This window comes from Neobacillus niacini (assembly GCF_019749295.1).
In the GTDB taxonomy this organism is placed as follows: domain Bacteria; phylum Bacillota; class Bacilli; order Bacillales; family Cytobacillaceae; genus Neobacillus; species Neobacillus niacini_D.
The window spans coordinates 27661-75928 of the sequence record NZ_JACWFG010000025.1 but is presented as its reverse complement, the minus strand read 5'-3'; the positions used below and the strand labels follow the sequence as shown (position 1 = coordinate 75928).

The following is a 48268-nucleotide window of genomic DNA, read 5'->3' as shown; positions in this document are numbered from 1 at the left end:
ACGCCGCCAGCGTTCGTCCTGAGCCAGGATCAAACTCTCCAAGAAAGTTGATATAGCTCATTTGTTACGTTGGCTTAGCTTTTATAAAAAGCTAAAAAATTGTTTGTTGACGTTACTGTTTGTTTAGTTTTCAAAGAGCAATTTAATCATTGTCTTAAGCGACAGTGATATTATCATACCACATCTCTATCATTATGTCAATATAATAATTTAATTTTTTTGTTCTCACTTTTAACTAGTAAAGCAGGCGTTAAAAGCAACTCCCTTATAGTATCACCTTAACTTGAGTTATGCAACAAAAAGTTTTCTTTTTTTCAAAATAACTTTTCTTAGGATAATAAGACCCGCTCAGTTAAAGAACACATTGAGTTTTTAGCCTTGTTAGAAATCATTTTCAACGATAAAATCGCTCACCCTATCGTTTTCACACCTCTTTCAGTCAAAAGCTTTTATAATGACAGGTAAAATAGAAAGTAAATTCCTATAATGAAGAGAAAATCTATTATAATTAAATATACAATTCGAGATTCATCTATTTACCAGCTTCACAAGAAAGATAGTTTGATAATTCGAGAGGAAGTTTTTTATGTTAACTGAAATCTTTGCTACGCTTTTTGATGTGATTCTGCCACTTTCTATACCTGTCATAGCAGGAGTCTTGCTTAGTAGATTTGGGAAGCTGGAAATCAAGCCGCTTTTAAACTTTGCATTATACTACATAACTCCATTCTTGATTTTCGATACATTAATGGAAGCAAGGTTATCGCGTGAAGATGTCTATTTGACTCTGGCTTATTCCCTATTAAATCTACTATTACTTGCGTTTGCAGCAAACATACTAGGCAAGTTGCTCAAACTGCCTGCCAATGATATTGCAGGATTAACCTTAATATCTTCATTCACCAATTCAGTCAACTACGGAATCCCACTTACCTTGCTTGCTTTCGGGCAACTCGGGCTCGAAAAAGCATCCGTCTATATTGTCATGCAGATGGTCATGATGCATACGTTAGGAATCTTCTTTGCAGCACGTTCTCATTTTACAATAAAAAATGCGGTTAAATCGGTGTTTGCTCTGCCTGCTATCTATGCGGTACTGCTAGCCTTGATGTTGCGAACATTTGACCTACCTTTGCCAGGCGGTCTATCCACGGGAGTGTCCATGATTGCAGATGCCTACCCACCCATTGTTCTAGCGGTTTTAGGAGCACAAATGGCTAATGTGAAAACAGAAAGCATTACCAGGAATACACGGATTACCTTTTGGTCCGGCATGGGCATGAGATTATTGATCGCACCGCTCATTGCTTTACTATGTTTATATCTATTAAAAATTGATGGCATTATGTTCTCCACTCTACTCGTGTTATCGTGTATGCCCGTTGCGATTAACGCCGGCATTCTAGCAGAAAAGTTTGATGCATCACCAAAGGTGTTAACCAAAACAATTCTTTGGACTACCCTATTGTCCTTTTTCATATTACCGGTATTGATTGTTTTGGTTAAGTAGAAGCAGTAAAAATATCTTCCTTTCTGATGTACCTATACTAATGCTGTATTAGTCAATCTAATTATCTTTTTCGAAATCGCTCTGTTATTATTCATTGTTGGTTTTCGTGCAGGGTTGAGAATTCATAGGCGGAGAATCTCCGGCTATTGTTTATAAAGTAACTTAAGAAGTAACTATAAGCGGAGATATTCCGGTTAACTGCTTTAGATAAGACCATTTCTAAGGATTTAAATACAATAAACGGACTATTTCCGCCTATATATAAGGAAATATCGGTAATTCCCAATTTAAACGGAAAAACTCCGCTTATTTTCCAAACACACAGTGAAATCAACATTCAGTTTTAACAGAGCTTTCGAAATAAAAGTTACTTGCAGTTGCTTTCTTTTTTCAACAAGAACTGTCCGAATGATACCTCCATTCAGACAGTTCTTTTTTTCAAATTATTCTGTACGAATATCTCCCCTTACACTTACCTACTCCATCATCTTTGCTAGTTTTCTGCTAACCCATTTATTAACCAATGCATATAGTTTCTTCAATACATAAACGGCGATTAGGGAAACAAAGACAAAGTATTCAGGGACTTCCATAACTCGAAAAGGACTTATGGCATTACGCCAAGCCGTTTTCATTTCAAATCCTAACAAAAGGTCTACTCCGAAAGAACAACCTATCAATACGGCTAACATCGCTAGTGTAATACTGATTATTTTCATTTTCTTATCACCTTTTTTGTATCATTCCTCTTTCCTTATGGAAAATCCGCTGGTACTTTTTAGAAAAAGAGGAATACCTTTTCTTTAATAGTAGAAAATAATAAAAAATCAGGAAAGGTTTAGTGACGATGTCTCTATTTTCCCTATCCAAAAAAATAAAAAAATTAAAACAGTTAAAGAAACAAGCTCAACAAAACCAACAGCCATCCAAAGCCATACCGAGTTCTTTACTAGATCAAATCAATTCCATAAAAGAGAAAACGGGGAATAGCATTGATGTGGTCATTCGCAAATTACAGCTTGGAGATAGTAAAGGACCTGATACAGCGGTTGTCTTTGTAGAAGGGATCTCAGATAGTAAGGCAATTAATGACTTTTTGATTGAGTCCATTATGAATAATCATCCCTCTCCCAACAGCCGGCCTATTTATGACATCCTTTTTGAAAAGGTAGTAGCGCTGGGAGATGTAAAAGAAATAAAAGATTGGGACAACTTGTATCTGTCTTTAATGTCCGGCGAGAGCATTATCCTAGTTGATGGAGAAAAAAGAGCACTTAGTGCCAGTACCAGAGGCGGGGAGCAGCGTTCCATTGAAGAACCTGGCAGCCAAGTAACGGTTCGGGGTCCGCGAGATGGGTTTACTGAATCCATTCGTACCAATACTGCACTAATCCGCAGACGGATTCAAAACCCTGATTTATGGCTGGAAAATATGAAGATTGGCAGCGTTACGAAAACAGATGTATCCATTATGTATATAAAAGGCATTGCAAAGGATGAAATTGTGGAGGAAGTCCGGAATCGATTAAAAAGAATTGAAATTGATAGTATTCTTGAATCCGGTTATATTGAACAGCTTATTGAAGACCAGGCATTCACTACATTTCCAACTCTCTATCATACGGAAAGACCGGATATGGTTGCTGGTAATCTCCTTGAAGGCAGGGTTGCGATCATTGTAAATGGCACGCCATTTGTGTTAATCGCACCGGCAGTTTTTATCCAATTTTTCCAGTCGGTAGAAGATTATTACGGCCGGGCAGATATAGCCACCGCACTAAGATTCTTACGGATTTTAATATTCTTTATCTCCATTATTGCACCGGCTGCCTATATTGCGGTAACCACCTTTCATCAGGAGATGATCCCAACACAGCTGTTAGTTGCCATCGCTGCACAGAGGGAAGCAGTGCCTTTTCCTGCGTTGGTCGAAGCATTGATTATGGAAGTGGCTTTTGAGATCCTGCGTGAAGCAGGGATTAGGATGCCCAGAGCTGTTGGTTCAGCCATCTCAATCGTTGGCGCGCTGGTTATTGGTCAAGCGGCCGTACAGGCAGGGATTGTTTCCCCTGCTATGGTTATTATTGTTGCCATCACTGCCATCGCTAATTTTGCCACTCCTGCTTTTGCAGTGGCTATCTCGGCTAGATTAATTCGCTTTGGCTTTATGTTTGCTGCGGCAACCTTTGGTTTTTATGGAATCATTTTAGGGGTCATTATTTTAGCCGTACATTTATGCAGTCTTCGGTCCTTTGGGGTGCCATATTTAACCCCAATTGCCCCGCTTATCCCAGCAAACCTAGGTGATACAATCGTTCGTCTTCCAATGTGGGCGCAAAAAAAACGACCAAGGCTTTTCAGCAATAAGGAGACTCGGGTAGGAGATAATCAGAAACCACAACCTCCCGAAGGCAGAGGGATGGTCAACGATACTTTAGAAAAAGGTGACCAGGATGAACAATAAACGTATATTATTTATCCTAGTTTTTTTCGTTAGTACCCTCCTTTTATCAGGCTGTTGGAGCAAAAAGGAATTAACCGATTTGGCTATCGTGGCTGCGTTGGGAATAGACAAGAACGAACAAGGCAGATATGTGGGCACGATGCAAATTATCAATCCAGGGAACGTCACAAGCGGGATGCAGGGCGGCGGCGGGAGTCAAGGGCCTCCCATTTCTATCGTTACAGGATCAGGAGATAGTATTGTGGAGTTAAGCAGAAGCACATCCCGTAAATTATCAAGAAGACTTTATTATGCACATACCAATCTAATTGTCATTAGTGAAGAGATTGCTAAGGAGGAATCCATTAGCACTATTCTTGATCCACTGGAACGAGATGCGCAATTCCGAAGTACTGCAATTATCGTGATTGCGCAGGGATCGAAAGCTTCGGATATTGTTAAAGTGTTAACAGCAATAGATAAAATCCCATCAAATAAAGTAATCAAAACGTTAAAAATTACTGAAAAGATTTGGGGAGAAAATATCGCTGTTAGTATACAAGATGCGATAAAGATGATTGTCTCGCCCGGTAAGGAACTAGCGGTCTCAGGATTTCGTGTAAACGGAGATGTTGATAAGGGAATAACAATGGAAAATACCCAGCAAACAGAACCCGCTTCCTTACTTTTCGCAGGGAGTCTAGGCATATTTAAAAACGGGAAATTAATACAATGGGTTGATGGTGAGACAGCAAGAGGGTCGGTATTTCTTCTCGACAAATTAAATGCATCTGCTATTGGTGTAGAGTGGGAAGGAAAAGACGAGGCGATATCATATGAATTAATCAGACAAAAAACAAAAGTAAGTGCAAAAATGGAAAAAGGAAAGCCCCGCGTATCCATTGAGGTCCAGGCGGAAGGGAATATTGGTGAAACAAAAGTGCCGATAGATCTTAATAATCCCCATTTACTTTTAAAATTAGAAAAAGAAATAGAAAAGGAAATAAAAAAAGAAATTACTATGGCTATAAAGATTGCCCAAAAAAGTAAATCGGATATTTTTGGTTTTGGAGAGGCACTTCATCGAACAAACCCTAAGGAATGGGGAAAAATGGCCTCTAAATGGAATGATGTTTATTTTCCAGAAGTAAAAACAGATATAGTAGTAGACGCATTTATTCGTCGAACAGGATTACGCAACAACCCCCACCAAGTTAATCAGTAATAATTAAAAAGGATGAAAAGGAAGTGACAAAAGCGTGGAAAAGGCAAATATAAGCTTATACCAGCTTTTTGTCCTAATCTTGTTATTTGAACTCGGCAGTGCGATTTTGGTCCCTTTGGCAAGTGATGCCAAACAAGACGCCTGGCTGGCCATTCTGTTCGGAATGGCAGGAGGACTATTTTTATTCTGGGTACATTACCGTTTATTTCTTTATTATCCAGAGTTAGTCCCCCCGCAATATATGCAAAAGCTGCTTGGAAAAATAGCAGGTACACTCCTTGCCTTTTGTTATATTATTTTGTTTATGTATTCGGCAGCCAGGGTACTTCGTGATTTTGGAGAAATGCTCCTGACTTTTGCCTATCTTGAAACTCCTTTATTTATTGTAAATGCTTTGTTGATGCTGGTTATTATTTATGCTGTTAGCAAAGGGATTGAGGTTGTGGCAAGGACAGGAGAGTTATTTTTCCTGTTTATCTATTTCCTTGCCATAACCGGTTTTATTCTGATTCTATTCTCTGGGCTTATTGATGTGAATAATTTAAAACCTATACTAGAGCGAGGCATTTTACCTGTAGTGAGAGTATTTTATACTCAAACCCTATATTTCCCATTCGGTGAAATAATCGTATTTTCAATGATTTTCCCCTATATAGCAAACAAAAAAAAGGCGAAAAAAGTAGGTCTTTTTGCTATAGGGCTAAGCGGAATTAATCTGGCCATTACGATGGCGATTAATATTGGCGTATTGGGTGTTGACCTTACTGCCCGGTCGCAATTTCCGCTTTTAAGTACCATTCAAGGCATACAAGTGGCAGAATTTCTGGAACGTCTGGATGTTTTTTTTATGATATCTACCGTCATCTGTATTTTTTTTAAAGTAAGCATATATTTTTATGCTGCCGTTGCTAGTACCGCGGTCATATTTAAGATAAAGGAACCCTCAAGGTTAACATATCCCATGGGTATGGTTATTTTGTTCATGTCTGTGACGATCGCAAGCAGTTATGCAGAGCATTTAAAGGAAGGGTTGGAATTTGTTACACGCTATGTGCATCCGTTCTTCTTAATTTTGATTCCCACACTGCTGTTAGGGATTGCCTTTTTAAAAAACAGAAAAAAGAAGAGTCCTCAATAAATTTAAAGGACAAGGAGCCATGGCCCTTGTCCTTTTTGCGAGTTAACAATGATATACCTTTATCCGGTTCCTTCCATTATCCTTAGCCTGATATAAAGCCCTATCAGCTTCCATTATTAAGGAAGCGTGCTGATGGCTATTCGTAACCTTCATCGTGGAAATACCGATACTAAGGGTAATACGTTCACTTATAGAAGATCCCTTATGTGGAATATGTGCTTGCTTAACCGTTTCCTGTATAGAGCGAGCAACCTCAACAGCTTGGTCAACATTTCGACCAGGGAGTAACACGACAAACTCCTCTCCTCCATACCTAGCTGCTAAACCATCTGGTTCTAAAGGAAGTTCCTTTAGGATGCCGCCGATACTTTGAAGACAAGAATCTCCAGCCTGGTGGCCATACAAGTCATTGAACGCTTTAAAGAAATCAATATCAATTAGCATGAGGGATAGTAATTCCGAATGAGCTGTTAGCTGCCCCCATGTTTTCTCTAGAGTGTCATCAAAGCATCGGCGGTTAGCTATCCCCGTTAACCCGTCGACCATTGAAAGCTTTTGGAATAGTTGATTGGCCTCCTGAAGCTTTTGTTCCGCCTTTTTTTCTTCTGTCACATCACGATAGATCCATAAGTAGCCATCAAATCGACCATTCTCCTCCATCGGAACCGCATCCATTTCTATCATACGCCCGTCTTTCAGTTGGACTTTTTCAGCACGACATAGCTGATGACTCTCAGCAATCTCCTTCTTTTTTAACTGATAGGAGTCGAAGTTTTGAATGATATCCCTTGCATCACTCATCAATTGCTGTTGATACTCTTCCTCATTTTCATTTCCTCTAGGTTTGAACGTAAATAAATTTAAATACGAATCATTATATAAGGTTGTATTACCGTTCTCATCTTCCGCCTTCACACCATAAGGCAGGGAAGCAATCAAGGTCTTGAGTTTCATGGTTGTTTGTCTAAGTTCCTCTTCTGCCTTTTTCCTCAAGGTTATATCCCTGCTGACAGAAATCACCTGGATTTTACCATCTGGACCTTTTATAGGAGTGCCTCTCATCTCTAAATAAAGCCACTCTCCGTTGTTATGCATGCATCGGTATTCAATCTCTGCTGCTCTCCACTCAGCAATCATTTCATGAAAAAAGTGAAAAATCCTTTCCCAATCATCCGGATGTATATGGGTAATCGGATAACTTCCAATATAATCATCTAGATTTCTTCCCAAAATAGCAGCATGCGAAGGGGATGCATAGAGTACTAAACCATCTTCTGCTAAAACAGCCACCATATCTGACATATTTTCTGTTATAAAACGGTAGTTACTTTCATTCTCCATGAAAGCAGCAACATTGGGTCTGCGTGAGGAAAGACACGTTAATGTTCCTGAAAAAGAAATAATATGTTGGTTAACATCTAAATCTGCCCTCAAAAACAAGTGAGCATCTGCTGCCACTCCCTGTTTGGACACCACTCCAATTTCCAAGACTATACCGTCTCGACGCCCTTCAACTAATATATCAAAATGCTGTTGAAGGACGATTTCGTCTTCCCCTTTTACATATTTCGTAAAGTTGGTTCCTAAAGTTTCTTCTACTGTATATGAAGTTAAATTGATCCATTCAGCATTCAAGGATGTGAAATTCATGTTTATATCAAGTTGAAAAATGACTGCATTTTTAACATCAATAATTTCCTGATACTTATTTGGATTTTGTTTAGTAGAGATATTCTTGATGTCCATTATTCACAGTACCTTTCTTTATTCGTAATAAATCCGATTATAACAGTGGAATGGTATGGAAAGATAGGTCAAATAAATTGGTAAAACGTGCGCTGGTACTTAAGATGGTGCAAATGAAAAATAGCACCTCGCATCAGGGCAGGGTGCTATTTTTATTATTAAGTTCTCAGGTTGTCTTAAATTATTCCAGGTCAGGCTTTATGATATCAGCCTCAACCCGGCTCATGAACTCTTCTACTGCGCTGTACCCTTGCTGCTGTAAATACCAGTTATTCGCTGCTGCCTCAATTAACCCTGCCACATCCCGTCCAGGCTGGAGCTGGATTTCCATGGAGGGAATTTTAACCCCCATATAGTCGGTATAATGATATTCTTGCTCTAAATCGTTATAAAGTGCATCCTTTTCCCACTTCGTTAAATGAATATCAAGAGAAATTCGGGTTTCATCCTGGAAGGCTTTACGCCCGTATAAGCGGACCACATTTAACAATCCAATACTGCGAAGAGCCAGGAACTCCCTGAGTTTCCCATCATGTGTACCCAAAATAGTTTGCGTACTTAACTTCTTAAGAACAACCATATCATCTGATACCAGGCGGTGTCCGCGGCGGATCAAAGTATGTGCCGTCTCACTTTTTCCTACCCCCGAGCTTCCGCGAAGTAAGATCCCAATCCCAGACACATTCATACACACTCCATGAACAGCAATTTCTGGTGCAAGCGCCTTCACCAAAAACGCATCCAATTTCGAGATAAATTCTGATGTTGTCTCAGGTTTGTTAGTAACTAACAAGGGAATGCCCTGTTCTGTACAATGGTGCATCAAATAAGTAAGTCCCTCTTCACCCGCTGTTACAATAAAACAAGGCGGATGGTAGTGAACGATATTACCGATTCGAATTTTGCGTTCTTCTTTACTTAACTTATGTAAGTAGGTAATTTCCTTTTTTCCTAAAATTTGAATCCGCTCTGTTGGAAAAAAGTCAAAATGTCCTACAAATTCCAGCCCAGGCCGATGCACCTGTGATTGCGTAATGACCTTCTGCAGTTTGTCTTCTCCCGCCAGTACTTTCAATGAATATTTTTGAACCAAGTTTTCTATCGTTACTTTTTTCAATCTAACCTCACGTCCTATTAACCTTTTTATAGAATTATACTTAAGATTATTGGAAACGTCATCCATTTAGGTAGAAGTATACATCCACTATTGTTACCGGCGTTTTGCCTTGTCTCGATTTAGAGGCACAATTAAGTATTGTGACCGAATTACTGCGTCACCCTGATTTTCAGGCACAATACTCCCACTATTGTTACCGAGTCGCTGCCTCACTTCGATTTTCGGGCACAATACTCCCACTATTGTTACCGAATCTCTGCCTCACTTCGATTTTCGGGCACAATACTCTCACTAACGAAATCCAGCTCCCATTTTCCGGGCACAGTCCAAATGCCAAATTTCAAAAAAGTGATTTTATAAAAAGGCTCTATTAAAAATAAATTCGATTTCACTGTGTTTGGAAAATAAGCGGAGAATTTCCGCTTAAATTAGGAAATACCCATGTTTCATTAAAGATAGGCGGAGTTTTTCCGCTTATTGTTTCTAAATCATTGTAATTTGTCTTATTTAAGGCAGTTAAGCGGAATATCTCCGCTTATATCTGCTCTTAAGGTTCCTCTATAAACAATAGCCGGAAATTCTCCGCCTATGAATTCTCAACCCTACAAAAAAATCAACAATGAATAATAACAGAGCCTAAAAAAAACCGACCACTAGGTAGTGGTCGGGCATGAAATCTGTGTTTATCGCAATCTTTCTTTCTGAGAACGCATCACACTATCTATTTTTCTACTTTTCTCCGCTTAACAGCAAAGAACGTTACACCCGCGGCAACTAAACCAAGTCCAACTAAGATAAGGTTAAAGCTGTTTGTTGCTGTGTTTGGCAAATTGCCTGGTTTCTGTGAACCTTGCTTTTCAGGTGTTGAATCGGTTTCGGTGACTTTACCTGGAACTGGGGTTTCTTGCTCAGAAGGAGCTTTTCCTTCTTCAACAGGCACCTCACCCGGTTCTTCACTTTCTTCCGGAGGAGTCTCCTCCTTGACACCCGCTGTTTTAACAACGGTTGTTCCATAGATAATACGTTCAAAGTCATCACTAAACCCAACGACCTCAATAGTATATTCCTTATCGCTCTCAAGGTCATTTATAGTGTAGACAGAACCATCAACGTCACTCGCAACTTCTTCGCCATCAATCGTTACATAATAAAGGTAATCCTCGTAGCCGTCCTCCGTCACTGGCGCCCAGCTAATCTCTATGGAATTCTCTGTTACCTTATTGACTATAAGATCGAGATATTCATAACTGACCATAATACCCTTGTCTTCTAAACGCTGAATGACAGAAAGAGCATCCGATCCTTCTGACAAATCTAAAGGATTTTTCATCAGTAACACATATTGTAAATTCTCTAATTTTAGTAAGCTTGAAATATCTTCAATTTCGTTATAGGCAATGTTAAGAATTTCAAAACCTAAGCCTGTTAAGGACTGAATTTCTTTAATTTTATTCCCTTGCAGCGATAGCATAGAAAGATTTGTAAGCTGTGATAAACCACTGATATCCTTCACTTCATTATTATCTAAAAGTAACATTTCAAGGTTTGTTAATGAGATCAAATCTGAAATGTCAGCCAAATGATTATTGTTTAAGGATAGATACATTAAATTTGCTAAACCAGTTATCGGCCCCAGCGTACGAATATCATTAGAATCCAAGATTAATTCTTCTAGATTAGCAGCAAACTCTAAACCATCCAGCTTCTCAATCCCTCGATCACTGGCATCTAAGCTTGTTAAAATCTTCATATCACTCTCGTATATATCACGAGAGGAAATATGCAGGGAATCTTGCACTGCTTCTTTAAGTGCTTCATCCGGGAACGAAATAACTTTACCTGCTGGTACCGGCAGTGTAGTCACATAGTTATAGGCACTACCCCAAATAACACCTGCGCTATCGACTGCTTCTACTGAAATTTCATACTCAGTAATCGGTTTAAGATTAGTAAATTCATAATTATTCTCTTCGACTGGAATCTCTGCCACTAAATCACCGTCAAGGTAGAGTTTATATTTACTAATGAAATCAGTAATTCCAGGGAAACTGAATTGAATCCCAACAGAGGATTCCTCCACTTCCTGAATGAATATTTCGTTACTGTCTTCCATCCATTCCACGGATACATCGTTTGAGAGAAGATTTTTTAACACTTCAACATCTTCGGAGCCTTTTGAAAAATCAAGACCCTCGTTATCGTATAACGTCACATAAGTGAGTTTTGTTAGTTCATTAAGGACTGTAATATCTTCAATTTGGTTAGAAGATAAATAGAGAGATTCTAGATTGGTTAACTGAATTAACTCATCAAGACTTGTAATCAAATTTTCATCTAAATCAAGAAACACTAGATTGGTCAGATTACGAAGCGGCGATAGATCTTCAATTTGGTTGCCAAAAAGCGTTAGATCCTCTAAATTAACAGCTGATTCAAGACCTGTTAAATTACTAATGTCTGAATAACTAGCATCGAGGCTAGTCAAATTTTCCATATCTTCTTTATAAATGTCACGATGACCAATTTTCAATTGATTTTTGATCGCATTTTTTAAATCTTCGTCAGCAAATACCACAGCCTCTCCTCTTGGGGCAGCTGGTGTGGTAACTTCCATACTTACAGACTCATTTGTTCCATCCTTGTAGACATAGTCTACTTTTAACATATACGAAGTCTCAGGCAATAATCCTGAATACGTATAAGATGTAGTGTATACATCGGTAATTTCTTCAACCAACTTGTCATTTAAATAAACAAGGTATTTTTCTACTTCTTCGGAATCAATATGCTCATCCCACTGTATGGAGATAGATTGGTCATTGATTGCTTCAATCTTTATATCTTTTTTAAGGATAAGCTTTTCGGCAGGGAACACCATTTCAATGGGATTTGTTACATAATTCCCCTCGCTCTTAATGGTGAATTCCTCCATAATATCTTCTTCTGTGGTGTAGTTATAAGTAGTGAACTGGTACGTTCCTGGAGGAAGATTTAGTTCACGGGATTCTATATCGGAATCTATAAAATAGCCTTCCTCATCCAAATAACCATAAAAACTAACTTCGGAATTCTCTTCACTTATACCTTCAATGAAAAAGTCAAAGCCCCAAGGAATCTCACCTGAGTCAGATACCACCTTGATTGTGGCCGGGACAGCCTCTACTTTGAGGGGTGCTGCTAATTTCGTCTCTGCTTGTCCAACAAAAGTATGTTCAAGAGGATTGCTTCTTATTTGTTCACCTGTAGGCAGGGTTGCAGCGATTTCATACTTATACAATGTATTCTTTTCAACAGTTTGATCTTCATAAGAATACCTTCTGACATTTTCTTTAGCTGTTTCATTTGAAGGGACCGGTGTGATGTCCAGGACCTCTCCATTTTTTATTAATTGGTAGTTCGCTGCTTCCTCTTCCTGATCATTCTCTACTTCCCAAACAAGAACCGTTGAATTCTTGTTATCTGTAATATCTAGTAAATGTAACACTGTCGCAGCGTTAGCCTTTACACTAGCGAATGGGCTAAACAAGGAGAAGAATAATACTAGAACAATTGACAGGTTCGTCCATTTTCGATTATGCAAACCGTACCCTCCTAAAAATAATAGTTTACTAACTTAAATATTATATATCGCAATAGGGACATTTGATATACATTTTTTCAAAATTCTTACATATTTCGACATTCTAAATATACGCTTTCAAAGTGTTTTTCCATAACAAGCTTTTAGCAATACTGTGTAAATGGAACTATATTATAGAACACCCCACTAACCAAACAAGGCAATTCAAATCATATTTAATAAAAAAATAGAGTCTTTTTTCACAAAATATTTAAATTTCTATTAAAAAACATTAACAAGTTAGTTATAATGAAAAATGGAAAATAAAGAGAAATAAGGGGGAAGTTAGAAAGATGACACTTTATGGGGGAATTGTTTTAATTCATGTTTTATCGGCAGTAATAGGAATGGGGCCAAGTTTTGTTTTTCCAATCATTCAATCGTTTGGTACAACAAAGCAAAGTTTACAATTGATTAATCACATCCTTGAAAAAGCAGAAAAAGTCGTGATGATTGGAAGTATTCTTTTACTGCTTACTGGATTAACAATGGGTGCACTAAATCCAAACTTATTTTCACAAATTTGGTACATTACTTCTATTATATTGTTCTTCGTTGCTCTATATCTATCAGTTGGATTTGCGGGAAAAAGAACAAAACAAGCGGTGGCCATTTTGGATAAGCATAAAGGTGACGATATTCCAAGTGAAGTTAAAACACTTAACAAATCCGTGGGAATGGCAGGAGCAGGTTCTGCGTTAATCGCAGTTGTAATGATTTTCCTCATGTCTGTTAAGCCATTTTAAGCAATATCTATATACATAGACAAGAGGCGCAGATTCAACTCTGCGCCTCTTGCCGTGAAACGAATATTCCGAAAACCAAATACTCAAACCTTTGTTTTTAAGTGCATCACTATGCTTTCTTTGAGATAATTTTACTTTTTAAAGGAATTGGCTGTTCATTTTTTGCTGACATGATTTTCAGTTCGTTTGTTAACCCTTTATAGGTGGAATAACACATAAATAGCATTAAAACGGCTAGCGGAATCGACGTTGCCACGAGGGCTGATTGCAGACCCGACAAACCACCTGTCATAATTAGTACAGCGGAAACGGCTGCGATGATGACACCCCAAATGATTTTAGTAGTATGAGTTGGATTCGGGTGACCGTTTTCACTAATCATACCAAGTACAAAAATGGCTGAATCGGCGGATGTGATAAAGAAAATAAGCACAAGAACCATTGCTAAAATACTTAAGAATGTACTCATTGGGAAGTATTCGAAAAATTTAAACAGAGCAGAAGTTACATCTGATGATACTGCATCTGCGATGGCTGTTTTGCCTTGGTTTTCGATTAGATCAATCGCTGAACCTCCCATTACTGCAAACCATAAGAAGGAACCAAGAACAGGTATAAAGATAGCCCCCATCATAAACTCTTTAATGGTTCGTCCTTTCGATATCCTCGCGACAAAGCTTCCTACAAGCGGTGCCCAAGCAATCCACCAGCCAAAGTAGAATAGTGTCCAGCTTCCGATCCATGATCCGTCACTGTAAGGCTCCGTTCTGAATGACATACCGATAAAGTTTTGGGCATAGTCCCCAATTCCTTGTAAAAAGATTTTTAAGATTGATTGTGTGGGTCCAAGTACCAGCATAAAAGCTAATAATAGAAAAGCCAGCGTCATATTCAAATTGGATAAATGTTTCATGCCGCTCTGCAGCCCCGAAACCGTTGATCCAAGATAGAGGACCGTTACAACTGCAATGATGATAACTTGGGTAAGAAACCCTACGGGAACACCCCATAAATAATTCATCCCGCTATTCACTTGCAATGTCCCAAATCCTAGAGAGGTAGCAATTCCAATTACAATAGACAGGGTAACAATGATATCAATAAACTTTCCGAACCCGCCATTAATTCTGTCTCCTACTAACGGGTAAAAGGTGGAGCTTAAGGAAGAAGGCAGTTTTTTTCTAAATTGGAAAAATGCTAAGGAAACTCCTACAACGGCATAACATGCCCAAGCTGATACACCCCAGTGCAGATAGACAAATTGCATGGCCAGCTTTGCCGATTGTTCGGACGATGCTTGTCCAAAAGGGGGATCAATATAGTAAGATACAGGTTCTGCAACACCCCAAAACACAAGACTAATGCCAATAGAAGCACTGAAAAGCATGGCAATCCATGTACTCGTTTTAAATTCAGGACGATCAGTGTCATCACCTAGCCGAATATGTCCAAATCTAGACAAACCAATATGCATACAAAAAGCAAAGAAGAGAAAAACACTGCCGAGAATAAACCAGCCTAAATTATTATAGATGAAATTTAGAGATGAGCTTGAGAAATTCTCTAACTGTTTAGGTGCAAATATACCGACACTTATTAAAGCTAAGCTTATTGCCAATGAAAAATGGAATACGGTTTTCTTACCCTGCATACAAACACTCCTTTATTGATTTTTAAATGTAAGCGATTTCTAAATATGGTAAAAAAATCGTAAATGAGTTCATTGAATTAGTTGCTGATTTTAAGAATAATCTGAAATCATATGAAGGATATCCCCTCATATGATTTCATTTATTTTTACACCTTTGATGAAATAGTAGATTCAATAATTTCAATAATCTTGTCTGCTACTTCAGACGTCGAGGCCGTACCATTCATATCTGGTGTTAGCACTTCGCCTTCTACCAATAGCTTTTCAATCGCTTCAAGCACCATCTTTCCATATGCTTCATAGCCGAAAAAGTCGAGCATCTGACTTGCCGACCATATCGTTGCTAACGGATTCGCAATACCTCGTCCTGCAATGTCAGGTGCAGACCCATGGATAGGCTCAAACATGGATGGATAGTCTCTTTCCGGATTAATATTTGCCCCTGCAGCCAGCCCAATTCCTCCGGCAATGGCCGCACCTAAATCGGTCAGAATGTCACCAAAAAGGTTGGATGTGACGACCACTTCAAATCGCTTCGGATCTTTAATCATCAGCATTGCCGCTGCGTCGACAAGGTAGGATGCAGTTTTTACTTCAGGATACTCAGCACTCACTTCTTCAAAAACCTGATCCCAAAAGACCATTGAATAATTCAAGGCGTTTCCCTTCGATATACTTGTCAGCGACCTTCCTTCTTTTTTTGCCGTTTCAAATGCATATCGGATAATCCGCTCTGTTCCCTTTCTGGAAAAAACACTGTTTTGTAAAACCACTTCGTGATCTTGTCCTTTAAACAGCCAATCGCCAGCACCAGAATATTCACCTTCACTGTTTTCACGGATGAACAGCATATTAATATCTTCCCTGTTCACATCATTCAAGGCTGTTTTCGCCCCTTTTAATAAAGTCACGGGACGTATATTCACATACTGATCAAAGCTTTTTCTAATTTTTAGTAATAAATCCCACAATGAAATGTGGTCAGGGACGCCGGGAAAACCAACTGCCCCCAAATATATGGCATCAAACTCTTTTAGCTGCTCAACGCCGTCATCTTCCATCATTTTTCCATGTTTCGAATAAAATTCACACCCCCATGGAAAATAGGTAAAGTCGAATTGGAAAGTTGAATCGATGCTGGCTACTTTATTTAAAACCTTGATCCCCTCGTTAATCACTTCTGGTCCAACACCGTCACCAGCAATTACCGCAATTTTTAGATTTTTCACAATAAAAAACTCCCTTTTATCATATCAAAATTTGTATCATTGAACCTAAAGAATTGTCTAGCGCAAGCAGTCCATCTTCTTGCAGATTTGTGCAAAGGAAGCTTGCGCTTTTCTAATCAGCTATGATTCCAGACAACCATTTTCATTTCAGTCATTTCTTCCACCGCATACTTAATTCCCTCACGCCCTGTACCACTTTCTTTTACTCCGCCGTAAGGCATCTGATCAACACGGAATGTTGGTATGTCATTTATTATAACTCCGCCTACATGTAATTCCTGTGAGGCAAAAAGAGCATTTTTCACATTATTTGTGTATATACCAGCCTGAAGTCCAAAGCGAGAGTTATTTACTTCTTTTATCGCTTCCTCTACTGAACTTACTTTATTCACAACAACCACCGGTGCAAAGGCTTCCTGACAAGAGACCTTTAAATCGTGGTCCGCATCGGTTATAATCGTTGGCTCAAGTATACCATCCACCATCTTTCCTCCTGCCGCGATGTTGGCAGTACTGCCTTCTGTTTCGCCAATCCAGCCTGCTACACGTTCTGTTTCACTCTTTGAAATTAATGACGAAATATAGGTTTCCGGATCAAATGGATCGCCCATTTTCAATTGCTTGGTCGCTGCCGTGAATTTCGTTACAAATTCTTCATAAACCTCTTCATGAGCATAAACTCGCTGTAAGGAAATACACACCTGTCCTTGGTTAGAGAATGCTCCCAGGATACAGCGGTCGATAATTTGATCAATATCAATGCCTTTATCAATAATTAATGCTGAATTGGAACCAAGCTCCAATGTTGTCTTTTTTAATCCAGCTTTACTGCGGATACCAATTCCTACGCTCGGGCTTCCCGTAAAGGTAACCATATTCACTCGGTAATCTTCCACAATTGCTTCCCCTACTGTTCCACCAGGGCCTGTCACAACATTTAGTGCGCCAGCTGGAAGACCTGCTTCTTCAAAGAGTTCAGCGATAAAGAGCGCAGAAAGCGGTGTCTGTGAAGCAGGTTTTAAGACAATCGTGTTTCCTGCAGCAATCGCCGGACCTACTTTATGGGCGACAAGGTTCATCGGAAAATTAAAGGGTGTGATGGCACCGATTACTCCAATCGGTTCTCTTACTGTATATCCGAATCGGCCAACACCGCCTGGCGCTGCATCGAAAGGAATCGTTTCGCCATGAATTCGTTTTGCTTCTTCTGCTGCAAATTTATATGTTTCAATGGTTCTTCCCACTTCTGCCTTGGAGAACATAATCGGTTTTGCGGACTCACGTGTAATAATCTCAGCTGCTTCATCTGCTCTTTCTTTTAAAAGAGAAACAACATTTTCCAAAATCTCTGCCCGCTGATGGGCAGGCATTTTCGCCATTACTCCACGTGCTTCGTAGGCAGCATCAATCGCTATTTTTGTGTACTCTTTATCTGCCATCGCAATCTGAGCTATTTCCTCTCCTGAATACGGGGAGCGAAGTGGTGCATATGTCGGTGTCTCTACTTTTAGACCATTGATCATTAGGAACTGTTTCGTTAACGTTAATTCACTGATAATTTTACTCATTGAGGGCCTCCAATACCATTTCATGAAATTGTAATATTGCTTTTTCTGAGGATGAATATCTGCCTTTATTAAAAGCACGAGAACGGAAACCAATTTGCTCCAGTTCTACAAGCTCGATATCTTCTTGACGAACTTGCTCCGCAAATGCTACTAAGTCTTTTTCATCTTGAGTCAGGTTTTCATCGCGGAAATAGTAGGTATAGACAGCTAAGGATGTTTCGTGATCAATTGGGATCATTTGAATGGTCGCCATATTACCAGGACCTGGATAGATGGTCACCATTAAATTCGGCCATAACCAGTAAAACGAACCGCCCTGCATTTCGGCTTCATCTAGGCTAACACTTCCATATTTTTTATCTGGTTTTACCACAGTCCCTTGGATCGAATAATTGTCACAGGTAATGATTTGGTAATCATTCATATCCAGGGCTGCAACGAAACCTGGATGGGCAACATGGCAATGGTCGCATTCTAAATAGTTGTCGATATAAGCTTTCCAGTTTGCTTTGACCACACGAGTTCTTTGATGAGTTCTTTTCAACTCACTTAAGAATGGGAACTTGCTCAATTTTTCAAAAAAGTCACCAAATGACTCGCTTAACGGCTTTGCATTATCATCAAGATTTACGAAAATTAATGATTCCATAATACCGATGGAGACAGATCGTAAACATGCATCCTTCACACAAGCCGCATCTTCTCCTCGAAAGTTAGGCGCTTTATTCAACTGACCATCAAGCTTGAAGGTCCAGCCATGATACCCGCATTGCAAGATTTTCTTGTTTCCAGCCTCTGTTCTTTCAAGCTTTGTCGCACGGTGCGGACAAACATTGTAAAAAGCGCGTATCACTTCATCTTTTCCTCGGTTTACAATAATCGGCTCTCCTGCTACATCAACGGTAAAAAAGTCTCCTGGCTTTTCTACCTGGCTAACATGTCCTACTAGCTGCCATGATTTTGAAAAAACAAGATCCATTTCTTTTTCCAACACTTTTGGGTCAGTATATTTGTCATATGGTAACGATCTTTCAAATGTACGATTTGTTGCATTTTGCACTTGGTTATAAGCCATTATTTTTTCCCCCATAAAATAGATTCATTTTATTAAACTCTTACTACCTGGTCCTTCGTATCTTTATTGCTTTTTGCTTTTTTCTCCATCATGCTCGTACTATGCAGGGGCTGTACTTTGGAATCTGGATCCAGGTAGACCTTCGCATTACTTACAGCTGTCGGCGCTTCCCCAAAACCGCTGGCAATCAGCTTTACTTTTCCTTTATACGTACAAATATCCCCTGCAGCATAAATACCTTTTATATTTGTTTCCATTTTGGAATTGACTACAATTGAATTCCCTTCGATCTCCAAACACCAGTCTTTTATCGGTCCGAGTGAGGAGACAAATCCGTAATTGACAAGGATATCATCTACTTCAATTTCCATTGACTTGCCGCTGTTCGCTTCTGTCAAAGCGACCTTTTCTACCTTGTTTTCTCCTATTAGTTCGACTGGAACATACGGTGTTAAAACCTCTACTTTTGATTTTTTCAGCAATTCAACACTGTGTTCATGGGCACGGAACTTATCTCTCCTATGAATGAGGTATACTCTTTCAGCTATTGGTTCAAGCATTAACGCCCAATCCACCGCAGAATCACCACCCCCAAATACAGCAACCCTTCGTCCGGAAAATTGATTTAAATCCTGAACGAAATAGTGGATATTAGCGCTTTTAAATTTTTCTTCGCCCGGCAGTTTCAGCTTCCGCGGCTGGAATGCACCATTTCCAGCAGTAATGATGACTGCTTTCGTATAATGAGTTCCTTTGTTCGTTAAGATCGCAAAAGACTGATCTGCAAGCCGGGTGATGCTTTCAACGGATTCCTCTAAGCAAAGTGTTGGTTCAAACTGATTCATCTGCGTCATTAAATTATCAATGAGCTCTCCTGCTCTCACCTTTGGAAGCCCAGCAATATCATAAATATATTTTTCAGGGTACAACGCAGACAATTGTCCACCTAATTGAGGAAGACTTTCGATTACTTTTACGGAAGCTTGGCGCATTCCTGCATAGAAGGCAGTAAATAAACCAACTGGCCCTCCGCCGATAATGGTAATATCAAATGTTTCTCGCTGATCTCCCATAAAGTCCCTCCCAATAGTTTGTTGGCTAACTCGCATCCTTCACCAACGAAACAAATAATAAATGATTCATACACTTTCTAATGCAAGTATTGTGCCAATGTTGTTAAATCAAGAAACATACAGAACTTATTATAAAAATTTGCTGAATATTACGAATAAATGAGTTAAAATTGACTCATTGTTACGGAAATTGAAGCAAAAACAACTCACTTTCAAAAGAGAGGGCTAGCCAATGAAAATATCTAAACACACAGGCAATGTTGAAATGACTGTACAAACTCTATTAAAGATTCTAGATCACTCCTCTGACGAAATCTTCGTCCTTGATGGCGAAAAGCGAATTCTTTATGTCAATCAGGTTTGTGAAAAGCACTATGGGCTTAAACCAACAGATGTGATTGGAAAATTCAATGTCGAACTGTTCGAGAAAGGTTATTGGAAGCCTTCGATTGTACCAGAAGTTTACAGAAGGAAAGAGCCATGCTATATGAGGCAGGTCACAAATATCGGGGCTGAGTTAATGACCTCTGCGGTGCCAATCTTAAACGAAAACGGAGAAATTGATCTCGTTGTGATCACATCAACTCAGGTAGAAACGATTAAGATGATGAAGGCGAAGGAAGAGAAGGTTGAGTCAAAATTAACTCAAGAGATAAGCGATGGATCTCAAATTATTACAAATAGCGGTAAGATTAAGAGTATCTTAGAGTTTTGCAAAAAAGTAGCACCGACAGATTCAAATATTCTTATTTTAGGAGAGTCTGGAACAGGAAAGAGCGTGCTGGCTCAATATATCCATAAGATTAGCAGACGGAAAAATGGACCATTTCTAGCCATCAACTGTGCGGCTATTCCTGAGGAATTATTAGAGTCAGAGCTGTTCGGCTATGCAAAAGGGGCCTTTACCGGTGCAAGTCATTTGGGGAAACAAGGACTGATTGAAGCAGCAAATGGCGGTACTTTATTTTTAGATGAAATCGGGGAAATGCCTCTATCTGTACAGGCAAAACTTCTGCAGGTCATTCAGGAGAAGCAATTTATTCCGGTCGGAAGCAATAAAGTAAAAAAAGTGGATATTCGAATTATGGCAGCAACCAACAAAAACTTAGCTGATTTGGTGAAAGACAAAGCATTTCGCGAAGATTTATTTTACCGTTTGAATGTAATTGATATTCATTTACCGCCGTTATCGGAAAGAAAGGAAGATATTGTTCCGCTTATTTATAACTTTTTAAATAAATTTAATCAAAAATATAATGAAAATAAAGTGATTTCCGATGAATGCCTGAATATTCTTATTCACTATTCCTGGCCAGGCAATATCCGTCAGCTTGAAAATTTAATGGAACGTTTAGTAATCGTAAGCAATTCCATTATTCAACTCGCCGATATACCAGATATTATCAATGAAAGTGTCGGACAGGTTACGCAGCTCGCCCTTCCAAACTCGTTGGATAAAGCGCTTGATGAAACGAAGAGAACCTTTATTAGAAGGTCCTTTCAAACGTACAAATCTTCTAGAAAAGTAGCAAACGACCTCGGCATCAGCCAAACAAAAGCAGCAAACCTAATTAGAAAATATTGCTCTGATTTGATAAGTAATTAAGTTATCTATAAAATGTGCGGGTCCCCATTACTAAGCTAGCTGATTTTTGGCTTATTATTTCGAAAACGCTTTTAATGGTGCAGAAACGTTGGAATCTTTCCCAATGTTCCGTGCTCACCCATGTCAGGTGGTATGAAGGACATATGTCCCTCTTGGAACAAAAGATTTGTCCTTCATAAGCGGGATGAAGGACAAATCTCGCCTCTGGAACAAGAGATTTGTCCTTCATAAGCGGGATGAAGGACATATGTCACCTTTGGAATAAGAGATTTATTCTTCATAAGCGGGATGAAGGACATATGTCTCCTCTGAAACAAGTGATTTGTCCTTCATAAACGGTACGAAGGACAAATGTCGTCTAAGGAGTAAGAGGTATTCTGCCAACCTAGAACCGCCGGAACCGTCCCCACGGCCCCCCTTGGCCCCACCAATAGTCCCATTGTCGTTTGACTCTTTTTATTGTATATTAGGATTGCAATCGTTTGCATTAAATGTTTTATTCAATGTAAGCGATTTCTAGCCAGAGATTAATAAATTAGAAGTTTCTTCATTATGTTATACGGTGTTTCCCCATATTAGGAATTTGGAAACTCGCACTGCATGACTCTTCTTTTTTTACATTTTGCGCAAACGATTGCACAAGTAGGGTTATTCTAAGAGTAACAGACCTTTACAGCAACTGACTCGCATCAAAACACTCTTATACTGCCCGATTTTTGAATTTCATAAGGGGGTAATGTGTTAATGAGAAAAACCGCAAAAAGAACGTACTCCATGATCATGACTGTAATTATGCTTTTGAGCTTGTGGATGCCATATATCCCAAGCCAGGAAGCTTATGCAGCCGAGACGAAGGCGGAGACAACTGCTTCAACTGATCGCGAAATTCGTTTCACGTATATTCGTGACGATAAAACATTTGGCGATTGGAACATTTGGACTTGGAATACTGGCGTTAGTGATGGTCAAGTTACGTTTGACACTTATCAAGACAACTATGCCAAAGCTGCTATTCCCGTAAGCTCAGAAACTACTCAAATGGGCTTTGTACTACGCAGCACGTTTGACTGGAATACCGCCCAAAAGGAGTTTGGCGATCGTTTTATTCCGGTTAATAAAAACGACTCGATTACAAAAGCTTATATCACAAGTGGTGTAGAACAAATCCGCATCGTTCCAGACGGATCGGCCCCTGTTATCGACCAGGGAAATGCGACATTCTACTATCGTGATAAACAGCTTTTTGCAAATGACGCGATGAATACCATCGAAAAAGTAGAATTAATGTTCAATGGAAAAACAACACCAATGACGTTTGAGCCGGAGAATGAGAGATTTGTAGTGACCTACAACAACATTCCGAATGGCAAAAATGAGTATACCTACCTTGTGACCAAAAAAGATGGCACAAGCGAGGAAGTAAGTGACCCTTATAACACTGTTAACGGCGTTTCTGTGATAGATTTCCAGAAAGCTGAACTAACGGTTTCGGGCAAAGTTCAGCCTGCATCGATTGATTATAATCAAAATGGTGTGCTGAGCGTTGATGTACAGGGATTGACGAATGAACTGAAAGTCAACAAATTATTTGCGGACATCTCTTCCCTTGGAGGAGCAAAGCAGCTTGAAATTGACCCAGCGCTGAAAGAAGTCACCATTGCCGTGGATGACAATATCACAGCAGGAACAAAGAATATTCCTTTAACTGTGGTTGATTCGTTCGGAAACTACTATAATAGTTCAGCTTCAGTAGAGGTAAAGGCCCGGCAGGCAGTTGGGGAAAATGACTTTGACTGGGATGAAAGCATTATTTACTTTATGCTGACTGACCGATTCTTTGACGGTGATGCTGCAAACAACGATCCATATAATCAGAATTACGATGCCAAAAACGACCGTGGAACCTACCAGGGCGGGGACTTCAAAGGTATCACTGAAAAGTTGGATTACTTGGACAAGCTTGGTGTTAACACCATCTGGATCAGCCCAATTGTAGACAACATTAAGCACGATGTTCGGTTTGACAACCCTGAAGGACATTCTTACTACGCTTACCATGGCTATTGGGCAAACAACTTTGGGGAATTGAACCCTCACTTTGGTACAATGGATGACTTCCATCAACTAATTGACGCTGCCCATGAACGTGGTATTAAAATCATGGTCGACGTTGTAGTAAATCACACGGGTTATGGTTTAAAGGAAATTGATGGAACTGTGGCAAATCCGCCTGCAGGCTATCCAACTGATGCAGACCGCGCCCGGTTCAGCTCCCTTCTCCGCCAAGGTTCGAATGTTGGAACCGATGAGGTTGTTGGTGAGCTCGCAAGTCTTCCTGATTTAAAAACCGAAGATCCAGCAGTCCGCAAAGCAATTATTGACTGGCAAACAGACTGGATTGAAAAGTCGAAAACAGCAAACGGAAATACCATCGACTACTTCCGTGTGGATACAGTAAAACACGTGGAAGATACTACCTTGATGGCTTTTAAAAATGAACTTACCAAAATTATGCCGGAACACAAAATGATTGGTGAATTCTGGGGTGGAAGTGCTGATCAAAACGGCGGATATCTTGAGTCAGGCATGATGGATTCCCTGCTTGATTTTGGTTTTAAAGATATTGCCCACAATCTTGTTAACGGCAAAGTCAAAGCAGCAAACGATGCCATGATAGCCCGTAATGAAAAAATTGATAATACAGCCACTCTTGGACAATTCCTTGGAAGTCATGACGAAGATGGATTCCTCTACAAGGAAGGAAATGACAAAGGCAAGCTGAAGCTGGCAGCCTCCCTGCAGGCAGCAGCAAAGGGCCAGCCGGTCATCTATTATGGAGAAGAGCTCGGCCAGAGCGGTGCCAACAACTATCCACAGTACGATAACCGCTATGACCTTGCCTGGGATCAGGTAGAAAACAATGATGTACTAGAACACTATACGAAGGTCTTGAACTTTAGAGCTGATCACTCAGAGGTGTTTGCTAAAGGTGAACACGTGACAATCGGCGGCTCTGACAGCGACAAGTTCCTTGTTTTTGCCAGAAAGTATGAAAACGAAGCTGCCTATGTCGGCTTAAACACAGCAGACAGCGGCAAGGAAGTTACGTTTACATTAGATTCCCAAGACGCAGTTGTGACAAACCATTATTCTAATCAGACTTACACAGCTTCAGCAAATGGCACAATCACATTAACGATTCCTGCTAAAGCTGACGGAGGTACAGTACTGCTTACGGTTGAAAACGGCAGCATCACTGCCGTAGCTGCATCGGACGGTGAAGGCGGAAATGATGGCACGGTGGAACCTGTCCCTGCTAATCACCTCCGTATTCACTACAACCGTACAGATGGTAATTATCAAAATTACGGAGCTTGGCTGTGGAATGATGTTGCTTCTCCTTCTGCCAACTGGCCAGTTGGGGCAACGATGTTTGAAAAAACAGACAGCTACGGTGCCTATATTGATGTTCCGCTTAAAGAAGGTGCTAAAAACATTGGATTCCTTCTTATGGATATCACCAAAGGCGATGCCGGTAAAGACGGCGGAGACAAAGGATTTACCATCACATCTCCAGAAATAAACGAAATCTGGATCAAACAAGGATCGGACAAGGTCTATACCTATGAACCAGTAGATTTGCCGGAAAACACCGTACGCATTCATTATGTTCGTGACAATAACGACTACCAGAATTTCGGCGCATGGCTATGGGGTGATGTTGAATCACCATCTGCAAATTGGCCGACAGGAGCATCTCTTTTCTCCGGTACAGATCGCTACGGCGCGTATGTTGACGTGAAGCTTGCAGAAGGTGCGAAAAACCTAGGCTTCCTAGTGATGGATGTAACGAAAGGCGATGCTGGTAAAGACGCTGGAGACAAGTCCTTCAACCTGCTGGACAAATATAATCATCTTTGGATTAAACAAGGTGATAACAATGTTTACATTTCACCTTATTGGGAGCAGGCAACAGGAATCACTCGAGCAGAAGTCACTTCTGAAAATACTATTCTGCTTGGTTTTACAATGACAGAAGGCCTGACACCAGATAGTTTGAAAGATGCACTTGAAATCAAGGATGCTGACGGCGGTGCTGTGGCCATTGAATCTGTTGAAATTACTGGAGCCACTTCTGCAAAAGTAACAGCAGCTTTCGACATCGAAAAACTTCCATTATCCGTTACGTATGCAGGCAGGACCGTTTCTGCCGCTACAAGCTGGAGAATGCTTGACTCTATGTATGGTTACGATGGAAATGACCTTGGCGCAACCTATAAAGACGGCGATGTTACGCTAAAACTTTGGGCTCCAAAAGCAAGCATGGTCGTGGCAAACTTCTTCAGTAAGAAAAATGCAGCTGAGCAAATCGGCAGCATCAAGCTGACAAAAGGTGAAAAAGGAGTTTGGTCGGCTGACGTTGCACCAAGCGACCTGAATATAGCTGATTTAGAGGGTTATTTTTACCAATATGAAGTGACAAATGATGGAGTAACAAACAAGGTTCTAGACCCGTATGCCAAATCAATGGCAGCCTTTACTGTCAATACAGAAGGTGAAGCTGGTCCTGATGGAGATACTGTCGGCAAGGCAGCAATTGTTGACCTGAGCGGCACGGATCCGAAAGGATTTGATTTTGCCAACATTAAAGGGTATGAAAAACGCGAGGATGCTATCATCTATGAAGCACATATTCGTGACTTTACTTCTGACCCGTCCATTGAAGGCGATCTAAATGCAAGATGGGGATCTTATAAGTCCTTCATTGATAAAATCGATTATTTGAAAAAAATGGGCGTTACACATGTGCAGCTCCTTCCGGTAATGGCGTGGTATTATGGCGATGAAACCAAAATGGGACAGCGAGAGCTGAACTACTCAGCCGGAGGAAATGAATACAACTGGGGCTATGACCCGCATAGCTACTTCTCTCCAGACGGCGCTTATTCAGAAGATCCAAGTAATCCCGAAGAGCGCGTGAAAGAGCTGAAAGAACTGATTGATGCCATCCATGATGCCGGAATGGGTGTTGTCCTTGATGTAGTTTACACGCATATGGCAAAGTCAAGCATGTTAAATGACATTGTTCCAAACTACTATGCATTCCAAGACGATAAAGGCAACTTCCTGGGCGGTTTCGGAAACAATCTTGCAACAAGCCATAAAATGGCCGAAAAGCTGATGGTGGACTCCGTAAAATACTGGTTTGATGAGTATAAAATCGATGGCATGAGGTTTGATATGATGGGTGATGCGACATATCCTTCCATCCAGAATGCGTATGATGCCGCAGCTTCCATTAATCCAAATGCCTTATTCATCGGTGAAGGCTGGAGAACATTTGCTGGTCATATCGCCGAGCCTGAACTGCAAGGAATGGGCGCAGACCAGGATTGGATGGACAAGACTGATAATGTAGGAGTATTCTCTGATGAAATCCGCAATGAATTGAAGTCTGGATTTGGTTCAGAAGGTGAACCAAGATTTATTACAGGCGGAGCAAGAAGCATCGATACCATTTTTAACAACATTAAAGGCCAGCCGTCCAACACTTCTGAGGATGATCCTGGTGATATGGTTCAATACATTGAGGCGCACGACAACATGACACTTTATGATGTTATCGCTCAGTCTATCAAGAAGGATCCTTCTATTCCGGAAAACAACCTGGAAATCCATAAACGGATTCGGGTTGGAAACTCCCTGATTCTAACTTCACAGGGTACCGCCTTCCTGCATGCAGGACAGGAATACGGCCGGACGAAGCAATGGCTTAGCGAAGGTGTACCTGAACAGAAATACCATGAACTGGAAGATGCACAAGGAAACCCGTTTGGATACTTTATACACGATTCTTACGATTCTTCCGATGCCATCAATATGTTTGACTGGCAGAAGGCTGTGAATAAGAAACAATATCCAATCAACACTGTAACGCGTGAATTTACTCAAGGTTTGATTGAACTTAGAAAGTCAACAAATGCTTTCCGTTTGGGCGACCAGCAGCTGGTGAACCAAAACGTACATCTGCTTGACCTTCCTGAAATACAGGAAACTGACCTTGTTATAGCGTACAAAGCGGTCTCCACTGACGATACGGGAACCTACTTTGTTTTCGTCAATGCTGATACACAAGCACGGACGTTGACACTCGGAGACACGAATCTCTCTAAGGGCAAGGTAGTTGTCGACAGCGACGAAGCAGGTAAAACTCCAGTTTCTAAAAAGTCAGGCTTCACACTTGGTAATGGAGCACTGACCATTGATCCATTAACAACGATTGTGTTCAAAGTAGGCGGCAAGTCTACGGAAAATCCAGGTAATGGGCCGAAATTTGGTAACGGACAAAAATAGGAAAAGGCTAATTTAAACAAAGAGAGACCATATTTTTAACATGGTCTCTCTTTGCATTTGTAAAAAACGCCTCTATTTATGTTAAGATTCCCCTTACAGTATAAAAATGAAGTTTTTATTTCCTCTAATTCTCCTGAATTTCCATAAAAAATTTCCTAATCCACCCCCAAAGCCTTAAAACAATTACCTAAGTTTTTTATGTTAGTCAAATTTTGTCGAATAAATCTTTCCGACGGATGTACTACGCCTAGGATAACTTCCAGTATACGTTCCTATAGTTTTTAATCAATCTATTAAACTATTTTTCGCCATTACACCTAGAAGGAGGAGTCTAAAATGGATCGAATTTTTAGGTGGATTGTTAAATCATTGTTCGCACCTGTTACGGGGAATGCCGGAGCAGTTGCAAGTACACTTGGTTTTTTTCTAGCCTTTTTACCTTTAGAAAGTCTAAGAATTCCATTATTGCTAGCTATTTCACTTTTCTTTAGACTTAATATTATCGCCCTATTCCTTGGCACGCTGATTACGATTTTTATTCCTAACCTGCGGCATTTACCTATTCAGGATTTAAGGTTTTTAGAAGATTACTGGATTTTTTCTACCTTAAAAAATAAAATACAGTCTTCTCAAACCATTACATCAGGTGTCTTTGGCGGCCTGATTGGACTTGTTTGCTATTTTTTCTTCCATTGGTTCTACAATTTAGGCCTGAAAAAAAGGGAGCGAAATCAGGAGCATGTTTTTCTTGATCCTGCCAAAAGACGCTGGTCAATCATTAAACGAATGAGTGCAGGCTTTGCTATTTTAATCGTGTTGGTATCAACCATTTTTATTGAAAGCCTAAATACGAATCCAGCATTTCCTGAGCTGCAATTAAACGAGAAGACAGCAAAAAGTACAATTGAGCCGATTAATACAAGTTTCAATGCAGAAGAGCTTGCTTCTCAGATTCAAAAAATGAATCCTTCGCCTATTATTCAAAGAAATAAGGATGAAGTGAAAACACAAATGGCGAAAAACCAAGAAGTCTATGGTTTTTACGTCAATTGGGACGATAACAGCAAAGCGTCTTTCTTAAAAAATATCAATTCTATAACAACATTAGTACCGGAGTGGCTGCAGCTTACTCCTGACCTTACTATTAAAAACAGTACTGACCATTCTATTGTTGAAGAAGCAAAGTCGCATAATATTGAGATTCTCCCATTGGTTAATAATTTTATAAATGATAAATGGGACGGCGAAATCCTACATCAATTATTTACTACTCCAGGAGCTGAGGATCTGTTTATTAAAGATATGTTGGAGTATGTCAAAACCAATGACTTCGACGGTATCAACATAGACTTTGAAGAAATCCTTCCAGAGGATAAAGCGAATTTCACTGACTTTATGGAAAAGGTCTATGAGGCATTTCATCAACAAGGTCTCATAGTGACAATGGATGTCCCGCCAAATGACAATAGTTATGACTATGCTTCTCTGGCAGCGAATGTAGATCGTATGATTGTTATGCTATATGACCAGCACCACTCCATGAGTATACCTGGACCTGTTGCGGCTACGGATTGGGTAATAGAGAATTTAAACCAGCTTCAAATTCCTTCCGAAAAATTGATTGCAGGTTTGGGAAGCTATGGTTACGACTGGGAAGAAAACTCTACTAAGCCTGCAAATCCAATGACGTTTGGGGATGTCATGGATTTGGGGATTGGGACAAACCTTCAAATCCATTGGAATAATCAAACAGGCAACCCATATGTACGTTACAAAAAAAATGGGAAAAACCATACTGTGTGGTTTTTAGATGCTGTGACATTTTACAATCAAATGAAGGTAGGGCAAGAAAGGGGTTCAAGTGGAATAGCCGTTTGGCGCCTCGGCTCTGAAGATCCTTCTATCTGGAATTTCATTAATAAACCAAAGGAAATGGAAAATCCCGAAAGTGCCTTAAAAACCATAGACAGTCCTAAGACAGTGCACTATACAGGAGCTGGAGAGATCTTAAAAATGATTTCCCAATCAGAAAATGGGAAACGAATGATTCAGATGGATGAACATGGTGTGATAGAAAACGAAACCTACAGGAAATTACCAAAGCCTTTAGTTGTAGGTCGGTATGGTAAATCCGATTCAAAGGAAGTGGTGCTAACCTTTGATGACGGACCTGACCCAGCCTATACACCACAAATATTGGACATTTTGAACAAGAATCAGATAAAAGGAACCTTTTTTATCGTTGGGGAGAATGCGATGCTGCATCCAGAACTTGTTAAAAGGATGCATAATGAAGGCCATGAAATTGGCAATCATACCTTTACCCATCCAGACATTGGGTCCATCGCACCATTTCAAACAAGAATGGAGTTAAATGCCAATCAACGGTTATTTCAAGGTATTACAGGTCATTCGATGACCCTGTTTCGCCCGCCTTATGTGGCCGATGCAAAACCGAACTCAAGTGACAAACTGCTGCCTATGGTACAAGCTCAGAAGTTAGGTTATACCATGGTCGGAGAATTAATAGACTCTGAGGATTGGCAAGGTTTTTCTAGTGACGAAATTGTCAATAGGGTACTGAATCAACTTCCAGAGGGTAATATCATTTTGCTGCACGATTCAGGCGGCGACCGCTCTAACACTGTAAAAGCCCTGCCTATTATTATCAACGAACTGAAAAAGCGCGGCTATACATTTACTACCGTTGCAGATCTCATTGAAAAAAGTAATAGTCAGATCATGCCCGCAACTGACCCAGACAACCCTTATTTGGTCTATGATAAGGCCGTGTTTATGGTCATACAAGGCTGGCGCGAAGGATTAAGCTTCCTGTTCTATTCCGTTATCCTTCTTGGAATCTTGCGGCTGGTTATCCTAGTGTTCCTTTCGAGAAAACAGGTAAAAAGATATAAAAAGACTGAGATTGACCCCGACTTCACTCCTTTTGTCAGTGTCGTGATTGCTGCTTATAACGAGGAAAAAGTCATTTCCAAAACAATTGATTCCATTTTAACCAGCGATTATCCAGCTTTTGAAATACTGATTATCGACGATGGATCGAAGGATGATACGGCTCTTGTAGTCCAAGAATTATACGCTAACCAACCTCTTGTCAGATTAATTAAAAAATCGAATGGGGGAAAATCTTCGGCTGTTAATCTTGGTTTTAAAGAGGCAGACGGTGAAATCGTGGTGACTCTTGACGCTGATACACTCATTGCTGAAAATGCCATCACCTTGCTTGTTAACCATTTTAAAGATGAAAATGTTGCGGCTGTTTCCGGTAATGTAAAGGTCGGTAATAAGGGAAACCTCCTTACAAATTGGCAGCATATCGAATATGTAACAGGCTTTAACTTAGAGAGAAGGGCCTTTGCAGTACTTAATTGCATTACAGTTGTGCCAGGAGCGATTGGTGCATGGAGAAAGACGGAGGTAGAAAAAGCAGGATACTTTCAAGAGGATACACTGGCAGAGGATACCGATATCACACTTACCCTTTTACGTAATGGAAAAAAGATTGAATTTGAAGAAAAGGCCTATGCCTATACAGAAGCTCCAGAGGATATTAATAGTCTGGCAAAACAGCGTTACCGGTGGGTTTATGGGACGTTACAATGCTTATGGAAGCATCGAGCTGCTTTATTTAATAAAAAACACAAATCATTAGGCTATATTGGCCTTCCAAACATGTGGCTTTTCCAATATTTTTATCAAACCATATCTCCTATTGCTGATATATTGTTCATTATAGCTCTATTTAGCCCGGATCCTGAAAAGGCAGCGATTGGATTTATTCTTTTTTATTTGCTGGATTTCTTTACTTCTCTCTATGCGTTTCGATTGGAGAAAGAAAGTCCTAAACCACTAGGTTCATTGTTTCTACAACGAATTTTGTACAAACAGCTTATGACTTATATAGTGATCAAATCCATCCTCTCGGCGGTAAAGGGAGTAACTGTTGGTTGGAATAAACTAAAACGAAATGGTAATGTCACTCAGGAAACCTCTATTGCGAAGGTTAAAGAATCTGCATAATATATTTTCACACAGGTCTTTCCCATATGGGGAAGACCTTTTCTACGAGAAAAAGGATCACCATCTACTGGTGACCCTTTTTGAAAGAATTACATATTCTTTCCGTTGTTTTCTTTTAATTCCCTCCGGTTCTCAGCCTTTTCTTTAGCGGCTTGAGAAACTTGCTGGCCACGGTTGGTTTCCGTTGAGGATGTACTTGTTGCATTTGTTTCCGTCTTTACGGGTGGAGCCGTTGTCTTTGGTATTGATGCAGGTTTCGTTGTTTCAGGCTTTGTGGATACACTTGTTGCATTCGATCCCGACGTCGTAGATGTAGTCGTTGTGGTTGTCGGTTCTTTTACACTTGTCGAAGTTATGGTGGTTACAGCAGGCGCTGCTGTTATTATCTGATTCGTATCAGAAGGATTTGTTGTATTATCCTTGCTGCTCGAATTCTGTTGAATGGGCGCTGCATACATTTCACTATTATTTGAAGCTACTTTTAAAGCAGCCATTTCTTGCTCTTTCCCCTTCGATGGTGGCGTTTGATCTTTGACCGCTTTTTCTGCTTGGTTAATGATATCCGCTTTTTTTGGGTCTCCGGATATAGTTGAAGCACTTTCTTCTGCTACTCGTATAGGTGACTGATTGCCTAGCAAGGTGTTGGCGACAGAAAACGTAATAGAACCCGCTAATACCATTGCAACGGCTCCCTTGGTTATTGTATTCATAAACTTCCCCTCGTGTTTTTAATAATCATATTAATAGAATACGAAAGGATCGAAACTATTATAGGGGTATAAAGGATAACTTATCTTCTATTACTTTTTACTAGAGATATCAATCCATACTGCTACGATAAGGATTAAACCTTTGACGATATATTGCCAAAATGCCTGAATATTCATCATGCTCATGCCGTTATCAATACTTGCCATAATCAAAGCGCCAATTAGAGCACCGACAATTTTCCCGCGTCCGCCAACCAAGCTCGTTCCGCCGATAACGCAAGCTGCAATCGCATCGAGTTCATACATATTACCGGCACTGACAGTGGCAGCATTCAGCCTGCTCGTTAACAGGACGCCGGCAACACCAGCAAGACCGCCCATCGTAATAAATACCCAAAGCGTACTGCGTTTAATATTAATTCCAGACAATGCTGCAGCTTCTTGGTTTCCTCCAAGCGCATAAATCGAACGTCCAAACGACGTTTTGTTCGAAATAAAGATAAACACTGCGGCGAATAAGATTACGATTAAAAATGGAACCGGAATTCCCAAATATCGGTTTAACATATAAGTTGTTAAAAGAATAAAGAATGCATAGATTCCAACCTTGCCAAAATCAAGAGTTGCTGCCGGAATCATCAGCCCCAGCTGCTTGCGCTTCTTTCGATTCTGAAGTGTCCAGAAAACCAATAATCCAATGCTGATGACCGCTAATATATACCCTGGAATATAAGGGAAATAGCTATTTCCGATTTGTTTAAAACTGTCCTCCATCGGTGCAACGGTTTGTCCTTTACTTAAACCAATTAGAATCCCGCGGAAGATTAGCATTCCTCCAAGAGTTACGATGAAAGCAGGAACAGCGCGGTAGGCAACCCACCAGCCTTGCCATAATCCAAGGACTGCTCCAATGACAATCGCTGCAATCACAACTGAAAAAGTACCCCAGCCTTGCCATACTTGCAGAATGGCTGCAATCCCGCCTGTTAAACCAACTAATGAACCTACGGATAAATCAATATGACCCGCTACGATGACTAAAGTCATCCCAATAGCAAGAACGGCGATAACAGACATCTGTGTAATTAAATTGGAAATATTGCGCGATGATAAAAACTCTCCACTTGTAAAAACACTGAAAATCACCGCGATTAAAACTAGTGCAATAATAAGGGTGTACGCTTGGAGGTCAAACTTAAAACTTAACCCTCTGTTTCCCTGTGTTTTCCTTTCCACTTCTGCTAACGTTTTACCCATGTTTCTTCCCTCCTGTTGCACACATCATGATTTTTTCTTGTGTTGCTTCTTCTCTCAAGAATTCTCCAGTTATGGAGCCTTCTGACATGACAAGAACTCGATCTGACATACCCAAAACCTCTGGAAGTTCCGATGAGATAATGACAATCCCAACACCTTCGCTAACGAGTTCATTAATAATCTTATAAATCTCGTATTTAGCACCCACATCAATTCCTCTTGTCGGTTCGTCAAGTATTAACACTTTCGGATTGGTCATTAACCATTTGCTAAGAACCACCTTCTGCTGGTTTCCACCACTCAGCTGGCCAACCTTTGCCTCTAGGTTAGGTGCTTTAAGTTTCATTTTTGAAGTCAGTTCTCCAGCTTTCTTCACTTCTAATGCGTCATCAATAATTTTTAATTTCATGACCTTATTTAAAGCAGCTAAGGTAGTGTTCTTCGTTATGTCCATCCCCAGCACAAGACCATAACGCTTGCGGTCCTCGGACACGTAAGCCAGGCCTTCTTTTATGGCATCTTGTGGTTTGTTGATTCTCGTTTCTTTTCCATCAATTAAGACCGTTCCTGTCCTTTTCCCTTTAAGGCCGCCAAACAAACTGATGAACAATTCTGACCGGCCGGCCCCCATTAGTCCGGAAATACCGAGAATTTCACCCTTTTTCACTAAAAAGGAAGCATTCTTAATCAACGGTTTCCCTTTATCATCAAAAACGGAGTAATCTCTTACCTCCATAATGTTCTCCGAACTAATTTGGTGTGGTTCATATGGAAATAACTCAGTGAGCTCGCGTCCAACCATTTTCGAGACAATTTTTTGTTCGGTTAACTCTTCAATGGGATCCGTACTGATCGTTCGTCCATCACGTAAAATTGTGACGGAATCAGCAAGGGCCATGACCTCTCCTAATTTATGAGAAATATAAATACACGTAACGCCTTTCGCACGCAATTCATTCAACAAGCCCATAAGGATCTCAACATCACTTTCCGTTAAAGCGGCGGTTGGCTCATCCAAAATGAGAATATCTGTTTTTTTCGTTAAAGCTTTTGCAATTTCAATCAACTGCTGCTTCCCGACTGTTAAATCGCCGACTTTTGTTTGCGGGTCAATGTTTAAGCCGATATGCTTGAGTGATTTCTGTGCTTCTGCATAAATCTTGTTCCAATCAATCACTCTTCCCCGCATTAATTCATGACCTAAAAATAAGTTTTCAGCGACAGTCATTTCCTCTACTAGGGCAAGCTCTTGATAGATAATGCCAACACCTGCATCCTGAGATTCTTTTATATTTTTAAATTCAACCTTTTGGCCATTAATAATAATTTCTCCATCATATGTACCATGTGGGTAAACACCACTTAGTATTTTCATCAACGTGGATTTTCCAGCACCATTCTCGCCGCATAAAGCATGAATCTCTCCCTTACGCACTGAGAATGTTACGTTATCTAAAGCTCTTACACCTGGGAATTCTTTCACGATCCCCTTCATTTGTAGCGCATACGCATCCATTCTAGCTTGTCACCACCTATTAAGAACTCAATTTTTCTAAAGACAATCAATGTGGCATGGTTTAGGAGGCTAGTAGATAGCCATAATTATATTTTTGGCTGTGTTAAAATGGGCTGTTGATTTGTGCTCCAGGCGCTTCGCTTTCCGCAGGCGGTTCGGGAAGCCTCCTCGTCGCTAAAGCGCCTGCGGGGTCTCCCCTGTCCCGTCCTCCTGCAGGAGTCTCGCGCCTTCCGCACAAATCAACAGGTTCTAAGAGCAACATTTATCCTTAACACAGCCATATTTTTAGAGAATAAGAATAAGGGAACCCAGGAAACTGCCCTTGCTCGTTTAAAATCCCTGTTTTTAATAGTTCTATGGACGTGCTGGACGGTCGCCTTCGGCTACATTCTTATAAACATCGTCATAAGAGTGGAATCCATCCTTGATCACCGTATCCACAAGGTTTTCTTTACCTACCTTAATAGGATCCAATTTAATAAATGGCACATCGACCTTGCCATTGTTAACACTTGAATCACTCTCAGGAGTTTCCCCTTTTGCCAATTGAACAGCTACTTCTGCACTCTTTTCAGCAATGGTCTTGATTGGTTTGTAGACTGTCATGGTTTGAGTACCTTCAGCAATTCGCTGTACAGCAGCTAAGTCAGCATCTTGTCCAGAAATGACAACTTTACCTGCAAGTCCCTGTGCATCCAATGCTTGAATGGCACCGCCAGCAGTGCTGTCATTTGATGCTACGACAGCATCAATATCATTTTTATTTGCAGTTAAAGTATTTTCCATAATTTTAAGTGCTTCGTTTGCATCCCAGTTTTTAGCCCACTGGTCACCCGCGACTTCGATATCTCCACTATCCACAAGCGGCTGGATAATGTTCATTTGGCCTTCTCTGAACATCTTTGCATTGTTATCCGTTGGAGAACCGCCCATTAAAAAGTACTTTCCAGAAGGAACCTGCTCCACTAAATATTCCGCTTGCATTTCACCAACACGAACATTGTCAAACGATACATAGGCATCAATATCGGTGCCATTGATCAGACGGTCATAGGCTAAAACAGGAATTCCTTCTGCCTTTGCTTGATCGACAACCGTAGATAAAGCATCCGAGTTAATCGCAATAATTACTAGTGCATCAATATCCTGAGAAAGCATATTTTGGACTTGAGATAATTGCTTTGCTTCATCGCCATTTGCAGATTGTACGACCACTTCTGCACCTAATTCTTCTGCTTTTGCAACAAAGAAATCACGGTCATGCTGCCAGCGTTCTAATGTTAAATCCGAAACGGAAAGCCCAATCTTAAGCATATCATCCTTGCCTTTGTCCTTACTGTCAGAGCCGCTGCTCGTGCTGCCGCTACTTGCGTCTTGACCGCATGCAGCAAGCATCAGCACTAGAAGTAAACCAACCAAAACCGAAATAAAACGTTTGCCTTTTTCCATAAAGATTTGAAGCCCCCTTAATGTTTTTAATTTCTTAGAAAGTGCAGCCAATTCCCATTGACTGCGTTTTCATTTTTTTGACAACTAGCACATTAGAGCTAATTCACATACTAAAATTACCATGATATAAATGCCCTGGAAGCACTTTCATCTTCACTTTGTTGCTAATACCTAGACATTCTTGTAAAAAACACAGAAATGTTTGGCGATTTTGATTAAAACAAGTACCACTATGTCTCATCCACTTTTAAAAAGTACCGTGCTCCGATAACAAAAAATTGCCCAGAGCATGTGCCCTGAGCAATTTTGGAGTTGCCTCTTCAATTATTGATGGTACTTATTTCGATATTCACGCGGGTTCATTCCGACTTCCTTTTTAAAAAATCTGCTGAAATAATTGGGATCTTTATAGCCAATATTCAAAGCGATTTCTTTTAATGGCATGGTGCCATCGAGCAGGAGCTCTTTTGCTTTTTGCATTCTAGTATTCTTCAAATAATCGATAAAAGTCACTTGAAACCGCTCTCTAAATAGCCTGCTTAAATAATAGGAGCTAATCCCAATTTGCTCGGCTACCTCTTCAAGGGTGATCGGCCTATGATAATTTTTATCAATAAATTCTCTCGCTTTTAAAAGCAGCGATCTCATCCCGTTATTTCGCCACTCCCCTAAACGCTCGATAATAAATACAAGCTGAGCCTTGGCTGTTTCTTTGATTTGCATGGGTGTTTCGATTTGTCCTAAACTCACCTTTATATCCTCATCAAAACCAAGTTCTTTGACTGATCGAGTTAACACGAGAAAGAAATCCTCCATCGCCTTGATCATAATTCGTACCTGAGAATCCGCTGCCTGTTGGATGGAATGAAAATAAGATTCAAACATGTGCAATCCTTTTTGCATATCACCCTGCCTAACAGCATCCACTAACTCCTTCTCAAGCTCAAACGGGATTAACTCTTTGCGCTTTTGTGTCAACCGGTCACTATAGGCCATGTAGGCTGCAGTTGGGTGGTTATGTACAAGTTCCAGCGCATAAATCGCTTCCTTATAAGATTGGGAAAAGGAATGGACATCACATACAACCATCCCAACTCCGGCATACACGCGGCATGACTCGAGATGATTTTGAACATGATGAATGATCGAACGTGCAAAATCTTGTCTTATTTCATGATCTGTTTTTCCTTGCTCAGTGACTAACACCAACACCGGAACCTGAAATCCTGTTAATGGTCCCAATAAACAATGGAGACTTTGATCGTGCAGCGCTCTTTTCAGATTTCGATACCAACGGCTTTTTTCCTCACGGCTCGTTTGCAGGCTGTCTGATTCAAATGAAAAGACAGCTACAAACCCTTGCTTTTCTTCAAGGTCTAGCCATTCATCCCAGTCAGCCTGATTAAATTCGTGAACATGATCCATGATTAGCGAAACAATAAATTCCATTTCGATAAAGGAACTGACTCGTTCAAGGCGGTGATTGATTTGCTTTTTTTCGATCACAGTCTGTTTTTCAGCTTCGATTTCAGCTGCCATCCGGTCAAATGCTTCTAACACCTCGGAAACCCTGCTTGGTTTTAACAAATATTCCTTAATCCCAAATTTCATCGCTTCACGGGCGTAATCAAACGTATCAAAAGCCGACACCATAATATATCTGGTGTGCGCAAGTTCAGGAGATATCCTTTTAATCGCTTCGAGGCCGTCAATTTCCGGCATCTTGATATCCATAAAAATTAAGTCCGGCTTATATGTCAAAGCAAGTTCAACTGCCTGCATTCCATTTTGAGCCTCGGCAATGACCTCAAAATTGGCTCGATTTTTACTAAGCATCAGTTTGAGACCTTCTCTTTCAAGGTGTTCATCGTCCACAAGCATGACATTTAACATATAGTTCCCCCTTTACCCGTTAGCCATTTCTTATTTGAATACTCACGATTGTCCCTTTCCCAAGGCTTGAGGAAATGTTAATTTTACTATCTTTATGGAATAATCTAAGCCGATTCATCACATTTCTCATGCCGATTCCGGTTGAATGACCTGACTCTTTTTTCGGTAGTGATTCCTTTTCAGCATTGCTTATATTCAACAATCGGTCAATCGTTGCCTGATCCATCCCTGCGCCATTATCCTTTACATCAATACAAACGTGTTCATCGTCTTCGTATATATGCAATTCAATTTTGGCACCACCAGCCATATTTTCAATTCCATGCATAAAGGCATTCTCAATGAGCGGCTGAAGCGTTAAGCAAGGGATCGGCGTTGACAAACAGGCTGAGTCCACATTTTGCAGAAACTCCACGCGGTCACCAAATCGTGTTTTTTGGATAAAAAAGTACTCCTTTACAATGTCCACTTCATCCTTTATGGTCGTCTGGCGATCAAGATTGCCAATGTTATAGCGAAGCAGGGCAGATACCGACGATATTAAGTCGCTTGTACGTTCTGCACCTTCAATATACGACAGTTTTGAAATCGTATTCAAGGTATTAAAAAGGAAATGTGGATTAATCTGATTTTGTAAGCTTTTCAATTCCATCTCTTTCAGTAATTGGGCGAGTTTTGCCTTTTCCTCCATCTCATTTACCGATTCGAGAATATTCATTTTCATTTCATTAAACGTCTTCGTTAAAAACCACAGCTCGTCCTTCCTTGAAACCATAACATCCTTCCCAGAATAACGTCCGGCTGATATTTCTCTTGCCGCCCAGGTAAGCCTTTCAATCGTTCGTGTAATTCCATTAGAAAACCAAAGGGCAAAAAGTATACTGAGTATAATAATAGCGAGAATGATCGTTGTCCCCAACTTCTGCCTATCCTTAATCTTTTTATCAATCAGTTGGGATAGCGTTTGGTAATCTGAAAGTTCCTTATTAATGAGGTCAAGTGAACCTTCATGAATATAGCTGGCTGTTTTTTCTGCCTCATTCAAATGCTTCGAATAACGCTGGAAATCATTCTTTTCTATACCTTCCATGGTTTGATCTAAATGTTCAAGAAAACTTGATATCGTATTTAAAAAATTTACGCTGGGAATTCCTCCTAATTCTTTTTCCTTAAACTCTTTTTGCAGTTGAATCAGCTGTTGTTTATCTTTTTCATACATGGATAGGTTTTCAGGCCAAGGTTCATAAACATAAATTTTAAGCGATTGAAACGTTTGATTTGTCTCTTTTGTAATCTCATTTAAAAGTAAGGAAGGTTCAACATTGTCATTATAAAGCTGTAGCACTTTTTGGCTGCTTTGTTCACGAACAAGAAACAACACGACAATTACTAAAAGGATCGCAGCAAAATAAATGAGCAATTTTGTGCGGATTTTAATCATTACAACCCACCCCTTTGGCTTTTCCAGTAGGGCAAATCTGTTTTGCGAATAATCGATGAGTCTGTATGATAGAATTCTTTGACCGGTTTTCCCGTTACAATGTCCAGCATAATCTCAGTGCTCAGGTACCCCATTTTAAACGGAAGTTGTGCAACAATTGCATCGATAGCCCCTTTTTCGAGCAACTGAATATTTTCTTCAATTGCATCAAAAGTAATAACATACATATCATCCTGCCTTTTTAATGATTCTGCTGCAGCAACGATGCCCATCCCATTATAGGAACTTGTTCCATAAAAAGCTGTAATGTTAGGATACTCGGTGAGCATTTTGTATGCCTTTTGCTCTGTGTCAACCCTTGTTACGTTTGATTCTTCAATCGCTACGATCTTGATTCCTTCAAACTGACCTACAATATCTTTAAATCCTTTCACCCGCTGCTGGTGATCGACATTATCAAAACTAGCCGTGATAATTCCAACAGTAGCCTTTCCTCCCGTATCTTTCACTAAAGCCTCTCCTGCTAATTGTCCAGCTAAATAATTATCTGTCCCAATATATGCGTTGCGCAAACTTTCCTTTGCATCCATATCAATCGTGATTACCGGAATCCCAGCACTCACAGCCTTATTAATCATTGGCGTAAATTGGTCGTTAAGAGCCTGAACAATAATCCCATCTACTTTTGCTGCAATTGCTTTATCTAACAGCTTAAGCTGTTCATCCGGATTCGAACGCTTTGGTCCTTCATATTCAACAAAAACGTTATACTTCGTCTTAGTTTTCTTGGCACCTTCGCCGACTAAACGCCAATAATCATGATTCATCTCCTCACCAATCAAGGTAAAATGGTACGCCGGCAGCGAAGTCTCAGAAGAAATCACTTCATCCATTTTCCGATCAGTCTCCTGCTCTTGTTTATAAAAATAAACCGAGAAACCTAATACCGTTATTAACGACAATATTAATATATGATAAATAAACAATCTTCGATTCATGCTGCCCTCCTAAAAAAGGAACCGAGTATACTGGGTAAAAGTATCATAATATTAAATACTTTAACATAATAATAAAATTATAAGTTGTCAAAAAAGTGAAACTCCTCTTCTTTACACCGTTGTGCACGGCGAGTTCGTGTTATTGCAGATACCAAATACCTTATTCACCAATTAAAAATAGTGCCTGTCACACCTCAAATAATGTCGATGAATGCTGACAGTATTCGGGTGGTGACAGGCACTATTTTAACCTCTGTTATCTTTTTACTAACTCCAGCTTCACTGGCCATTCTTCAAGCTGATAAGCCATATCCCAAAACATATATTCAAGCTGACAGCTGAGTAAGAAATGTTGTTTCATTTTTTCCTTTTCTCGCTCTGGTGCATCCTTTGCCCATTCATCTAAAAGCGCACAAAGCTTAGTTGTAATGGAATCAGTAATGTTTCCATAAAAACTAATCCATTCATAAAATGGATGTGAAGGCTCTGGATTAACCTCCTCTAATAATTTTTTCCCGATTTCCCAATACGTCCACGGGCATGGTAAAAGAACTGCTAAAATTTCTCCCAATGTTCCTTCGTGCGCAACGGTAAGCATATGCCTTGTATAATGCGAAGCAGAGGGAGATAAGGCGAACCCTTGTAACTCCTCGTACGGAACACCAGCCACCTGACAAAAGTTATTATGTGGATGGACTTCACTGTTTAAAATAAATGAAATTTGCTGATTAAACATATCCATATCCTCACGGTTCTCGCACTTCGAAACCGCGATTCCATAGATTCGAATAAACGCATTCAAGTATTCAAAGTCCTGTTTCACATAATGAATTAACTGCTCCTTTTTTAAATCTCCATTAGCAATTCCTTGTACAAAAGGATGTTCAAAAATGGCATTAAAGATGGGATTTGCTTCTTTTCTAAGACTTGCAGAAAAACTCATATTATTAGCCCCCTTATTGGTTATAACGGGAAGACACTAGTTGGGGCAACAAAATGGCAATGAAAAAACCGCCCCAAAAATGGAGCGGTAGAATAATTGAACTATCCATACACAGACTCCACTTTCCTACGCTAGTATGAACTAGATCAGGTTCAAAGGGTCCAGGATCATTCCTGTCTCAGCCATCAATGGCTCCCCTAGTGGTCTTCCTATTAATATACCATTCACTTTACATAGTCCTTCTGATAAAGTCAATCAAAGTCTATCAGAAAAATCTAATTACTTTTTTTCGAGTTATCATGCTTTACTACAATCTGTTGTGACTGGGTAACACTATTACCAGCATGATCCCAAGCTTGATAGGTTACCGTATAAACTCTGTCACCGCTCCCACTTCTTTCTGCTCTTAGTAGAAAATCAGTATCAAAGTTTCCAAATTCTGCACCCTGAATATCTTGGACGGTATTCCCATCACCATTTCCATTATCCGCTTGATTACTTGTAATGGATACCAATTCAATTCTATCTAGCCCTGAAAGAGTATCTGCTCCTTCAACCAATGCTTTAATAGGGGTAAAACTATGGTTCTTTCCAATTAAGATACTAGTGTTAAACGATACCTTCAAGGTTGGAGCAGTTTTATCAATTTTTACGGTAACAGACTGAGCAGCTTCAACATTGCCATTTTTGTCAGTACTACGGTATTGGACAACATTTTCACCTTCAGCACTTACCACAAATGGAGCCTGATAGGTCTGCCAGTTACCGTCATTCACTTTATACTCTGTTTGTGCTGAACCAGATTGATTATCGCTGGCATTCAGAGTAATATTCACATCCTCGTTATACCAGCCATTATGGTTTTGACCCGAAAGGACAGCCTTTGTTTGTGGCGCCTTGTTGTCATATTCACGTACACGGTATAAATAGAAATCATCCAATGTTCCCCATGCACCTGCATTTGCCTTAATCCTTGCTCCAATTGTAATTGATCCATCTTTAACAAGAATTTCATTGATTTTCGGATTGCTCCAATTCACCCAGCCGTTTACGGAAGTATTCTGCGTTAATTGCTGGTCACCCGATTTTGCAAACAGGTACATCTCTGGGTTTGATGCGTCCCCGCCTTGCAGGAACATAGACAGATTATAATAACCAGGCTCTAAACCTGTTATGGTTTGCTCTACAGTGAAATTCACACCTTCACCGGAGTAAAAATGAAGAGCGTAGTTTCCTGATTTCGCATCAGAAGCCTTTTGTTGGAATGAAGTATGCGGCTTAGCGCCATTTCCGTAAGTTACCTTCCACATCGACACATCACTGTTTTCAAAGCTAGGGTTAACGACAAAATTTTGAGGATTAATAGTAAGAGTAGCCTTTACAACTGCTCCACCTTCCACAACCCCTTTAATTACGTATGTTCCAACACCGCTGCTGATTGCTTGTTCCAGCGCTGCACCATCCCAAGTAACAGGAGTCACTCCCTTGGTTCCATTGTTATACGTAACAGTGACACTTTCAGGTAAAGAAATCTCTTCTCCTACAATCGCACTCACTGTAATATCTTTAATTTCGTCAATTTTTAACGGAGCAATCGCTCCAGTATCAACATAGTTAAACACGTTTAATGATGATAATGGTTTACCAGTAAAGTCAAACAAAGCTTGGTTGTCTACTGCACTGCCGCCGTACCACGCACCTGCATCATGCGGATCATATTCTGCAGCATAGCTGCTTGCCCAGCCAGAACCGTACTCTTCCCAAATCGCTTTATTCTGCTCGAGTTGATTTGCAGGACCTACTGGCAGCCAAGCTGGCTCCCAATAAAATACACCAATTCCCGCTTCACCCACATTGGCAACCGCTTGAATGACATCTCTTACAGCTGTCGCCTGGCCCTGAACGGTAATTGGGTAATTTAATGTCTGGCCAGAATCTTTTGGTGCTGTATTTCCGTGACCATCACCGTCTTCAGCTGTATAGGCATAAGAAGTTTCAGCAACCATTACCTTTTTTCCATATTTCGTGGCAACATTCTTTAATACATTCGTTAAATTAGATAGTGTTCCATGCCAGAATGGATAATAAGAGCTTGCAAATACATCATAGTCCACGTTGTTATCTGCAAGAGTTTTAGCGTAAGAATCATATCTTCCTGCTGATTCAGGGTTCGTAAAATGCAGCGCTACTAAGATATTGCGATCGACGGATCTGACTGCTTTAGAGCCTTCGTTGAATAAAGCACTCATTCTTGTCCAATCTTTTTCTCCTGCAACGCCTCCATTGGTTTCATTCCCCACTTGAACCATGCCGATATCAATTCCTGCATCCTTCATGTCTTGAAGACTGTCTTTTGTATAGTTATATAAAGCTAGTTTCTTATCTTCAAAGCTTAGGGTTTCCCAAGCCTTTGGAGCTTGCTGTTTCGCTGGGTCTGCCCAGAAATCAGAATAATGGAAGTCTACTAACAGCTTCATTCCATTTGCTGTCGCTCTTTTTCCAATTTCAATAGCGGTTTCTAAATCATTATTCCCGCCGCCATAACCATTTCCTGCTGCGTCAAAAGGATCGTTCCAGACACGAACACGGACATAATTGACGCCGGAATCAGCTAACGTTTTAAAAATATCCTGTGGCTCGCCTGCTTTATTTTTAAAAGTAACACCGCTGTTTTCTAGTGAAATAATACTTGATACATCGACACCTTTAATAAAGTCTTCACTGATGCCATCTACTCTTTCTACAAAAATATCAGCTTCTACCGGATCAGGTACACTTGCATTCAGATACCTTAGGCTAAAGCTGTCTAAGTAACCCCAAGCATCCGGTGCACCTGAAACAATCGCACCTACCTCAAAATTTACAGCGTCTTCACTTACTTCAAAACTCAAAGTAATCGTCCCCCAAGCATTGTAGCCAGTGGTTGCAACAGCATCGACTGTCTTTTCTCCTGCAAATAACTTTACAGCCCCAGCCTGACCCATGGATTTCACAGTTAGTTCATAGCTTCCAGCTGGAAGGGCTGGAAGCGTTTGTTTTACCCTAAATGACTGGTTTTCTTTTGCTGTATCTTTAATCCAATACTTAAAAGCATGGTCTCCTTCAGCAGGAGTCATCCAAGTATCCGAAGCATAAGCAAACTGCGTTAATTCTACGTTATCCCAGATGACTGAATCCACTGCCCAAGAACCATCATTCCAAAAGTCAGATTCAAAGCCGCCATTCACTAGGGATGGAGCACTTGCGGCAAATCCAGGTTTGATATTGACGAATAAGGAACTAAATACCATTAAAAACGCTATAAACATTGCTAAAAACCTACTACTTTTCCCCATGCTCTCCTCACCCTTTACCATAATTTATATTCTAGTAAGCGATTTCATTTCAAACTAGCAAACTACTAAATTTAGTTAGTCATAATGACCGAATACTATTTGATATAAGCTGTTCGGTAACTAAAAGCGTTTTATAATTACCGAAAACCTTTTAGAATAGCTATTTCGGTCACTATAGCAGCTTTATAGTTACCCAAAACCTTTTAGAGTAGTCATTTCGGTCACTATAGCCCCTTCATAGTGACCGAAAACCCTTGGTATTATCGGTTTCGGTCACTATAAAGGTCTTAAACTGATACCAACTGTCCGCCTGAGGTGGACAGTGTCCACGAGCGGTGACAGGCACCCTATTTCTTCTTCTCAAGAATCCTTACTTCATATTGTTCTAAGGTAAGTACTCCGGATACTTCTCTGCCGGTAACTAGGTCTTCTACTGGTGTTTCGATTGTTATTGGCTGTTTTTGTTCGGTGAAGTTCATGACGAATACGTAGTCGCTTTCGGTTGCTTGTCGGACTTGTACGGATACGCCTTTGTCGTGTTTTACTTTGAAAACTGGTTCTAGTGACAGGTCATTGATTAATCCCTGGTAGAAGTCACGCTGGAATTGATCTTCTAAGCGGCCGCCGATATAGTAGGCTTTTCCACCTTGATACTCATTACGCGTTACAGCCGGTGTTCCACTGTAGAAATCATCTTCATAAGTAGCTTCAACGGTCGCACCATTCACTTCGATGATTGTCGCATAGTCCTTTAACTCGTACGATTGATTACGATACATCACAGAATTTCGGTCAGAAGGATAGTACGTGTCTGTTTCTACTGGATTGATACCAAACACTTCTTGCAGGTCTTTGTGCCATCCACCCGTGTACGTTAAATCATGTTCATTGACGATACCGCTGATATAAGTAGTGACTAATGTACCGCCTCCGGCAACAAACTCCTTCAAGCGCGCAATCGTCTCTTCACTTACTAAGTACAGCATAGGAATCATCAATAATTTATAAGAACTAAAATCCTGTTCTTTTGTAATGACATCAACAGGAATATCCTGTTCCCAGAAGGCACGGTAATGCTGTACCAATGTTTGCGGATAACGCTTAGTTTTTAAGCCATACCCTTGTGCATCATTCAGAGCCCAATTGCTTTCCCAATCATAGAGAATCGCAACATCAGCCGGACGATTCGTCCCAACAACATCACTCAACTTTTCAAGCGTTTTGCCAACCTCTGCAACGTCTTGGAATACACGGTTTTCTGAACTATTGTCATGGTCGACAACCGCGCCATGGAATTTTTCAGATGAGCCGCGGGATTTCCGCCATTGGAAGTAAAGCACACTATCTGAGCCATGCGCTACCATTTGCATGGACGCAAGCTTGTGCATACCAGGGCGTTTTGCTTTATTCACTGGATGCCAGTTCACCATGCTCGGAGTAGATTCCATTAATAAAAATGGCTGCTGTTTTAAGCATCTATACAAGTCATCAATAAAGCCCACTCTCATCGCTAAGTCTGCTGTGCTTTCCCAGTCATTATGCCAAGCAGGATATGCGTCCCAGCTAATCACATCAAGATGTTTTGCAAATTTGCTGTAGTCCAGCGCTTGGAACGGAATTAACTCATGTGTGTCTGCCATGAAATTGGTTGTAATCGGAATCTCTGGTGTCAACTCTCGGATTGGAACGATTTCATTTTCATAGAAATCGATCGTTTGGTCAGTAACAAAACGGCGCCAATCTAGATTTAAGCCGTGAACCATACTTTCTCCAATTGAAGAAGGAGATTCAATCTGAGACCAATCTGTAAATGTATGGCTCCAGAATGGACCCCACCAAGCATCATTCAAGGATTTCAAATCATTATTATATTTCTTTTTAAGCCAGCCTCTAAAAGCATCCTGGCAATAACCGCAATGACATTCTCCGCCATACTCATTGGAAATATGCCACATCAGCAGGGCTGGATGATTACCATAACGCTCTGCCAATAGACGATTAATCTTCTGCGTTTTTTCACGGTAAACGGGAGATGTGAAGCAGTGATTATGACGGCCGCCGTGCAGCATCTTCGCTCTAGCCCCATTTGTACGCAGTACTTCAGGGTATTTTTGTGACATCCAAGCAGGCCGCGCTCCACTTGGTGTCGCTAATATAACACGGCCTCCAATGCTGTGTATATTGTTAAAAATTTCATCCAGCCATTCGAAATGGTAGACTCCTTCTTCCGGCTCAAGTGCCGCCCATGCAAAGATTCCAACGGAAAATGTGTTGGTATGGCTCAGCTGCATTAATTTTATATCATCAGCCAAAATGTCGGGACGGTCCAACCATTGATCAGGATTGTAGTCCCCGCCATGAAGCATAAAGTTGGCTTTTGTCAGGTAAGTTTTTTCATGATTAGACATAGTAATCTCCTTCTAACAACTAAAGATTCCTTCTTAGGGCAAATCTTCTTGTTCCCTTTAGAGTTTTGTTTTTACGGTTTATTGCTTCGGACAAATCTTCTTCCTCTGTCCTGAGATTTGTCTTTCATCAGGGCTCTTAAGGACAAATCTTCTTCCTCTGCCCTGAGATTTGTCCTT

At 40.3% G+C, this 48268-nt stretch carries 27 protein-coding genes and 1 riboswitch; of the genes, 8 read left to right on the top strand and 19 right to left on the bottom strand.

Annotated elements, in window-relative coordinates; genetic code table 11:
• Positions 1-586: 586 nt before the first annotated feature.
• Positions 587-1510, top strand: a complete 924-nt coding sequence (locus H0184_RS24880; RefSeq protein ID WP_221829698.1) for an AEC family transporter — start codon at positions 587-589, stop codon at positions 1508-1510.
• Positions 1511-1986: 476 nt separating this feature from the next.
• Here the strand turns inward: H0184_RS24880 and H0184_RS24875 are convergent, their stop codons facing one another.
• Positions 1987-2229, bottom strand: coding sequence for a hypothetical protein (locus tag H0184_RS24875; protein WP_221829686.1), 243 nt, complete (start codon positions 2227-2229; stop codon positions 1987-1989).
• A 128-nt stretch (positions 2230-2357) separates the two neighbouring features.
• On the opposite strand from H0184_RS24875, the gene H0184_RS24870 reads away from it, so the two are divergent.
• From H0184_RS24870 to H0184_RS24860, 3 genes are read left to right on the top strand one after another with little or no spacing between them, the layout of a single operon-like run.
• Positions 2358-3974, top strand: coding sequence for a spore germination protein (locus H0184_RS24870; protein ID WP_221829682.1), 1617 nt, complete (start codon positions 2358-2360; stop codon positions 3972-3974).
• Positions 3964-5178 (top strand): Ger(x)C family spore germination protein, encoded by a 1215-nt coding sequence (locus H0184_RS24865; RefSeq protein ID WP_221829680.1) that lies wholly within the window; start codon positions 3964-3966, stop codon positions 5176-5178. Before H0184_RS24870 ends, H0184_RS24865 begins: the two co-directional genes overlap by 11 nt.
• A 34-nt stretch (positions 5179-5212) precedes the next feature.
• Positions 5213-6316 carry a GerAB/ArcD/ProY family transporter gene (locus H0184_RS24860; protein WP_221829678.1) on the top strand — a complete coding sequence of 368 codons (1104 nt, stop codon included), beginning with the start codon at positions 5213-5215 and terminating at the stop codon, positions 6314-6316.
• 42 nt (positions 6317-6358) lie between these two features.
• Here the strand turns inward: H0184_RS24860 and H0184_RS24855 are convergent, their stop codons facing one another.
• From H0184_RS24855 to H0184_RS24845, 3 genes are all read right to left on the bottom strand, one after another.
• On the bottom strand, positions 6359-8062 hold the full coding sequence (locus H0184_RS24855; RefSeq protein WP_221829675.1) for a diguanylate cyclase: 1704 nt from the start codon (positions 8060-8062) through the stop codon (positions 6359-6361).
• A gap of 181 nt (positions 8063-8243) precedes the next feature.
• Entirely contained in the window at positions 8244-9179 is a 936-nt protein-coding gene (hprK, locus tag H0184_RS24850) for an HPr(Ser) kinase/phosphatase (protein WP_221829648.1), read from the bottom strand.
• 721 nt (positions 9180-9900) lie between these two features.
• Entirely contained in the window at positions 9901-12759 is a 2859-nt protein-coding gene (locus H0184_RS24845) for a leucine-rich repeat domain-containing protein (protein WP_221829645.1), read from the bottom strand.
• A 332-nt stretch (positions 12760-13091) separates the two neighbouring features.
• Between H0184_RS24845 and H0184_RS24840 the strand changes: the two genes are divergently transcribed.
• Positions 13092-13544 carry a DUF2269 family protein gene (locus tag H0184_RS24840; protein ID WP_221829643.1) on the top strand — a complete coding sequence of 151 codons (453 nt, stop codon included), beginning with the start codon at positions 13092-13094 and terminating at the stop codon, positions 13542-13544.
• Positions 13545-13653: 109 nt separating this feature from the next.
• Here the strand turns inward: H0184_RS24840 and H0184_RS24835 are convergent, their stop codons facing one another.
• The 5 genes from H0184_RS24835 to H0184_RS24815 form a co-directional block, all read right to left on the bottom strand.
• On the bottom strand, positions 13654-15195 hold the full coding sequence (locus tag H0184_RS24835) for a BCCT family transporter (protein ID WP_221829641.1): 1542 nt from the start codon (positions 15193-15195) through the stop codon (positions 13654-13656).
• Between the two features lie 146 nt (positions 15196-15341).
• Positions 15342-16424, bottom strand: a complete 1083-nt coding sequence (locus H0184_RS24830) for a tartrate dehydrogenase (RefSeq protein WP_313771826.1) — start codon at positions 16422-16424, stop codon at positions 15342-15344.
• Positions 16425-16540: 116 nt separating this feature from the next.
• On the bottom strand, positions 16541-17992 hold the full coding sequence (locus H0184_RS24825) for an aldehyde dehydrogenase family protein (protein ID WP_221829639.1): 1452 nt from the start codon (positions 17990-17992) through the stop codon (positions 16541-16543).
• Entirely contained in the window at positions 17985-19067 is a 1083-nt protein-coding gene (locus H0184_RS24820) for an aromatic ring-hydroxylating oxygenase subunit alpha (RefSeq protein ID WP_221829636.1), read from the bottom strand. The genes H0184_RS24825 and H0184_RS24820 overlap by 8 nt, the downstream gene beginning before the upstream one ends.
• A gap of 32 nt (positions 19068-19099) precedes the next feature.
• Positions 19100-20140, bottom strand: a complete 1041-nt coding sequence (locus tag H0184_RS24815) for an NAD(P)/FAD-dependent oxidoreductase (RefSeq protein WP_221829633.1) — start codon at positions 20138-20140, stop codon at positions 19100-19102.
• A 232-nt stretch (positions 20141-20372) separates the two neighbouring features.
• On the opposite strand from H0184_RS24815, the gene H0184_RS24810 reads away from it, so the two are divergent.
• The 3 genes from H0184_RS24810 to H0184_RS24800 all read left to right on the top strand — a co-directional run bounded on the left by H0184_RS24810 (position 20373) and on the right by H0184_RS24800 (position 32141).
• Positions 20373-21746, top strand: a complete 1374-nt coding sequence (locus H0184_RS24810) for a sigma-54 interaction domain-containing protein (protein ID WP_221829631.1) — start codon at positions 20373-20375, stop codon at positions 21744-21746.
• Between the two features lie 744 nt (positions 21747-22490).
• Entirely contained in the window at positions 22491-28100 is a 5610-nt protein-coding gene (locus tag H0184_RS24805) for a pullulanase (protein ID WP_221829623.1), read from the top strand.
• Positions 28101-28436: 336 nt separating this feature from the next.
• Positions 28437-32141: a polysaccharide deacetylase family protein gene (locus H0184_RS24800; protein ID WP_260631781.1), complete on the top strand. Its 3705-nt coding sequence runs from the start codon at positions 28437-28439 to the stop codon at positions 32139-32141.
• Positions 32142-32230: 89 nt separating this feature from the next.
• On the opposite strand, the gene H0184_RS24795 is transcribed toward H0184_RS24800, so the two are convergent.
• The 10 genes from H0184_RS24795 to H0184_RS24750 all read right to left on the bottom strand — a co-directional run bounded on the left by H0184_RS24795 (position 32231) and on the right by H0184_RS24750 (position 48091).
• Positions 32231-32851, bottom strand: coding sequence for a hypothetical protein (locus H0184_RS24795; protein ID WP_221829620.1), 621 nt, complete (start codon positions 32849-32851; stop codon positions 32231-32233).
• Positions 32852-32941: 90 nt separating this feature from the next.
• A complete protein-coding gene (locus H0184_RS24790) occupies positions 32942-34108 on the bottom strand; it encodes a sugar ABC transporter permease (RefSeq protein WP_221829618.1) in 1167 nt (388 codons plus the stop codon).
• Positions 34101-35624, bottom strand: coding sequence for a xylose ABC transporter ATP-binding protein (locus tag H0184_RS24785; protein WP_221829616.1), 1524 nt, complete (start codon positions 35622-35624; stop codon positions 34101-34103). Before H0184_RS24785 ends, H0184_RS24790 begins: the two co-directional genes overlap by 8 nt.
• A 354-nt stretch (positions 35625-35978) precedes the next feature.
• Positions 35979-37073 carry a D-xylose ABC transporter substrate-binding protein gene (gene xylF / locus H0184_RS24780; RefSeq protein ID WP_221829614.1) on the bottom strand — a complete coding sequence of 365 codons (1095 nt, stop codon included), beginning with the start codon at positions 37071-37073 and terminating at the stop codon, positions 35979-35981.
• Between the two features lie 324 nt (positions 37074-37397).
• Positions 37398-38966 (bottom strand): response regulator, encoded by a 1569-nt coding sequence (locus H0184_RS24775; RefSeq protein ID WP_221829612.1) that lies wholly within the window; start codon positions 38964-38966, stop codon positions 37398-37400.
• A 19-nt stretch (positions 38967-38985) separates the two neighbouring features.
• Positions 38986-40407 carry a sensor histidine kinase gene (locus H0184_RS24770; RefSeq protein WP_221829610.1) on the bottom strand — a complete coding sequence of 474 codons (1422 nt, stop codon included), beginning with the start codon at positions 40405-40407 and terminating at the stop codon, positions 38986-38988.
• Positions 40407-41405 (bottom strand): sugar-binding protein, encoded by a 999-nt coding sequence (locus tag H0184_RS24765; protein WP_221829608.1) that lies wholly within the window; start codon positions 41403-41405, stop codon positions 40407-40409. Before H0184_RS24765 ends, H0184_RS24770 begins: the two co-directional genes overlap by 1 nt.
• Positions 41406-41661: 256 nt before the next feature.
• A complete protein-coding gene (gene tenA, locus H0184_RS24760; RefSeq protein WP_221829599.1) occupies positions 41662-42348 on the bottom strand; it encodes a thiaminase II in 687 nt (228 codons plus the stop codon).
• A 106-nt stretch (positions 42349-42454) separates the two neighbouring features.
• Positions 42455-42557: riboswitch (TPP riboswitch) on the bottom strand.
• A 66-nt stretch (positions 42558-42623) separates the two neighbouring features.
• The gene (locus H0184_RS24755; protein ID WP_221829597.1) at positions 42624-45683 is read right to left on the bottom strand and encodes a glycosyl hydrolase 53 family protein; all 3060 of its coding nucleotides are present in this window, start codon (positions 45681-45683) and stop codon (positions 42624-42626) included.
• 347 nt (positions 45684-46030) lie between these two features.
• The gene (locus H0184_RS24750; RefSeq protein ID WP_260631780.1) at positions 46031-48091 is read right to left on the bottom strand and encodes a beta-galactosidase; all 2061 of its coding nucleotides are present in this window, start codon (positions 48089-48091) and stop codon (positions 46031-46033) included.
• Between the last annotated feature and the right edge of the window lie 177 nt (positions 48092-48268).

Excerpts from the sequence above, each read along its gene's own strand:
- H0184_RS24880 (WP_221829698.1), top strand. The coding sequence starts at position 587 with ATGTTAACTGAAATCTTTGCTACGCTTTTTGATGTGATTCTGCCACTT.
- H0184_RS24875 (WP_221829686.1), bottom strand. The coding sequence starts at position 2,229 with ATGAAAATAATCAGTATTACACTAGCGATGTTAGCCGTATTGATAGGT.
- H0184_RS24870 (WP_221829682.1), top strand. The coding sequence starts at position 2,358 with ATGTCTCTATTTTCCCTATCCAAAAAAATAAAAAAATTAAAACAGTTA.
- H0184_RS24865 (WP_221829680.1), top strand. The coding sequence starts at position 3,964 with ATGAACAATAAACGTATATTATTTATCCTAGTTTTTTTCGTTAGTACC.
- H0184_RS24855 (WP_221829675.1), bottom strand. The coding sequence starts at position 8,062 with ATGGACATCAAGAATATCTCTACTAAACAAAATCCAAATAAGTATCAG.
- H0184_RS24840 (WP_221829643.1), top strand. The coding sequence starts at position 13,092 with ATGACACTTTATGGGGGAATTGTTTTAATTCATGTTTTATCGGCAGTA.
- H0184_RS24835 (WP_221829641.1), bottom strand. The coding sequence starts at position 15,195 with ATGCAGGGTAAGAAAACCGTATTCCATTTTTCATTGGCAATAAGCTTA.
- H0184_RS24825 (WP_221829639.1), bottom strand. The coding sequence starts at position 17,992 with ATGAGTAAAATTATCAGTGAATTAACGTTAACGAAACAGTTCCTAATG.
- H0184_RS24820 (WP_221829636.1), bottom strand. The coding sequence starts at position 19,067 with ATGGCTTATAACCAAGTGCAAAATGCAACAAATCGTACATTTGAAAGA.
- H0184_RS24815 (WP_221829633.1), bottom strand. The coding sequence starts at position 20,140 with ATGGGAGATCAGCGAGAAACATTTGATATTACCATTATCGGCGGAGGG.
- H0184_RS24810 (WP_221829631.1), top strand. The coding sequence starts at position 20,373 with ATGAAAATATCTAAACACACAGGCAATGTTGAAATGACTGTACAAACT.
- H0184_RS24805 (WP_221829623.1), top strand. The coding sequence starts at position 22,491 with ATGAGAAAAACCGCAAAAAGAACGTACTCCATGATCATGACTGTAATT.
- H0184_RS24800 (WP_260631781.1), top strand. The coding sequence starts at position 28,437 with ATGGATCGAATTTTTAGGTGGATTGTTAAATCATTGTTCGCACCTGTT.
- H0184_RS24795 (WP_221829620.1), bottom strand. The coding sequence starts at position 32,851 with ATGAATACAATAACCAAGGGAGCCGTTGCAATGGTATTAGCGGGTTCT.
- H0184_RS24790 (WP_221829618.1), bottom strand. The coding sequence starts at position 34,108 with ATGGGTAAAACGTTAGCAGAAGTGGAAAGGAAAACACAGGGAAACAGA.
- H0184_RS24785 (WP_221829616.1), bottom strand. The coding sequence starts at position 35,624 with ATGGATGCGTATGCGCTACAAATGAAGGGGATCGTGAAAGAATTCCCA.
- xylF (WP_221829614.1), bottom strand. The coding sequence starts at position 37,073 with ATGGAAAAAGGCAAACGTTTTATTTCGGTTTTGGTTGGTTTACTTCTA.
- H0184_RS24775 (WP_221829612.1), bottom strand. The coding sequence starts at position 38,966 with ATGTTAAATGTCATGCTTGTGGACGATGAACACCTTGAAAGAGAAGGT.
- H0184_RS24770 (WP_221829610.1), bottom strand. The coding sequence starts at position 40,407 with ATGATTAAAATCCGCACAAAATTGCTCATTTATTTTGCTGCGATCCTT.
- H0184_RS24765 (WP_221829608.1), bottom strand. The coding sequence starts at position 41,405 with ATGAATCGAAGATTGTTTATTTATCATATATTAATATTGTCGTTAATA.
- tenA (WP_221829599.1), bottom strand. The coding sequence starts at position 42,348 with ATGAGTTTTTCTGCAAGTCTTAGAAAAGAAGCAAATCCCATCTTTAAT.
- H0184_RS24755 (WP_221829597.1), bottom strand. The coding sequence starts at position 45,683 with ATGGGGAAAAGTAGTAGGTTTTTAGCAATGTTTATAGCGTTTTTAATG.
- H0184_RS24750 (WP_260631780.1), bottom strand. The coding sequence starts at position 48,091 with ATGTCTAATCATGAAAAAACTTACCTGACAAAAGCCAACTTTATGCTT.